Origin of the sequence: Pseudidiomarina mangrovi (assembly GCF_003999375.1) — a bacterium.
In the GTDB taxonomy this organism is placed as follows: Bacteria; Pseudomonadota; Gammaproteobacteria; order Enterobacterales; family Alteromonadaceae; genus Pseudidiomarina; species Pseudidiomarina mangrovi.
This window is the reverse complement of sequence record NZ_RJLC01000001.1, coordinates 1-51,330: the sequence shown is the minus strand read 5'-3', so window position 1 is coordinate 51,330 and position 51,330 is coordinate 1. Positions and strand designations below refer to the sequence as shown.

General features: G+C 49.5%; 63 protein-coding genes, 1 tRNA gene and 1 rRNA gene. 14 read left to right on the top strand and 51 right to left on the bottom strand.

What is annotated here, in order from left to right; all coding sequences use genetic code 11:
• Positions 1–350: 350 nt before the first annotated feature.
• The gene (locus EFO84_RS00325) at positions 351–1,145 is read left to right on the top strand and encodes a hypothetical protein (RefSeq protein WP_127346084.1); all 795 of its coding nucleotides are present in this window, start codon (positions 351–353) and stop codon (positions 1,143–1,145) included.
• Between the two features lie 71 nt (positions 1,146–1,216).
• On the opposite strand, the gene rplQ is transcribed toward EFO84_RS00325, so the two are convergent.
• The 17 genes from rplQ to rplN form a co-directional block, all read right to left on the bottom strand.
• Entirely contained in the window at positions 1,217–1,618 is a 402-nt protein-coding gene (gene rplQ / locus EFO84_RS00320; RefSeq protein WP_127346083.1) for a 50S ribosomal protein L17, read from the bottom strand.
• Positions 1,619–1,657: 39 nt separating this feature from the next.
• The gene (locus EFO84_RS00315) at positions 1,658–2,647 is read right to left on the bottom strand and encodes a DNA-directed RNA polymerase subunit alpha (protein ID WP_127346082.1); all 990 of its coding nucleotides are present in this window, start codon (positions 2,645–2,647) and stop codon (positions 1,658–1,660) included.
• 25 nt (positions 2,648–2,672) lie between these two features.
• Positions 2,673–3,293 carry a 30S ribosomal protein S4 gene (rpsD, locus tag EFO84_RS00310; protein WP_127346081.1) on the bottom strand — a complete coding sequence of 207 codons (621 nt, stop codon included), beginning with the start codon at positions 3,291–3,293 and terminating at the stop codon, positions 2,673–2,675.
• Between the two features lie 30 nt (positions 3,294–3,323).
• Positions 3,324–3,713: a 30S ribosomal protein S11 gene (rpsK, locus tag EFO84_RS00305; protein ID WP_127346080.1), complete on the bottom strand. Its 390-nt coding sequence runs from the start codon at positions 3,711–3,713 to the stop codon at positions 3,324–3,326.
• Positions 3,714–3,724: 11 nt separating this feature from the next.
• Positions 3,725–4,081 (bottom strand): 30S ribosomal protein S13, encoded by a 357-nt coding sequence (gene rpsM, locus EFO84_RS00300; protein ID WP_127346079.1) that lies wholly within the window; start codon positions 4,079–4,081, stop codon positions 3,725–3,727.
• Positions 4,082–4,212: 131 nt separating this feature from the next.
• Complete coding sequence (rpmJ, locus tag EFO84_RS00295) at positions 4,213–4,326, bottom strand: 50S ribosomal protein L36 (protein ID WP_127346078.1); 114 nt, start codon at positions 4,324–4,326, stop codon at positions 4,213–4,215.
• A 22-nt stretch (positions 4,327–4,348) separates the two neighbouring features.
• Positions 4,349–5,677 (bottom strand): preprotein translocase subunit SecY, encoded by a 1,329-nt coding sequence (gene secY / locus EFO84_RS00290; RefSeq protein WP_127346076.1) that lies wholly within the window; start codon positions 5,675–5,677, stop codon positions 4,349–4,351.
• 5 nt (positions 5,678–5,682) lie between these two features.
• Positions 5,683–6,117 (bottom strand): 50S ribosomal protein L15, encoded by a 435-nt coding sequence (gene rplO / locus EFO84_RS00285; protein ID WP_127346074.1) that lies wholly within the window; start codon positions 6,115–6,117, stop codon positions 5,683–5,685.
• Between the two features lie 4 nt (positions 6,118–6,121).
• Positions 6,122–6,304: a 50S ribosomal protein L30 gene (gene rpmD, locus EFO84_RS00280; protein ID WP_127346073.1), complete on the bottom strand. Its 183-nt coding sequence runs from the start codon at positions 6,302–6,304 to the stop codon at positions 6,122–6,124.
• Between the two features lie 6 nt (positions 6,305–6,310).
• Positions 6,311–6,820 (bottom strand): 30S ribosomal protein S5, encoded by a 510-nt coding sequence (rpsE, locus tag EFO84_RS00275; protein WP_127346071.1) that lies wholly within the window; start codon positions 6,818–6,820, stop codon positions 6,311–6,313.
• 9 nt (positions 6,821–6,829) lie between these two features.
• Positions 6,830–7,183, bottom strand: coding sequence for a 50S ribosomal protein L18 (gene rplR / locus EFO84_RS00270; RefSeq protein ID WP_127346070.1), 354 nt, complete (start codon positions 7,181–7,183; stop codon positions 6,830–6,832).
• A 9-nt stretch (positions 7,184–7,192) separates the two neighbouring features.
• A complete protein-coding gene (rplF, locus tag EFO84_RS00265) occupies positions 7,193–7,726 on the bottom strand; it encodes a 50S ribosomal protein L6 (protein ID WP_127346069.1) in 534 nt (177 codons plus the stop codon).
• 14 nt (positions 7,727–7,740) lie between these two features.
• Entirely contained in the window at positions 7,741–8,133 is a 393-nt protein-coding gene (gene rpsH / locus EFO84_RS00260; RefSeq protein WP_127346068.1) for a 30S ribosomal protein S8, read from the bottom strand.
• Between the two features lie 26 nt (positions 8,134–8,159).
• Positions 8,160–8,465: a 30S ribosomal protein S14 gene (gene rpsN / locus EFO84_RS00255; protein ID WP_127346067.1), complete on the bottom strand. Its 306-nt coding sequence runs from the start codon at positions 8,463–8,465 to the stop codon at positions 8,160–8,162.
• Positions 8,466–8,476: 11 nt separating this feature from the next.
• Positions 8,477–9,016 carry a 50S ribosomal protein L5 gene (gene rplE / locus EFO84_RS00250; protein WP_127346065.1) on the bottom strand — a complete coding sequence of 180 codons (540 nt, stop codon included), beginning with the start codon at positions 9,014–9,016 and terminating at the stop codon, positions 8,477–8,479.
• Between the two features lie 20 nt (positions 9,017–9,036).
• Positions 9,037–9,351 carry a 50S ribosomal protein L24 gene (gene rplX, locus EFO84_RS00245; protein WP_127346064.1) on the bottom strand — a complete coding sequence of 105 codons (315 nt, stop codon included), beginning with the start codon at positions 9,349–9,351 and terminating at the stop codon, positions 9,037–9,039.
• Positions 9,352–9,361: 10 nt separating this feature from the next.
• Positions 9,362–9,730: a 50S ribosomal protein L14 gene (gene rplN, locus EFO84_RS00240; protein ID WP_127346063.1), complete on the bottom strand. Its 369-nt coding sequence runs from the start codon at positions 9,728–9,730 to the stop codon at positions 9,362–9,364.
• A 400-nt stretch (positions 9,731–10,130) separates the two neighbouring features.
• Between rplN and EFO84_RS00235 the strand changes: the two genes are divergently transcribed.
• Genes EFO84_RS00235 through EFO84_RS00210 form a run of 6 tightly spaced genes read left to right on the top strand, consistent with a single transcriptional unit; the run spans position 10,131 to position 15,905 of the window.
• Positions 10,131–12,917, top strand: a complete 2,787-nt coding sequence (locus EFO84_RS00235) for a monovalent cation/H+ antiporter subunit A (RefSeq protein WP_127346062.1) — start codon at positions 10,131–10,133, stop codon at positions 12,915–12,917.
• Positions 12,917–13,264: a Na+/H+ antiporter subunit C gene (locus tag EFO84_RS00230; protein WP_127346060.1), complete on the top strand. Its 348-nt coding sequence runs from the start codon at positions 12,917–12,919 to the stop codon at positions 13,262–13,264. The genes EFO84_RS00235 and EFO84_RS00230 overlap by 1 nt, the downstream gene beginning before the upstream one ends.
• On the top strand, positions 13,264–14,784 hold the full coding sequence (locus EFO84_RS00225) for a monovalent cation/H+ antiporter subunit D (protein WP_127346059.1): 1,521 nt from the start codon (positions 13,264–13,266) through the stop codon (positions 14,782–14,784). Before EFO84_RS00230 ends, EFO84_RS00225 begins: the two co-directional genes overlap by 1 nt.
• Entirely contained in the window at positions 14,777–15,265 is a 489-nt protein-coding gene (locus tag EFO84_RS00220; protein ID WP_127346058.1) for a Na+/H+ antiporter subunit E, read from the top strand. Before EFO84_RS00225 ends, EFO84_RS00220 begins: the two co-directional genes overlap by 8 nt.
• Positions 15,259–15,528: a K+/H+ antiporter subunit F gene (locus EFO84_RS00215; RefSeq protein ID WP_127346057.1), complete on the top strand. Its 270-nt coding sequence runs from the start codon at positions 15,259–15,261 to the stop codon at positions 15,526–15,528. The genes EFO84_RS00220 and EFO84_RS00215 overlap by 7 nt, the downstream gene beginning before the upstream one ends.
• Positions 15,528–15,905 (top strand): Na+/H+ antiporter subunit G, encoded by a 378-nt coding sequence (locus EFO84_RS00210; RefSeq protein WP_205701909.1) that lies wholly within the window; start codon positions 15,528–15,530, stop codon positions 15,903–15,905. Before EFO84_RS00215 ends, EFO84_RS00210 begins: the two co-directional genes overlap by 1 nt.
• 2 nt (positions 15,906–15,907) lie before the next feature.
• Here EFO84_RS00210 and EFO84_RS00205 read toward each other — a convergent pair whose 3' ends face one another.
• From EFO84_RS00205 to queE, 13 genes are all read right to left on the bottom strand, one after another.
• On the bottom strand, positions 15,908–16,642 hold the full coding sequence (locus EFO84_RS00205) for a hypothetical protein (RefSeq protein ID WP_127346056.1): 735 nt from the start codon (positions 16,640–16,642) through the stop codon (positions 15,908–15,910).
• A gap of 5 nt (positions 16,643–16,647) precedes the next feature.
• Positions 16,648–17,112 (bottom strand): hypothetical protein, encoded by a 465-nt coding sequence (locus EFO84_RS00200; RefSeq protein ID WP_127346055.1) that lies wholly within the window; start codon positions 17,110–17,112, stop codon positions 16,648–16,650.
• A complete protein-coding gene (locus tag EFO84_RS00195) occupies positions 17,099–17,473 on the bottom strand; it encodes a DUF192 domain-containing protein (RefSeq protein ID WP_127346054.1) in 375 nt (124 codons plus the stop codon). The genes EFO84_RS00200 and EFO84_RS00195 overlap by 14 nt, the downstream gene beginning before the upstream one ends.
• Positions 17,470–18,264 (bottom strand): type II secretion system F family protein, encoded by a 795-nt coding sequence (locus tag EFO84_RS00190; protein WP_127346053.1) that lies wholly within the window; start codon positions 18,262–18,264, stop codon positions 17,470–17,472. Before EFO84_RS00190 ends, EFO84_RS00195 begins: the two co-directional genes overlap by 4 nt.
• Positions 18,257–19,114 carry a type II secretion system F family protein gene (locus EFO84_RS00185; protein ID WP_127346052.1) on the bottom strand — a complete coding sequence of 286 codons (858 nt, stop codon included), beginning with the start codon at positions 19,112–19,114 and terminating at the stop codon, positions 18,257–18,259. Before EFO84_RS00185 ends, EFO84_RS00190 begins: the two co-directional genes overlap by 8 nt.
• Positions 19,114–20,304 carry a TadA family conjugal transfer-associated ATPase gene (locus EFO84_RS00180; RefSeq protein ID WP_127346051.1) on the bottom strand — a complete coding sequence of 397 codons (1,191 nt, stop codon included), beginning with the start codon at positions 20,302–20,304 and terminating at the stop codon, positions 19,114–19,116. Before EFO84_RS00180 ends, EFO84_RS00185 begins: the two co-directional genes overlap by 1 nt.
• A 3-nt stretch (positions 20,305–20,307) precedes the next feature.
• On the bottom strand, positions 20,308–21,486 hold the full coding sequence (locus EFO84_RS00175) for a type II and III secretion system protein family protein (RefSeq protein ID WP_127346050.1): 1,179 nt from the start codon (positions 21,484–21,486) through the stop codon (positions 20,308–20,310).
• On the bottom strand, positions 21,483–22,247 hold the full coding sequence (locus EFO84_RS00170) for an RcpC/CpaB family pilus assembly protein (RefSeq protein ID WP_127346049.1): 765 nt from the start codon (positions 22,245–22,247) through the stop codon (positions 21,483–21,485). Before EFO84_RS00170 ends, EFO84_RS00175 begins: the two co-directional genes overlap by 4 nt.
• 159 nt (positions 22,248–22,406) lie before the next feature.
• On the bottom strand, positions 22,407–22,937 hold the full coding sequence (locus tag EFO84_RS00165) for a hypothetical protein (protein WP_127346048.1): 531 nt from the start codon (positions 22,935–22,937) through the stop codon (positions 22,407–22,409).
• Positions 22,931–23,464, bottom strand: a complete 534-nt coding sequence (locus EFO84_RS00160) for a hypothetical protein (RefSeq protein ID WP_127346047.1) — start codon at positions 23,462–23,464, stop codon at positions 22,931–22,933. Before EFO84_RS00160 ends, EFO84_RS00165 begins: the two co-directional genes overlap by 7 nt.
• Positions 23,461–24,645: a hypothetical protein gene (locus tag EFO84_RS00155; protein WP_127346046.1), complete on the bottom strand. Its 1,185-nt coding sequence runs from the start codon at positions 24,643–24,645 to the stop codon at positions 23,461–23,463. The genes EFO84_RS00160 and EFO84_RS00155 overlap by 4 nt, the downstream gene beginning before the upstream one ends.
• The gene (locus EFO84_RS00150) at positions 24,645–24,920 is read right to left on the bottom strand and encodes a Flp family type IVb pilin (RefSeq protein ID WP_127346045.1); all 276 of its coding nucleotides are present in this window, start codon (positions 24,918–24,920) and stop codon (positions 24,645–24,647) included. Before EFO84_RS00150 ends, EFO84_RS00155 begins: the two co-directional genes overlap by 1 nt.
• A gap of 82 nt (positions 24,921–25,002) precedes the next feature.
• A complete protein-coding gene (gene queE, locus EFO84_RS00145; protein WP_240642609.1) occupies positions 25,003–25,779 on the bottom strand; it encodes a 7-carboxy-7-deazaguanine synthase QueE in 777 nt (258 codons plus the stop codon).
• On the opposite strand from queE, the gene queC reads away from it, so the two are divergent.
• On the top strand, positions 25,760–26,422 hold the full coding sequence (gene queC / locus EFO84_RS00140) for a 7-cyano-7-deazaguanine synthase QueC (RefSeq protein ID WP_127346043.1): 663 nt from the start codon (positions 25,760–25,762) through the stop codon (positions 26,420–26,422). The genes queE and queC overlap by 20 nt on opposite strands.
• Here queC and nagZ read toward each other — a convergent pair.
• Positions 26,419–27,447: a beta-N-acetylhexosaminidase gene (gene nagZ / locus EFO84_RS00135; RefSeq protein WP_127346042.1), complete on the bottom strand. Its 1,029-nt coding sequence runs from the start codon at positions 27,445–27,447 to the stop codon at positions 26,419–26,421. The genes queC and nagZ overlap by 4 nt on opposite strands.
• A gap of 138 nt (positions 27,448–27,585) precedes the next feature.
• Between nagZ and EFO84_RS00130 the strand changes: the two genes are divergently transcribed.
• The gene (locus EFO84_RS00130; protein WP_164742339.1) at positions 27,586–28,926 is read left to right on the top strand and encodes a S41 family peptidase; all 1,341 of its coding nucleotides are present in this window, start codon (positions 27,586–27,588) and stop codon (positions 28,924–28,926) included.
• Here the strand turns inward: EFO84_RS00130 and EFO84_RS00125 are convergent.
• From EFO84_RS00125 to serB, 5 genes are read right to left on the bottom strand one after another with little or no spacing between them, the layout of a single operon-like run.
• The gene (locus tag EFO84_RS00125) at positions 28,923–29,672 is read right to left on the bottom strand and encodes an ABC transporter ATP-binding protein (protein WP_127346040.1); all 750 of its coding nucleotides are present in this window, start codon (positions 29,670–29,672) and stop codon (positions 28,923–28,925) included. The genes EFO84_RS00130 and EFO84_RS00125 overlap by 4 nt on opposite strands.
• The gene (locus EFO84_RS00120) at positions 29,669–30,622 is read right to left on the bottom strand and encodes a FecCD family ABC transporter permease (RefSeq protein ID WP_164742338.1); all 954 of its coding nucleotides are present in this window, start codon (positions 30,620–30,622) and stop codon (positions 29,669–29,671) included. Before EFO84_RS00120 ends, EFO84_RS00125 begins: the two co-directional genes overlap by 4 nt.
• Positions 30,612–31,358 (bottom strand): ABC transporter substrate-binding protein, encoded by a 747-nt coding sequence (locus tag EFO84_RS00115; RefSeq protein ID WP_127346038.1) that lies wholly within the window; start codon positions 31,356–31,358, stop codon positions 30,612–30,614. The genes EFO84_RS00120 and EFO84_RS00115 overlap by 11 nt, the downstream gene beginning before the upstream one ends.
• Positions 31,355–32,719 (bottom strand): DNA repair protein RadA, encoded by a 1,365-nt coding sequence (radA, locus tag EFO84_RS00110; RefSeq protein WP_127346037.1) that lies wholly within the window; start codon positions 32,717–32,719, stop codon positions 31,355–31,357. Before radA ends, EFO84_RS00115 begins: the two co-directional genes overlap by 4 nt.
• Positions 32,707–33,372, bottom strand: coding sequence for a phosphoserine phosphatase SerB (serB, locus tag EFO84_RS00105; RefSeq protein ID WP_127346036.1), 666 nt, complete (start codon positions 33,370–33,372; stop codon positions 32,707–32,709). Before serB ends, radA begins: the two co-directional genes overlap by 13 nt.
• A 42-nt stretch (positions 33,373–33,414) precedes the next feature.
• On the opposite strand from serB, the gene EFO84_RS00100 reads away from it, so the two are divergent.
• Positions 33,415–34,002: an AhpA/YtjB family protein gene (locus EFO84_RS00100; protein WP_127346035.1), complete on the top strand. Its 588-nt coding sequence runs from the start codon at positions 33,415–33,417 to the stop codon at positions 34,000–34,002.
• Here EFO84_RS00100 and EFO84_RS00095 read toward each other — a convergent pair.
• From EFO84_RS00095 to EFO84_RS00045, 11 genes are all read right to left on the bottom strand, one after another.
• Positions 33,963–34,751, bottom strand: a complete 789-nt coding sequence (locus EFO84_RS00095) for a TatD family hydrolase (protein ID WP_127346034.1) — start codon at positions 34,749–34,751, stop codon at positions 33,963–33,965. The genes EFO84_RS00100 and EFO84_RS00095 overlap by 40 nt on opposite strands.
• 4 nt (positions 34,752–34,755) lie before the next feature.
• A complete protein-coding gene (prfC, locus tag EFO84_RS00090) occupies positions 34,756–36,351 on the bottom strand; it encodes a peptide chain release factor 3 (protein ID WP_127346033.1) in 1,596 nt (531 codons plus the stop codon).
• A gap of 109 nt (positions 36,352–36,460) precedes the next feature.
• Entirely contained in the window at positions 36,461–37,102 is a 642-nt protein-coding gene (locus EFO84_RS00085) for an SCO family protein (RefSeq protein WP_127346032.1), read from the bottom strand.
• Positions 37,103–37,108: 6 nt separating this feature from the next.
• Entirely contained in the window at positions 37,109–37,828 is a 720-nt protein-coding gene (locus EFO84_RS00080) for a formylglycine-generating enzyme family protein (RefSeq protein WP_240642608.1), read from the bottom strand.
• A gap of 34 nt (positions 37,829–37,862) precedes the next feature.
• Complete coding sequence (locus EFO84_RS00075; protein ID WP_127346030.1) at positions 37,863–39,014, bottom strand: multicopper oxidase domain-containing protein; 1,152 nt, start codon at positions 39,012–39,014, stop codon at positions 37,863–37,865.
• Between the two features lie 31 nt (positions 39,015–39,045).
• Complete coding sequence (locus EFO84_RS00070) at positions 39,046–39,441, bottom strand: c-type cytochrome (protein WP_240642607.1); 396 nt, start codon at positions 39,439–39,441, stop codon at positions 39,046–39,048.
• Positions 39,442–39,620: 179 nt separating this feature from the next.
• The gene (gene deoD, locus EFO84_RS00065) at positions 39,621–40,325 is read right to left on the bottom strand and encodes a purine-nucleoside phosphorylase (protein WP_127346029.1); all 705 of its coding nucleotides are present in this window, start codon (positions 40,323–40,325) and stop codon (positions 39,621–39,623) included.
• A gap of 2 nt (positions 40,326–40,327) precedes the next feature.
• Positions 40,328–41,554 (bottom strand): phosphopentomutase, encoded by a 1,227-nt coding sequence (locus EFO84_RS00060; RefSeq protein ID WP_127346028.1) that lies wholly within the window; start codon positions 41,552–41,554, stop codon positions 40,328–40,330.
• Between the two features lie 38 nt (positions 41,555–41,592).
• Positions 41,593–42,918 carry a thymidine phosphorylase gene (deoA, locus tag EFO84_RS00055; RefSeq protein WP_127346027.1) on the bottom strand — a complete coding sequence of 442 codons (1,326 nt, stop codon included), beginning with the start codon at positions 42,916–42,918 and terminating at the stop codon, positions 41,593–41,595.
• Positions 42,919–43,683: a deoxyribose-phosphate aldolase gene (deoC, locus tag EFO84_RS00050; protein WP_127346026.1), complete on the bottom strand. Its 765-nt coding sequence runs from the start codon at positions 43,681–43,683 to the stop codon at positions 42,919–42,921.
• Between the two features lie 3 nt (positions 43,684–43,686).
• Positions 43,687–44,130: a cytidine deaminase gene (locus EFO84_RS00045; protein ID WP_127346025.1), complete on the bottom strand. Its 444-nt coding sequence runs from the start codon at positions 44,128–44,130 to the stop codon at positions 43,687–43,689.
• Positions 44,131–44,320: 190 nt separating this feature from the next.
• Between EFO84_RS00045 and EFO84_RS00040 the strand changes: the two genes are divergently transcribed.
• Together EFO84_RS00040 and EFO84_RS00035 are read left to right on the top strand one after the other, a co-directional pair.
• Positions 44,321–44,533, top strand: coding sequence for a YgaP family membrane protein (locus EFO84_RS00040; protein WP_127346024.1), 213 nt, complete (start codon positions 44,321–44,323; stop codon positions 44,531–44,533).
• 17 nt (positions 44,534–44,550) lie between these two features.
• Positions 44,551–44,862, top strand: coding sequence for an ArsR/SmtB family transcription factor (locus tag EFO84_RS00035; protein WP_127346023.1), 312 nt, complete (start codon positions 44,551–44,553; stop codon positions 44,860–44,862).
• Here EFO84_RS00035 and rimI read toward each other — a convergent pair.
• The 3 genes from rimI to EFO84_RS00020 all read right to left on the bottom strand — a co-directional run bounded on the left by rimI (position 44,859) and on the right by EFO84_RS00020 (position 45,770).
• Positions 44,859–45,308, bottom strand: coding sequence for a ribosomal protein S18-alanine N-acetyltransferase (rimI, locus tag EFO84_RS00030; RefSeq protein ID WP_127346022.1), 450 nt, complete (start codon positions 45,306–45,308; stop codon positions 44,859–44,861). The genes EFO84_RS00035 and rimI overlap by 4 nt on opposite strands.
• Positions 45,275–45,652 (bottom strand): hypothetical protein, encoded by a 378-nt coding sequence (locus EFO84_RS00025; protein ID WP_127346021.1) that lies wholly within the window; start codon positions 45,650–45,652, stop codon positions 45,275–45,277. Before EFO84_RS00025 ends, rimI begins: the two co-directional genes overlap by 34 nt.
• 41 nt (positions 45,653–45,693) lie before the next feature.
• A tRNA-Trp gene (locus tag EFO84_RS00020) sits at positions 45,694–45,770 on the bottom strand.
• 142 nt (positions 45,771–45,912) lie between these two features.
• Here EFO84_RS00020 and EFO84_RS00015 point away from each other — a divergent pair.
• Positions 45,913–47,700, top strand: a complete 1,788-nt coding sequence (locus EFO84_RS00015) for an autotransporter assembly complex protein TamA (protein ID WP_127346020.1) — start codon at positions 45,913–45,915, stop codon at positions 47,698–47,700.
• Entirely contained in the window at positions 47,697–51,146 is a 3,450-nt protein-coding gene (locus EFO84_RS00010; RefSeq protein WP_127346019.1) for a translocation/assembly module TamB domain-containing protein, read from the top strand. The genes EFO84_RS00015 and EFO84_RS00010 overlap by 4 nt, the downstream gene beginning before the upstream one ends.
• Before the next feature lie 48 nt (positions 51,147–51,194).
• Here EFO84_RS00010 and rrf read toward each other — a convergent pair.
• Positions 51,195–51,310 (bottom strand): 5S ribosomal RNA (gene rrf, locus EFO84_RS00005).
• Between the last annotated feature and the right edge of the window lie 20 nt (positions 51,311–51,330).

Genomic DNA, 51,330 nt, shown 5'->3' with positions numbered 1-51,330 from the left:
GCCTGAATCCGGTAAGTGCCCACACAGTTTGCTTGGCTTGGTATATTGTTAAAGAGCGTTGCTTCTTATCCGAAGCGGGATGCGTATTTTACGTCATCCTTGGCTTAGGTCAAGATCCTTTTGGATCTTTTTTACTGCCTGAGCAGTCCCTAAATTGCCGCCGTCAGTGACTGACAACGGCCGCGAATTATAACCATCGCTTTGCCGCCTGCAAGATCTTTTTTAGATTTGCCGATCGTTTGATTATTTTTCAATCAAATTGAACGTTTTATAACTGTTCTAGGTCTATAAACCCTGATAAGGTCTTTACATAAAACTTATAACGATAACAACAGAACAGCGGAAATCCCATGAAACTAGCAACGACCATTAGCTTGGCCGCCTTGATATTTGTGTTTTCTCACGCAGCCTATGCAGATGACCAAATTGTCAAACCGATATCACCAGAGCTCTATCAGCTCGATGAAGAGAATCAACGTTTAGTCGCCACCTATAAAAGAATGTTCCGTTACTACTCTCGCAGAAGCTTCTCTACCACTCGAACAGTACGTGTTTTACTCAGTAATTACCCACAACACGTTGAAGCAATCATGTACACCGCCTTCGAGCGTAATCCAGAGATCTATCATCACCTCATTAAAGCTGCTATCGATGCAGAGCCAGCATTTACTCGTGACATCATTACCATCGCTCTAAATATGGGGGTTGGTGAGCCAAGTGAAATTGTTAAATTCGCAGTCGAAGCTGAACCAAGCTATGCCGACGATATCGTTGGCACCGTCAGTAGCCGTGACGATACCAGTTTGTCGGAGCTGATAAGAGTTGCAGTAAAGGTTGAGCCACAAATGGCATCGAGCATTATGCAGACAGCCAGCCAACAGCAGCCGGGTCAAATTGATGTAATCGTGCAAACCATATTAGAAAGCGTGCCGGCAATGGGTAACTATTTGGTCAGTATCTTTACTGACTTAATCGGTAAATCTAGCCCTGATATCAGTGCAGACGAACGTGCCCTGCAACGTGAACGTGCGACACAAGTAATTTTAGGGGCGCATCGCGCCGGTATCGACGTTAATCAATTGCGTTTGACAGCTGCCGAATATGGCATCAGTGATAGCGAACTAGAGGCTATTATTAAACAATAAGCTTTCGTCAAGATACAAAAAAGCCGGCTAACAGCCGGCTTTTTTATTTCGCTCGCACTAAGGCGAACTACTTATTCCTCTACGGCTACTTCTTCAGCAGCAACAGCGGTAGTTTCTGGACGGTCAACTAATTCAACGTAAGCCATTGGCGCGTTGTCACCAGCACGGAAACCACACTTCATGATACGAGTGTAGCCACCTGGACGCTGAGCGTAACGTGGACCAATTTCACTGAACAATTTACCAACCACTTCTTGGTCACGTGTACGAGCAAAGGCCAAACGGCGGTTTGCTACGCTATCTTGCTTAGCTAAAGTGATTAGCGGCTCGATAACACGACGCAGTTCTTTCGCTTTAGGCAGGGTGGTTTTGATCACTTCGTGACGAACCAATGAACTTGCCATATTGCTGAACATCGCTTTACGATGACTGCTGTTGCGGTTGAGTTGACGACCACTCTTACGATGGCGCATGTCTATACCCTTCTCAGTAATTCTCGGTAAAAGATGACCTTAGTCGCGATCAACCAAACTTGCTGGCGGCCAGTTTTCTAGGCGCATGCCTAAAGACAAACCACGTGATGCAAGTACGTCTTTGATCTCGGTTAGCGATTTTTTACCTAAGTTAGGAGTCTTCAACAACTCAACCTCGGTACGCTGCACTAAGTCACCAATGTACTGAATAGCTTCTGCTTTCAAACAGTTCGCAGAACGCACAGTTAATTCCAAATCGTCTACCGGACGAAGAAGGATCGGATCGAACTCCGGCTTCTCTTCTTTCGCTTCTGGCTCGCTCATATCGCGCAGTTCAACGAAGGCTTCTAGCTGTTCAGCTAAAATTGTTGCAGCGCGACGGATCGCTTCTTCAGGATCCAAGGTGCCATTAGTTTCCATGTCGATAACTAATTTGTCTAAGTCAGTGCGTTGCTCAACACGCGCAGAATCTACGCTGTAAGCGATACGCTCAACTGGACTAAATGATGCATCAACAAGTAAACGACCGATTGGACGCTCTTCATCGTCAGCAGACTGACGTGCCCCAGCTGGAACATAACCACGACCACGCTCAACCTTGATCGTCATTTCGATCTCGGTGTCACCTGTTAAAGTACAGATGAGGTGTTCAGGGTTGACGATCTCGACATCACCATCATGGGTGATGTCACCAGCCGTGACAGGGCCTGCTCCGGATTTTTTCAAGGTCAGTTTAGCTTCATCTTTGCTTTCCATGCGAATTGCTAAACCTTTAAGGTTCAGCAAAATCTCGATGATATCTTCCTGAACGCCCTCTTTACTACTGTACTCGTGCTGTACGCCAGTAATCTCAACTTCAGTCACTGCACAACCTGGCATTGACGAAAGTAAGATGCGACGCAAAGCATTGCCCAGCGTGTGGCCGAAGCCACGCTCAAGAGGCTCCAACGTCACCTTCGCGTGAGTCGGGCTGATTTGCTCAATATCGACTAGCCTTGGCTTAAGGAATTCGGTAACAGAACCCTGCATTGTGTCCTCTCTATATGCTTAAGCTTTACTTAGAGTAAAGCTCTACGATCAACTGTTCGTTAATTTCAGCAGACAAATCGCTACGCTCTGGAAGACGTTTGAACTGACCTTCCAATTTGCTGTTGTCTACTTCCAACCACACTGGCTTTTCGCGTTGGTCTGCGAGTTCCAATGCAGCAGCGATGCGCGCCTGCTTTTTCGCTTTTTCGCGAACGGACACAACATCTTCCGGACGAACTTTGAACGACGGAATGTTGACTACTTGGCCATTCACTACCACAGCTTTGTGGCTGACCAACTGACGAGCCTCGGCACGAGTAGACGCGAATCCCATACGGTAAACGACGTTGTCTAAGCGTGACTCAAGCAATTGCAGTAAGTTCTCACCAGTGTTGCCCTTAAGACGGGCAGCTTCTTTGTAATAGTTACGGAATTGACGCTCAAGGATGCCGTAGATACGACGAACTTTTTGCTTTTCACGTAACTGTAAACCGTAATCAGACAGGCGACCACGACGTGCGCCGTGTTGACCTGGTGCGCTCTCGAGTTTACATTTAGTATCGATCGCGCGGACGCCGCTTTTCAGGAACAAATCTGTTCCTTCGCGACGACTTAGTTTGAGTTTTGGACCCAAATATCTAGCCATGTTCTTTCTCCAACTATCGTATGGCGCCTATTAAACGCGACGTTTCTTAGGCGGACGACAACCGTTGTGAGGAATTGGTGTCACATCAGTAATGTTTGTGATGCGATAACCTACCGCGTTCAGAGCACGAATCGATGACTCGCGACCTGGGCCTGGGCCCTTAACGAACACTTCAAGGTTTTTCAAACCATATTCCTTTGCCATTTCACCTGCGCGTTCAGCTGCAACCTGAGCTGCGAACGGGGTTGATTTACGTGAACCACGGAAACCAGAGCCACCAGCTGTCGCCCATGACAAGGCGTTGCCTTGACGATCGGTGATAGTCACAATGGTGTTATTGAAAGACGCATGGATGTGGGCCATGCCATCAGCAACTTGTTTTTTAACGCGTTTGCGAGCGCGAGTTGGTTGTTTAGCCATTGCTCAGCTCCCTATTTCTTAATCGGTTTACGCGGACCTTTACGAGTACGCGCATTAGTTTTAGTGCGTTGTCCACGTAATGGTAAGCTGCGACGATGACGAAGACCACGGTAACATCCGAGATCCATCAAGCGTTTGATATTCATAGAAACTTCACGACGTAAGTCACCTTCAACGGTGAACTTAGCGACTGCTTCACGCAGAATATCGAGTTTATCTTCTGACAAAGAGCCGATCTTTGTGTCTTCGGCGATGTCGATCGAGGCCAAAATGGCTTTCGAGCGAGTACGGCCGATACCGTAGATCGCAGTCAAGGCAATGACTGCATGCTTATTATCAGGAACGTTAATGCCAGCGATACGGGCCACTAACACGTCTCCTATTGGTTAAAGGGCACCAGGTTGAAAAGCCCGTTAGGATACTCAACCGGAATCCAGATTGCAAACATATCAAAGCCGCAGCCGGAAATATATTTCAAGCTGCGGACTTTATCTTCGAATTAACCTTGCCGCTGTTTATGCTTTGGGTCACTACAAATTACACGCACAACACGGTTGCGCTTGATAACTTTGCAGTTACGGCAGATTTTCTTCACGGACGCACGAACTTTCATTGCTACACTCCGTAATCAAATCTTAACGGCCGAAGCCTTTAAGATTAGCTTTTTTCAGGACCGAATCATACTGATGTGATTGCAGATGATTTTGGACCTGAGCCATAAAGTCCATAATAACTACTACGATAATCAATAGAGATGTGCCGCCAAAATAGAACTGCACATTCCAAGCAATCATCATGAACTCAGGAATTAAACAGACAAAGGTAATGTATAACGCGCCTGCAAGAGTCAAACGGGTCATTACTTTATCAATGTATCGCGACGTTTGCTCACCCGGGCGGATACCTGGAATGAACGCATTTGACTTCTTCAGGTTGTCTGCTGTCTCGCGTGGGTTAAATACCAACGCGGTGTAGAAGAAACAGAAGAAGATAATCGCCGCTGCATAAAGCATTACATACAAAGGCTGGCCTGGCGCAAGCGTCAAAGCTAACTCTTGTAAGAAGTTCGCAACCATACCTTCACCTGAACCAAACCAAGTGGCGATAGAGCTTGGGAACAAAATAATGCTCGAAGCAAAAATCGGTGGAATTACGCCGGCCATATTAACTTTCAATGGCAGGTGAGTACTTTGTGCGGCAAATACCTTACGACCTTGCTGACGCTTGGCGTAGTTTACCACGATGCGGCGCTGTCCGCGTTCGACGAAAACTACAAAGTAAGTCACTGCTACAACAATAACACCGATTAACAATAACAATAATAAATGTAAATCACCCTGACGAGCTTGCTCTGCAGTCGAACCAATGGCCGACGGCAAACCCGCTACAATACCGGTGAAAATAAGGATTGAGATACCGTTTCCAATCCCACGCTCGGTAATTTGCTCACCTAACCACATTAAGAACATGGTACCGGTAACCAAGCTTACGCTGGCCGTGAAATAGAAGCCGAAGCTTGGTTCAATCACCAAGCCAGGCATCAAATTTGGTAACGCCGTAGAGATACCAATTGATTGGAAAGTTGCGAGTACTAGTGTACCCCAACGCGTGTACTGGCTGATCTTACGCCGTCCAGCCTCGCCTTCTTTTTTCAACTCAGCTAACCGCGGATGTGCTACGGCGGCAAGCTGCATGATAATTGAGGCGGTGATATACGGCATAATACCAAGCGCAAAAATTGAAGCACGCTCAAGAGCACCACCACTAAACATGTTAAACATGGAAACGATGGTGTCTTTTTGCTGTTCAAACAATTGTGCCAATACAGCGGCATCAATACCAGGAATCGGCACAAAGGAGCCCGCACGGAACACGATCAACGCGCCGAGAACAAACAGCAGTCGACGTTTGAGTTCCGACGTGCCACCTTGAGCTCTGTTAGATTCCAATCCTGGTTTAGCCATTTGCTCTATCCTTCGACTTTGCCGCCAGCAGCTTCAATAGCTTCGCGGGCGCCTTTGGTGACCTTGATACCTTGAACGGTAACTGCACGATTGATGCTGCCTGACTTGATGACTTTGATCGCCAACATGTCGTTACGCACCACACCGGCTTCTTTCAAAGAAGCAAGCGTTACCAGTTCACCAGCAACTTTTGCAATCTCAGCAAGGTTTACTTCACCAGTCGTTAACGACTTACGTGAGGTGAAACCGAACTTCGGCAAACGGCGCTGGATTGGCATTTGTCCGCCTTCAAAACCAGGCTTAACGGTACCGCCAGAACGTGAAGTCTGACCTTTGTGACCGCGACCACCAGTTTTACCTAGACCTGAACCAATACCACGTCCAAGACGCTTCTTGCTGGTTTTAGCACCAGGTGCAGGGGAGATAGTGTTTAATAACATCGTATTAGTCCTCCACCTTTACCATATAAATTACTTGGTTAACCATGCCGCGCACAGATGGAGTATCTTCTACTTCAACTGTGTGACCAATGCGGCGCAGACCCAAACCACGAAGAGTAGCTTTATGCTTCGGTAAACGAGCGATCGAGCTACGCGTCTGTGTTACTTTGATCGTCTTTTTCGCCATTGCTCACTACCCCAAAATTTGGTCGACGCTCAATCCACGCTTAGCCGCCACCTGCTCAGGTGACTTCATACCGTTCAGTGCCTGAATAGTGGCACGAACAACGTTGATTGGGTTGGTTGAACCATATGCTTTTGACAGCACGTTGTGTACACCGGCTACTTCTAGTACTGCGCGCATTGCACCACCGGCAATGATACCTGTACCTTCAGAAGCTGGCTGCATGAATACCTGTGAGCCAGAGTGACGACCTTTAACTGGGTGTTGTAAGGTTCCGCCTTTCAGCTCTACGGTTACCATGTTGCGACGTGCTTTTTCCATAGCCTTTTGAATGGCTGCTGGAACTTCACGTGCTTTACCATAACCGAAACCCACTTTACCCTGACCATCACCTACTACAGTCAGTGCAGTGAAGCTGAAAATACGACCACCTTTAACCACTTTTGCTACGCGGTTTACGGTGATCAATTTTTCTTGCAAGTCACTGCCTTGTTGAGCTTCTACATTTGCATTTGCCATGTTCGTCTCCTAGAACTGAAGTCCAGCTTCGCGAGCGGCGTCAGCTAATGCTGCTACGCGGCCGTGATAGCGGAAGCCACTACGATCAAAAGCGACGGTTTGTACGCCTTTTTCGATCGCCCGTTCAGCGATAAGCTTACCAACTGTTTTAGCGGCATCTACGTTACCAGTGCTTTTCAGCTGGTCACGTACGGCCTTTTCAACAGTAGAAGCAGCTGCTAGTACTTCAGAACCGTTTGGTGCAATAAGCTGTGCGTAAATATGCCGTGGTGTACGGTGAACGACCAGGCGGTTAGCACCCAACTCTTGCATTTTCTTACGTGGGCGCGTAGCGCGACGTAAGCGAGCTGATTTCTTGTCCATCGTTTTACCTTACTTTTTCTTGGCTTCTTTACGGCGCACTTGCTCGTTCGAGTAACGTACACCTTTGCCTTTGTATGGCTCAGGTTTACGGTACGCACGAATGTTAGCGGCAACTTGACCGACTAACTGCTTGTCCACACCTTTAACGACAATTTCAGTTTGTGTTGGCACTTCGATCGTGATGCCTTGCGGAATCGCGAACTCAATTGGATGAGAGAAGCCCAGTGACAGGTTCAATTTAGAACCTGCAGTATTGGCACGATAACCAACACCAACTAACTGCAGCTTGCGCTCATAACCTTGTGCAACACCAACCACCATATTATTTAGTAACGCACGTGCAGTACCTGCTTGGGCTGCTGAACCAGCAACGCCTTCGCGGGCATTGGTACGGATTACGTTGTCTTCAGTAACAACTTCAACCGCATTGTGCACTACATGGCTCAGTGAGCCTTTTGCACCTTTAATTGTAACTTCCTGACCATTCAACGTAACTTGAACGCCGGCAGGAATGGCAATCGGTGCCTTAGCAACTCGTGACATTTCCTAACTCCTCGTTACGCGACGTAGCCGATAACTTCGCCGCCTAAACCCGCTTTGCGAGCGGCGCGGTCGGTCATCAAGCCCTTGGAAGTAGAGACAACAGCAACACCTAAACCACCCATAACTTTAGGTAGCTCGTTGCGTTTCTTATAGATACGCAACCCAGGGCGGCTGACGCGCTCAATGGATTCAATAACAGGTTTGCCTTCAAAGTATTTCAAGGTAATTTCAAGCTCAGTTTTCACTTCGCCTTGTACGCTGAAATCCGCGATATAACCTTCTTCTTTTAGCACGTGGGCAATTGCCACTTTTTGCTTAGAAGACGGCATGCGCACGGCTACTTTGTTAGCACCCTGAGCGTTGCGGATGCGTGTAAACATGTCCGCAATTGGATCTTGCATGCTCATATTAGCTTTCTCCCGTGACTCGTGGCTTACCAGCTAGCTTTTTTCAAGCCAGGAATTTCACCGCGCATCGCTTTCTCACGTACTTTAATACGGCTCATGCCGAATTTACGTAAGAAACCATGAGGGCGGCCTGTAACGCGGCAGCGGTTACGCTGACGGCTTGGGCTCGAATCACGCGGAAGGCTTTGTAACTTTAATACAGCCGCCCAACGATCTTCGTCCGAGGTAGTCGGATCGCTGATCATAGCTTTCAGTGCGATGCGTTTCTCTGCGTATTTAGCAACTAGCTGAGCACGCTTAAGCTCACGCATTTTCATTGACTCTTTTGCCATAACTCTACACCTTACTTCTTGAACGGGAAGTTGAAGGCAGCGAGCAAAGCGCGAGCTTCGTCATCAGTGCCTGCAGTAGTGGTGATAGTGATGTCCAAACCACGAACCTTGTCGACTTTATCAAAGTCGATTTCAGGAAAGATGATTTGCTCACGTACGCCCATACTGTAATTTCCACGACCATCGAAAGATTTCGGGTTTAAACCACGGAAATCACGGATACGTGGGATAGCAATCGTAATTAAACGTTGCAGGAAATCCCACATGCGCTCGCCACGCAGAGTCACTTTACAGCCAATTGGGTAGCCTTCACGGATTTTGAAGCCAGCGACAGATTTACGAGCTAACGTACGGATTGGACGTTGACCAGAAATGGCCTCTAAGTCCGCTGCCGCGTTGTCGAGAATCTTTTTGTCTGCCAGAGCTTCACCAACACCCATATTCAGGGTGATTTTTTCAATCCGAGGGACTTGCATGACGGTATTGTAGCCGAACTGTTTAACAAGTTCAGGAACTACCGATTCATTGTAAAAATCATGCAGTTTCGCCATCGTAAAACTCCAAATTTAAATTAAATGATTGCGTTGTTTGATTTGAAGAAGCGAACTTTCTTGCCATCTTCAATTCGGAAACCAACACGATCTGCTTTACCAGTCGCTGGGTTGTAAACCGCTAAGTTAGAAGCATGAACAGGAGCTTCCTGTTCGATAATTCCGCCAGTCACGCCTAAAGCCGGGTTTGGCTTCTGGTGTTTCTTGACGACATTAACGCCTTCAACAAATACACGATTACTCGCGGTATCGACTTTCAGCACTTTACCGCGCTTACCTTTGTCTTTACCGGCCAGGACTACTACTTCGTCATCACGTTTAATTTTTGCCGCCATCACTGACTCCTTACAGTACTTCTGGTGCCAAAGAGACAATTTTCATGAACTGCTCAGAGCGCAATTCACGTGTCACTGGTCCAAAGATACGAGTGCCAATCGGTTGTTTGTTATTGTTCAACAAAACAGCCGCGTTGCGGTCAAAACGGATGACTGACCCGTCTTGACGACGGACGCCTTTCTTGGTGCGTACCACTACCGCGTTATATACATCGCCTTTTTTGACCTTACCACGAGGAATTGCTTCCTTGATCGAGACCTTGATGATGTCGCCAATGCTGGCATAACGGCGGTGCGACCCACCCAGAACCTTAATACATTGTACGCTGCGGGCGCCCGAGTTATCGGCCACTTCCAGTGTAGTTTGCATTTGGATCATTGCAGTGCTCCGCTTGATTTATGTAAACAAGACCCTCTCGGGTCGATGTTGTCTTTTGCAAGACGCTGCCCCCAATACGGGATTTACCCATGTAAAAGGGCGGCGAATTGTAACAGATAAAATTTGTTGATGGTAGTACGAGTTGCGATTTATTTGTGCGGCCAAACTTAGCGCGCAGCGATGTTCACGAGCGGGGATAAAATGTTCGATGAGTGTACTACAGATTGCGACATAATGCAGCGCTAGATGCCACTTATTTATATAGTGAAGGTTCATCGCCAATTACCGCCAGTTGGGCGGTTTAGCTCAGCAGCGCAGTTGGCAACGCAACGAAACTAGTGGTAAATTCAAGGCTATAAATCGGTAACTACTGAGTTAAAGACGACACAAAAGGAAGTTCATGTATCTCGCTCTGATGGTCGCATTACCGTTTCTCGGCGCAATCGCACCACTATTAGTCCGTCACCACAGTCGCCGTACCATAAGCTACGCGGCCGGTGCAGTTGCTGTGGTCAGCCTACTGTTACTGGGCTATCTAACCCCCTCGGTGTTAGCCGGTGAAGTACCACAATTTTTGGCAACCTGGTTACCGCAGCTAGGTCTTCATGTGGCATTTCGTCTCGATGGTCTATCGCTGCTGTTTGCTGCGTTAATTCTTGGTATTGGTCTACTGATTATTATCTACGCACACTTTTATTTGAGTCAGCATGATGATGCCGGGCGTTTCTATGCCTGCTTGCTGCTATTTATGGGCTCAATGTTGGGGATCGTCACCGCCGATAACCTGATCTTATTGTGGTTCTTCTGGGAACTCACCAGTATTTCATCATTCTTACTGATTGGCTTTTGGTTTCATCAAAGTAACGCTCGTCGCGGCGCACGTATGGCGCTGGCTATCACCGGTGCAGGTGGTTTAGCCTTATTGGCCGGTATCTTACTAATAGGTAATATTGCCGGCAGTTACCAACTCGATGCAGTATTCGCCGCCGCCGATGCTATTCGTGCCCACAGTTTATATGTACCAGCGCTGCTGCTGGTGCTCATTGGTGCCTTTACCAAGTCGGCGCAATTCCCCTTCCAATTCTGGCTGCCTCATGCCATGGCAGCACCGACGCCGGTTAGTGCGTACTTACACTCAGCAACCATGGTAAAGGCTGGAATATTCCTATTAGCACGGTTATTCCCGGTACTTGGTGGCACCTTTGAATGGTTCACTATTGTTACCTTAGTAGGTTTAGCGACCATGCTATTCGGTGCCTACTTCGCACTGCTTAAGAATGATTTGAAAGGCTTGCTGGCCTTCTCCACCATTAGTCACCTTGGCCTCATTACCATGCTGCTGGGTTTGGGCACTCACGGTGCCCTGTTAGCAGCACTATTCCATATTCTTAACCACGCCACCTTCAAGGCCGGTTTGTTTATGATTGCCGGTATTATTGATCATGAAACTGGCAGCCGTGATTTACGTAAGCTTGGTGGTTTGCGCAAAGCCATGCCAATGACTATGTGGCTAGCCATGATTACCTCCGCGGCGATGGCTGGAGTGCCGTTGCTCAATGGTTTTCTATCCAAGGAAATGTTCTTTACTGAGGCCTATCAACAACACCTATTTGGTGGTCTGTCGTGGTTCATTCCAGTGCTTGTGACCTTGGGCGCGATGCTTTCTGTGGCCTACTCGATTCGTTTTGTCTATGACGTGTTTTTTGACAAAGCCCATGAGCTACCGAAACAGCCGCATGAACCACCCATAATGATGCGGGTACCGGTGCTGATTCTGGCGGCATTATGTATCACCGTGGGCATCGCTCCAATGATTATGGTGTCAGGGTTTTTAACACCGGCCTTGACCAGTGTAGCCGGCGCTGATGCTGAGGTTTATATCGCCCTGTGGCACGGCTTTAATTTACCGTTATTGATGAGTGTATTGGCGCTGTTGGGTGGCATCATCATTTACCTACAACGCACTGAGCTGTTTAACTTCAATCGGCAGTTCGATATTCGCGATGCCAAAGATGTATTTGCTGGCATCGTCAGCCGGGTCACCCGGTTTTGCGATAACCTGATGCAACGCATTGAAACTGGTTCATTACAGCGCTATATGGCAGCTTTATTCATTCTGGTGCTGGTATTTGTGATTCCAGAATTGATGAATATCAGCGCATTAACTGGCTCACGACCCCAGCTAGACGTAGATGCGATAAGTTTAAGTGGCGCTATTATTCTTATGGCGGCGGCTTTTGGTGCGGTGATATTTCATCGCCAGCGGCTGACCTCGCTACTGATGCTATCTGTGGTCGGTTTGATGGTATCACTGGTATTCATCCAGTTTTCTGCGCCAGACCTGGCGATGACCCAGCTGGTGGTTGAGGTGGTCAGCATTTTGCTGATGATTTTGGCGTTATTCTTCATGCCGCAGCGGATCCCGCGCTCGTCGACTGGTGGCCGGGTTGCACGGGATATTTTGATCGCCGGTTTTGTCGGTGGCGTGGTCGGTTCCATTACCTTTGCCCTGCTGACTCGGCCGTTTAGCAGCATTTCCGACTATTTCCTTGCCAATTCAGTACCGGGCGGTGGCGGTACCAACGTGGTCAACGTAATACTGGTGGACTTCCGCGGTTTCGATACCCTTGGCGAGATTACCGTGTTGGCTATTGCTGCTGCTGGTATCCATAAGTTATTGAATAATTTGCGACCATTTATGCCATCGGGCGATGTCGATGGCCGTGCTTGGCATCAGGTGAAACATCCGATGATGCTACAAACCATTTCGCAGCTGGTACTGCCGCTGGCCTTGATGGTCTCTATGTACATCTTCTTACGGGGTCATAATTTGCCAGGTGGCGGCTTCATCGCCGGTCTAGTAACCGCGGCAGCGATGATTTTGCAGTACATGGCAAACGGCGTAGATTGGGTCAAAGAACGCTTCAACTACAACTATCAATCCTTGGCGGCTATCGGTGTATTGATAGCCAGCCTGACTGGTGTGGGTAGCTGGTTATTCGGTGCAAACTTCCTCACTTCATGGTTTACCTATCTAGACTGGCCCATTGTCGGTAAATTTGAGATAGCTACCGCAATCCTGTTTGATTTGGGTGTGTATCTCACCGTCATTGGCGCTACGCTGATGATCTTGGCCAACTTTGGACAAATGACAACCCGTCATCGCCCGCGTCAGGAGGGACATTAATGGAAACCTTGTATGCCATAACTGTAGGTACCCTAACCGCCTGTAGCGTGTATTTGATTTTGCGCGCGCGCTCGTTTCCCATCGTTATTGGCCTAACCATGCTGTCGTATGCAGTGAATTTGTTCTTATTCTCAAGCGGCCGCTTAGTGATTGACCAAGTTCCCATTATTGGTGCTGGCGAGCCCTACACCGATCCGCTCCCGCAGGCGTTAGTGTTAACTGCAATCGTGATTGGCTTTGCTATGACCGCCTATTCCATCATTCTGGCGGTGCGGGTTCGTGGTGAATTTGGTTCTGACGAAGTGAATGAACCCAATTATCAGGCTGAGCAAGAGGATAAACGCTAATGTTGAGTCAGCATTTGGCTATTTTGCCATTACTCATACCCTTGTTCGCTGCCTTGTTACAATTATTCCCGTGGGGCAATAATCCGCAGTTTTATCGCCGTATTATTGGTTTAGTGTCGTGCTCGTTACTGATTATTGTCAGTGTGACCCTACTCCTGCAGGTCAATTCAACCACCTTGGTATACGCCGTCGGTAATTGGCAAGCTCCCTATGGTATCGTTTTAGTGGTAGATCGTTTGGCCGCCATGATGGTGCTATTAACGGCATTGTTGGCTTTACCAGTACTTATTTTCGGCTGTTACGGCGAGGACAACCTAGGCTCGCATTTTCATGCATTATTCCAGTTTCAGTTACTCGGTATCTTAGGTGCATTTTTAACCGGTGACTTATTTAACCTGTTTGTATTCTTTGAAGTATTGCTGATCTCAAGTTATGCCTTGCTAATGCATGGTGGCGGCAAACAAAAGCTGCGTGCGACCTTGCATTACGTTTTGCTTAATTTGGCCGGCTCAGCCCTATTCTTGATAAGCCTCGGTATTTTGTACGGAATAACCGGAACCCTTAACATGGCTGATATGGCTATGAAGGTGAGTACATTAACCGGTGATGATGCCGCGATTGCACGCAGCGGCGGGCTCTTATTGCTGATCGTATCTGGTCTCAAAGCGGCACTGTTACCGCTCTACTTTTGGTTACCGCAAGCCTACGCCACCACGACCGGCACCGTTGCTGCGCTATTTGCCATCATGACCAAGGTTGGTATCTACGCCATCATTCGCGTGTTTACCCTGATTTTTGGTGCCGATGCTGGCCTCGCCGCCGGCTTAGGTTACGATTGGCTATGGTGGCTTGGTCTGGCGACACTCGCTGTCGGTGGCTTGGGTGTGCTTGGTAGTCGCGACTTGCGCTTGGCTATTGCTTATCTGGTGGTTATTTCAGTGGGTACCATGCTAACCACTTTCAGCATGGGCAATGATCGGGCGATAAGTGGCGTATTGTTCTACCTACTCCATTCAACCCTAGTGACCGGTGCGTTGTTTTTGCTGGCCGATGTGATTGCTGCACAACGTGGTAAAACCGCTTCACGCATTATCAAAGGCCGTAAGTTGGCCCAGCATGCCGCGCTCGGATTGCTATTTTTCGTGGCGGCTATTACCGTCATCGGTATGCCGCCGCTATCAGGTTTTGTGAGTAAGTTATTTATTCTTGAAGCGGCGCGCACCGGTGCACAAGTTGCCTTGCTATGGCCGCTGGTACTATTCAGCACCTTCTTAGGCATGATTGCGCTATCACGGGCAGGCAGCCGCATGTTCTGGCATACCCTGCCGGGCAAGCCGGCGGATATTAGCCACCCGAGAGGCCAGCTAGCGACTATCGCTGTGCTGCTGCTTGGAGCCATTGCTTTAACTATTTTCGCCCAGCCTGTGAGTGATTTTACCACGGCTATCGCCGATGATTTGAGTCAGCCAGAGCGCTACATTGAGGCGGTATTACAGTTGACTGGAGGCGATCATGAGTAAATTTTTGCCAGCGCCACGACTCAGCCTGTTTCTGCTCGGTTTTTGGCTGTTGATTCAAAATAACATCACCCCTGGCTTGATTGTCGTGGGGAGTATTCTAGCTATCGCTATTCCGCTGTTTACTAGTCGTGGCAGTGACTTTCATGTGCGCGTAGCACGACCATGGAAAGCGGTTGAGTATTGCTTCGTGGTCTTACTAGATATTGTGAAGTCGAATTTCTCGATTGCGGCTATTATTCTGAGCCCGCGGCGTAGTATTTATCCTGCTTGGGTTGAATATCCGCTGGCTATTGAGGGTGAATTGCCGATTACTATTCTCGCCAGCACCATCAGCTTAACGCCGGGTACCATCTCTATCGAATTTAGCCACGATGGCAGAACCTTACTTATCCATTCGCTCAACGTTAAAGATGCTGAGGCTATGATCGCGACCATTCAGCACCGGTACGAAAATCGATTAAAGGTGATTTTCCAATGTTAACGACCGTCTTGCAGTTCGCTTTTTTCATGTTTAGTGTAGCGCTGTTGCTGAACTTACTGCGATTTTTCCGAGGCCCCGATCTACTCGACCGGATCCTAGCGCTCGATACTATCTATATCAATTCACTGGCGTTACTCATTCTGCTCGGTATGTGGCATCACACGTCATTTTACTTTGAGGCAGCTTTGCTGATTGCGATGCTTGGCTTTATTGGCACCGTGGCAGCAGCAAAATTTTTGCTGCGTGGAGATATTATTGAATAATGGATACCTCAATGCTTGATACCTTGCCGTTTTGGCTAGAACTGACTATTTGCTTCTTTATAGTATTGGGGGCCTGTTTTGCGCTGATCGGCTCTATCGGTTTACTACGGCTGCCCGATTTCATGACGCGGTTACACGCCCCCACTAAAAACACCACCATGGGTGTGGGCGGGGTCATTCTTGGCTCATTGATTTATTTTGGCGCCACCACAGGTTTTAATATTCATGAACTGCTGATCGCTATTTTCTTATTTCTTACCGCGCCTATTAGCGCACATTTGCTCGCCAAAGCAGGAATGCATCGACAGTTAAAACTAACCGAAAACACCCGTGACTTGCGTAAAAAACCTGAACAATTTAGCGATGAACAAAGCTAACATCACATCACTTGAGGCGCATTCCTGCAACGTTCACTAACATTCATACAGTACCAAAGCGCCTCATATAACAGCTCGATTTTTTGCTGCTGAGCTGGCAACGAATAAGCACCGATACGAAGATCATCGGTTATCACCGCAAAGCTATCTAGCAAGGGGCTGGTGAAGCTACCGTTAACCTCAAGATCGCGGCTATGAATATCGCTGATCAGGCTTTGACTCGCCTCAAGGTAACTGGTATCCAAGCCAAAATTAGAAAAATCAATAGCTGTCGCCATCAACACTGGCGTTGCTGCTGCACGTTCGATCAAATGCGGATTATCAACCGTTGCATTGGCTAAACGAATCGGTAACAGCACGCTGCCATCGGCACGATACTCTAAATAGTCTGCAAGTGGCGCTACCACCTGTTCAGCAACACCAGGGTCCACGCCTAGCGCCTGTAATTGAAAGCCGTCGACAATGGTCACACCGGACACCCCATGTGGCGTTGATGCTAACGAAAAAGCTTGCACAACAGCTTCTAAATCGGCCGGCCAGACGGCGTACTTTCGATAAAAGTGCAATACCCCCCGATGCCAGAACAGCAGCTCCTGCTGCAATTCGATAGCGCTAAGCCAGCGCTGGTCTACCGGGTCTAAACGGTGTTGCTGAGTTAACCAAAAGCTACTAAATAGCATCATCAGCGCTACCGTAAGCGGTAAAAAGAAGCCGCTCTGGCGATGTTGTTTTGTCACGCTGCTTAGTCCTCCAACTGCTGGGATGCGCGCTGCAGCAGCATTAACGACTGCAACAAGCGTTGATAGCCTTGCGGCTGCCCTGATACATGCTCTGAGGCTGGTAAAAAAGCGCTACCATGCAGCATCAGTTCACTCGCTTGGCGCAAGCGAATGACCGCCATGTTTTGCCAAATTGCTGGCTGCTGAGGCTGATACCGCAAACATTTTTGATAGGCATTAAAGGCCGCGTCATAGTGATGCTGACGAAAGCCGATATGACCTAAATGACACCAACCCAAGGTTAAGCTGGGATCGCGCGCCAGCAGTTTGCGCCATAAACCTTCTGCCAGTTCCAGATCACCTTGTTGATAAGCCAAAGTGGCGTTTTCAATGGCCGGCTGCATTGCCGTTTCAGTGAACTGCGGCGCCGTCGTTTGACAGCCGAGTAACGTCAATAACGCAACAGCTGCTAGACTAGGACGTAACATGGTTAGCATCCTTGTGTTGAAACCGCACTTGTTTGCCAAGCCAATACTCCAGTGGTAACGCACTGCCCGCCTCACATTCGATGATCGAGCTGGCAGCGGCCATACGTAGCGCCTGCCAAGGCCGTAAATTGCGTCGCACGGCGACAATTTGAAATGCATCATTCAGACCAATCACATCAAGCGCAACGCGTAATGTGAAGCTGTGAACTGCTTGGCATCGTGGAAACCAAAAGGCACGATTTACCGGAATATTGGGAAACTTGCGCAGGCCATAATAGCGCTCCGCCAGACTCTCCATCACCCATACGTCTGACCATAGCAGCCGATTGCTCTCTGTTAATAAAAAACGTCCTTGTTTCATAGCGTCTCTCCTTGCATAAACGATAAAATCACTGGCCCTAAAATCAGTAAAAACGTTACTGGGAAAAAGCACACCAGCAGCGGTAATAATAATTTCACCGCGGCTTCTTGAGCGCTTTTCTCCGCCGCTAACAATTGCATGGTACGAGCTTGTTGAGCTTGCTGTTCAAGTGTACTTGCCAAAGCGCCGCCACCCTTATGGGCGTGCAAAACCGCCGCTCGAAATAACGCAATGGTGGGGTGTGGAATGCGGGTCGCAAATTCGTTGAGAACTTCCTCTAAGCTGAATCCGGCTTGCTGCTGGGCATGCATACGCGCTAACTCATGAAATGCTACGGATACCGTCGCTGAATCACTCAAGGTATGTAAGGTGGCACGAAATGACAAACCGGCATGCAAAGTCATGGCAATAACATCGAGCGTTGCTGGCCATTGCCGCACCAACTGCCGACGATAATCACGGCGCTGCTGCCAGCTCCGCAGTTCGGGCATAACCAAGACCAACACCACCAGCAAACGGAGTGCTACCGGAATGGGCAACAGCAACACGATAACTATCAGTATCAGTTTGCTCAGTTGCTGCAATAGCCACTGTTGTGGACTTAGCTCGCTGAGGATTTTTTGCACATGCTGTTCAAGCCAACGTTGCGTTCTAGCCGGCAGATACTGCCAAGTCATTTGCATCAACACGCCCTGTGCCAACCAATGGGTAATGATGCTGATAAACTGCATTACTAACACACTGACCAACAGACTCAGAATCACCAATGACACGATGGTAAGATTAGGCATCGGCGGCACTCTGCATAATTCTGCGCACTAGTAAATGTCCAACCAACAGCAGCGCCACACTCACCGCTAGGATGATCCAGCCGGCTCGGGTTTCGGTGAGTAATGCGGTATTTTCTGGATGTAACCAACGTAATATCAAAAACAATCCGATCGGTAACAGAAACATCACGCGACCTTGCAGACGCGCTTGAGCCGACAAACTCATCAACCGCTGTTGGGCAATATTTTGTGCTTGTAAGGCCGCTGCCATCCGCTGTAATACGGCGACCTGTTGACCACCATGGCGCGCACCAATTTGCATGGTAAGAGCAAAAAACTGGATGGCTAAGGTTGGTACGCGTGCCGCTAAAGCATTTAATGCGCTACTTAGCGACTCGCCCAAACGCATGCGCTGTAGCATCAGCGCCAACTCGCCTTTCAGCGGCTGTGGTGATTGGCTTACGGTTAATTCTAAAGCCGGTAATAGGCTCATCCCCGATGCCATAGCGTGACTCAATAGGGTGAGCACGTCGGGCAGTTGTAGACTGATTTGCTGCTGTCGCCGCTGCAGTAATTTACCCCGAAACAATGGCAGCAACGCGCCAGTGGCTAGGGCCATTGCCGCCGCCCAGAACAGTGAGGTCGCTAGAGTTATCAGCGCCATCATGGGCACCATCATCAGTAATGAGATCAGCCACACTTGCCGCGCGGTAGCGAGGCTCAAAAATTCCCAGAGCGTATTTTCGGTTTGTACTTGCAGCTGCTGGTGCAAAGCTTGCCGGCGGTCTTTACTTAATACCAAGGCAATAGTGCCCACTAAACCGACACTTAATGCAATCAGCAAACTCAGCAAAAGCTGCTGCGACAGCATTAGCGCTGCACCCACTCGGAAGGAATACCGGTCGCCTGCAAGTCACTGCCTTGCCACTGAAATATAACAGCTTGCTGAATAGTACTGGCATCAATGCCAGTGATCTCGGTGATTTGCTGAATGCGCCGTTGACCATGATTTGCCCGGACAATATGAATCACCACATGAATGGCGCTGGCAATCAATTGCCGAATAGCAATAAAGGGTAATTCTAAGCCAGCCATCATCACCATAACTTCAAGCCGCTGCAGTGCTTCGCGCGGACTATTGGCGTGCAAGGTGGTCAGTGAACCATCATGGCCCGTGTTCATGGCTTGCAACATATCGATAGCCTCGGCACCGCGGCATTCGCCAATGACAATACGATCGGGACGCATCCGTAAGGCGTTAATCAGCAATTCACGAATACTCACATGGCCACTGCCCTCGGCATTGGCTGGGCGAGCTTCGAGACTAATCAAGTTAGCGTGTTCTAGGCGTAATTCTGCCGCGTCTTCAATGGTCACAATGCGCTGCTCACTGGGTACTTCAGCGGCCAGCATATTAAGCAAGGTGGTTTTGCCAGTGCCGGTGCCACCTACGATGAGAATATTGCGCCGCTGTTGTACCGCAGTACGAAGATAATCAGCAGCATCAGCGGTGACTAATTGCTGCTGAAGCAAATCATTCAAGCTCAGTTGTTGGCGACTAAATTTTCGTATGGTCATACAGGTACCGCGCGTTGCCAGCACCGCTAATACGGCATTGACGCGAGAGCCATCGGGAAGTCGTGCATCGACCATCGGCTGGGCGCTATCAAGTCGTCTCCCCAGCGGTAATACGATACGGTCAATCACCCGCAGCAACGACTCCTCATCAGCAAACTGAATGTCTGTGTGCTGCAGACACCCAGCTCGCTCGACAAAAATAGACTGATAACTATTAACCATGATCTCGCTCACACTGGTGTCGGCAAGTAGTTGGGTGAGTGGCCCAAGACCGATGCAATCATCTACGACATCACGAATGGTTTGCTGTAATTCACGGTCCAATTGATGACCTTGCGCGCGCACATAAACCTGCAACAGTTCGGTCGCTTGCTCGATTAACTGATGTTGACTGGTACGGTCTTGGTTGGCCTGTGCTTGCAGCGCTGCACGCTGTAATTGAGCTCTAAGATAATGTTTAAGTTGTTGATGATGTTCACTCATAATTCATCCCTGCTGGTCAAGCAATCCAAGACAGCCGATTTGCTGCCGATAATGGTTGATATAGCGCTGTGCTTGTTGCTGTTGTAATTGCTGATCGGTACGGGTGCTGGCTAAACGTGGCGTGACCACCACCAGCAGCTCGGTCTCGGCATTACGAAACTGCTCTGAACTGAATAAACGGCCAAGAATAGGTAGCTGATGAAGCCCCGGAAAATGATCACTCTGCAATGATTGCTCGTGACTCAGCAAGCCTGAAAGTGCCAGCGATTCACCGAGTTTTACCTCTATCATTGAGCTGACCCGGCGCGTCAAAATCCCAGGTACACCGTTAACTGCCAAGGCCGGGTCAATAGAACTGATTTCGGCGCTAAGATTAGTTTTTACCAGACCGCTAGCGCTCATGTGCGGAGCGATCTTGAGGACAATGCCATATTCTCGAAAGGTAACGTCTTGCGCACCTTGCGCTAAAACCTGAGGGATTGGAAATTCGCCGCCAACCAAAAACTCAGCTTCGCCACCACTGTACGTAGATAAGGTGGGCTCAGCTAATAGCCGCGCATGGCCATCGCGAACCAAGAGTTCCAAACTGGTACTGACATCTATCGGGAAGCGCAATGTTTGTGCTGCAGAGCTACTAACTAATGGACCGCTAATCTGCTGCGGCCAGCGGATCCCTAGCTGTTGGGTATAACTTCGCTTGACCTCAAAGATCCGCACATTCAACTCAATCATGTCGAGTTGCGATGCACTGGGTTCGGTCAGCTGCAACAACACTTCTGGGAAATCGTTGACCAAGCTTGCGAGATGCTGCTGTTGAGTTAATGAAAGCTCCCCGTGCAGTACCACAAACTGCTGCTGATCAGCACGCTTGAGTTGCGGATACAGCTGCAAGATATAGGCGAGGGTCAATTCACGCTTGGTGTTCGCTGGTGCTGTAATAGTTACTGCTATGCGTTGGTGTTGCTGCTTAGCATCAATGAGGCGGATCTCGGTCGAGCCCGCTGCAATAGCTGCTATGGCGAGAAAGCCGCTATCGAGTAATTTGACATCAAGCAACTCAGGATTACCGATAATGACATCGGTACTAGCGCCTACCGCAATGACTTCAGTCTCACCAAGGGTTAGTTCAAGCTGTTGCGCAGTGGTCGTCAGCATCATCAGGGCAAACCATAAGGTATTCATTTGTTGTCGCTCCGTGCTGCTTGCATGATATGCAGGTGTGGTTTGGTGGTATTGGCGAGAGCTGGATAATCATGCTGCGGATGCTGTAACCACAGTTGAAAATTACCGCCACGCATGCGCTCAAAGCGCTGCGCCTGTTCAGCTGTCATGGCAAAGGTCACGGTGGTGGGTAATGCAACCTCATGCTGCACCTGCTGTTGCTGACGGTCGACAGCGAGCACCTCGATGTTATCCAGCCATAATGTTGTGTCTGACAGTACCGACGCAGCGTACAGTAATACTTTATCGCCCACCGCCAGCAGACCGTGATGAAGTTGCTCAATCCCTAAACTGACGGTTACCGCATAATAATTTTCCGCCAGCTGGTGACTAAAGTGGTGGCGATAGTCATACCGAAAGGCGTCAATGGTGAGTGGTTCGCCGCGGGCTAGAAAGCGACTACTTTTTAGACCTACTAATCCGGGCGCGTCATGGGGTTCCAACCAATTGTCTTGCACGTACTGGGGCGGGAACTTGCGCTGCTGAAAGTGCGCCATTGTCAGCACCACATCAGCATCTAAGTCATCAGCAAGTACTAATATTTCAACCATGTTTTGCTGTTGCTGCTGCCGCTGTTGTTCGGCTGCGGTCACTGCATAACGCTCTAACTGGTAATAGCTCAAGGCGGCAACAGCAATAGTCACGGCTAACAAAATGCCGAGTTTCCAAAACATATTAACGGGCTTTTTGCCGCTTACCCCGGAGCTTGTTTCCGCACTCATCGCAATACTCCCGGCAACAGTGCTAGCGCATCCCAAAGTGCGCGCTGAAAGTTCGCCCAAACGCCGACGAGCTCAGTCAGGAACATCATCAAGGTCTGACCGCCGTTACTCACTGGCACGCTTATCAGTAGTATCAAAACTCCCGCAAGCACCACTGTTTCAATCGTTGCCTGACCGCGATGTTGACGTTCGCTGGCGAAATTGCAGCAGCAAACTTGAACCGGATAACTGCAAAATGAATAAATCTTCCAGCGGCTGTTGCAGCTGTATATGGAACTGTCCATGTCCAATCTCCCTCAGCAACGGTTGTCGTTGCCCCCACTTAAACCTGCTGTAATCAACTATTTGCTGCGCGCTGTAACGCGAATCGATTACGGCTAACTCATACAATTCAGTGTGCTGCACACTAAGCGGATGGCCGAGCCAGTGCTTGGTGGTATGATCCACCGTCGACGACCAAAAAGTTAACCACCATTGCTGCTGCTCCCGCTGCAACATCCACAGCCCATCGGATACCGCACACAGCCATTGATAGTCAGCCACTTGGTGTTGCATCAAACACTGCTGTGCGCGCACTAACTCACGCATCTCAGGCTGTTCAGGGCGGATAATCCGCCATGACTGGCTTGCTGGCGAACTGGTTTGTAGTTGTAACTGCCAATCACCGTGATAGGCATCGATAACTAGCATGGTGAGGTTTCACACTTGGTTTCTAACGGCGTTGCTTCATCGTTGATCCAGCCTATCCGTATCGATTCTGGCGCAAATTCGCGGCTTACTGGCAACCATGACAACACCTCTAACACCTGATCTAAACCGAGTTGGCGAAGATGATGGAGCGGCACCAGCTGCGCTGGTCGGTGCACTAAGTCATGGGTTTGTTGCGGTGACCAATCGTCATGTAAACGCGCCAACGCAACTCGATTGTCACTGGCGGTGATGGTGCGTAAATTGCGTAGCGGCAGCTCCAGTTCAGTCCATTGCGCCAGCGGTTTAGTTATGACCGCCATAGCTCGAGCCTGCGCATAATCGTCACTGGCAGTGCTGTTGCTAGCGGGAACTAACTGCCACAACTCGGCTCGGCTTACCTCCAGCGCCTGCCGCGCGCGGGTAGCCTCGGCATCAAATTGCTGCCACAACGTGCCTAGCAATAACGCTAAAATTGCAAAAAAGCCAAGTGCCTCTAGTAGCGATTGCCCATGTTGATGATACCTCACGATGCCTCCTTGAGAGCCATCAGCACCGCCTTATCACGACTGGTCAACGATTGCAGCCGTGACTGCCACAAGGCATTAAATAGATTCGCCTGTTCATCGCGTTGATCAGTGCGCGGAAACAATTCTTGCGGGCGACTAAAAAACACGCCTGCCTTAGCAATAGCAGTGTCGATGACCACCAGCACCTCAGGCAGCTGCTCATGGATATTAGCGCGGTGATAATAATGCATGGTCGGCGCCTGGCCGCCGAGTTGCCGCTGCAAGCGCAAAGCCAACCTGCTAGCGCGACTATTTATCGCTTTGCTCGCGCCAAATTCGCTGGCTTGCAGTTGATGGATTGGGTTTTCTAGATAATTGGCACCCACGCCCCAAGGGATCTCAAAACGAAACCACAGCAGCTTGGTATGTAACGATACCGTATCAAGGGCTTGCCAATTCCAGCTACCGGTTGCCGTGACATCGAGCTCGGTACCACCCGCTTTACGCACCGTAACTAAGCCAAGACGTAACCAGTCGTAGCTGCGTTGCTGGCTAAATGGGTCAAGACTATGCTGCATTAAGGTTGCTAACTGCTGCTCATCATCACCACTGCGTTTTCGCGGAATATAGCTCCACCAACGCAATGGAAACTCGAATAAGCCGGGAGCATGCAGCAAGCGCCATGGCACATCGTTGAGCTCATGCAAGGCCGCGATCTCACCTACGGTTTTTGGTATTAACGTGGCATAACTCAAGCGCACCATAGTCTGCCCGGCCATGATGCCGCGCAACAGCCCGTGATGCAGACTAATTCCGGTACTGAGCAGTTGCGTTAACGGCCGCTCGATGCTTTGTACCGCGCGATCGAATTGTTGCGTCAGTACATTCAGGTATGGAACCCATGCGGTGACAGTAGCCGTTTGACTGCTGCTGTTAGCCAACATTTGGTACCAACTGGATATACCAACCAACTGGGCAATACTTAATTGATTAGCCAATAGAGCACGATTCATCAATGCCAAAATGTTCATTTCTCGGGCCATTAATACCGCCGCCGAAATAGCTAAATTATCGGCTATAGTTTGCTGGTAGAAGCGCTGGCGCAGCTGTTTGCCATTGTTAATCAACGCTAATGTTAGCAGCAATAATGCGGTCAACAGCGGCAACAACAACACACTAAGGTACCCGCGTTGGTCGCGCATTAGTTGTCACCCGACTCGGTGCTTTCATCGTAATTGCCGAGCGTGACATCTTGGCGCGCCACAGTACCTGAACGGCGTGCTGCCGAGCGCGCGGTATTCAGCTGCTGTGACGCTGATTGCCCACTGACTTCATGTGCTATGCCGGATACTTGATTGCGGACGGTTTTACCGAGTAACGAATACACGCCAATCGCGGCTACGGCGATCAGAGCAACGATGATGATGTACTCGGTCATTCCTTGACCGTACTGATAGATTGGTTGTGATGATTTCATAGCAGGCATATCCCTATTTGCTGGCGACGGTTCAGCAAGTATAGATAGGCCCTGAGTTAACGAGGAATGAAGGCGTTATCACCTACTCGATATTGAGATACTTATGTAACTGTACCGAGAGCCGCCAGTTGCGCTTCTGGCAAATTTCAATGGCCAGCTCGGTTGCACGCGGACGCTGACTGATTGGCTGCAACGCGATGATTGCATCGGCACGTGGCGGACAGCTTTGTAAGAGCTTATCGAAAGCATCTAGGTGCTTCTGCATGGCAATTGGATACTTGATTTCGTCGGCTCTTTGCATACAGTCTGGGCGCACTAAATAACCACCTGGCATATCTAACTTCGGTGATACCGTGACCCAAGTCGCGGCACTGGTTTGAATGGCAAATGTCCCGCTGGTTTCGATCTGTAGCCGCATACCATGAGCTTCTAATTGCGCTGCCAACGGGCGTAAGTCAAATAGCGCCGGCTCACCACCAGTAATGACCACATGCTTAGCGGTAAAGCCCTGTTGCTCGATCAATGCCACAATAGCCTCGGCCGATAGCTCAGCCCATTGCGGCGATGCTGCGGTTTTTGCCAACATGACCTGCGCACTCACGCGGTCGTCCTCACTGGTGGTCCAAGTGTGTTTGGTATCGCACCACGGGCATCCTACTGGGCAGCCTTGTAAGCGCAAAAAAATCGCCGGCACACCGGTAAACACCCCCTCGCCTTGGATGGTTTGAAAAATTTCGTTGACTGGGTAGCTTGTGTTAATAGGATTCTCCAGTGAATCAGGTAAACTAGTCGTGGCGCGGTAAATTGTACCGCAATTGCTGAACAAAGGGCCAATAGACATGGCAAAAGTTGTCGTCATTTATTCCGGTGGTATGGATTCCTTCACCGTATTGCACACTGCGCTTGCGGCAGGTCATCAGGTTTACGCGTTGTCATTTAATTATGGTCAGCGCCATGTCCGTGAACTCGACTGTGCCGCTGAGGTATGTAAAAAGCTCGCCATCGACCACAAAATCATTGATATCACCGCTATGAACCAATTAATGGCTGGTAGCTCACTGACCGATACCAACATTGAGGTGGCACAAGGTCACTATGCCGAAGAGTCAATGAAAACCACCGTTGTACCTAACCGCAATATGATTCTGCTGAGCTTGGCTATTGGCTATGCCGTTAGTATTGAAGCAAGTGCGGTGTATTATGGCGCGCACGCCGGTGACCACGCCATTTATCCTGATTGTCGGCCGGAGTTTGTTGAGAAGATGAATGCAGTCAGTTTAATTGCCAACTATCAGCCGATTCCTATAGTGGCGCCGTTTTTGCACCTCGATAAGGCCGCCATTCTGAAAGCGGGTCTTGATTTGCAACTGGATTATTCCAATACCTGGACCTGCTATGTCGGCGCCCAGTTAGCCTGCGGTAAGTGCGGGGCCTGTGTTGAGCGACTCGAAGCGTTCGCGGAGAATCATCGTACTGACCCCTTAGCCTACGCCGAGAGTTAATGCCCTCGGCGTTTTTGCAGCTCTTCTAGTACGCGTTGTGCAGCATGCCAACGCGGATGATTACGCAAGGTGGTAAGATTGAGCGCCGCCGATTTCGCCAATAACTCATAACACCGCTTCGACTGCCGTGCATGCTGCTCAAGCCACGGTGTCACCGCCTCGATGACTTCAATAGCGCCAGCACGATCGTTACAGGCTAAAACCATGTCGCAGCCGGCACTCAGCGCCGCTTCAGCCCGCTCAGCCATAGTCCCTGCAACCGTGGCCCCAGCCATGGCTAAGTCATCGCTAAAAATCACCCCATGAAACTGTAACTGCGCTCGCAATACATCCTGTAACCAACGGGTTGAGAAACCGGCTGGCTGGTCGCAAACATCGGGATAAATCACATGCGCAGGCATGATCGCATCCAGATAGGGAGCTAACTCGATAAAGGGTGGTAAATCGGTGGCGAGGATATCCGCCCATGGCCGCTCATCCACCGGAATGGCAATATGTGAATCAGCAGCGACCGAACCATGCCCAGGAAAGTGTTTTCCGGTGACTTTCATTCCCGCCTGATGCATGCCTTTGATAAAGCTACGTGCCACTGGAATAAGCGCTTCGGCGCTGGTGGCAAAGGCGCGATTCCCAATCACTTCACTGATGCCATTAACATCAAGCACCGGGGCAAAGCTAATATCGATATCAACTGCTAGCACTTCACTGGCCATCAACCAGGCAATATCTTGCGCCCACTGGATAGCTTGCTCGCTATGATCGGCTAATTCTAATAAATCGGCCATAGCCGGGATCGCTGAAAAGCCCTGGCGAAAGCGCTGAACGCGGCCACCTTCGTGGTCCACCGCAAGAATCAGCGGGTTGCGTGCCGCCGATCGGGTTTGTCGCACCAGTTCTTGCAGTTGATCCGCATCGTGATAATTGCGCGTAAAATAAATAACCCCACCTACTGCTGGATGGGCAAGAAGTTCACGCTCTTCACTGGTTAACTGGTGACCTTCAAGGTCAATCATTACTGCTGTCATAGTTACCACTCATCAATCGACGTGACCGCAGTTTGCCAAAATAATTGACGGGCGTCACTACGAAAAAATTGCACTAACCGAAGATTTACTGGCATGCTTAAGAGCAATGGGTCAACGAGCAAGAGGTGGCAATTCATCATGGCATCATTCACACGACAACTCAGACGCTTTGGTTTCACGGCATTGGCCTGTGCTGTTCTGGCCAGCTGTGGCGGTGGTGGTAGTTCAGACACTGGGAATAATAACGGTGGCGCCATTGGGGTGTGTTCGATAGCTGATGAAAAGCAACGCTTTCTCACCTACATGCGGGATAATTATTTTTGGTATCGAGACATTCCAACCACGGTCAATTTAGCTGCTTACGCCGATAGTTATGCGTTGCTCGAGGGGATCCGCAGTTATCAAGACCGTTTTAGTTTTCTGCTGACCGAGCAAGAGTACCAAGAACGCTTTGTTAACGCTGAGTTCATTGGTTTTGGCTTCGGTACTCGGGTCGAAAACCAACGGGTATTTATCAACTACGTGTTCGACGAATCGCCGGCCGAACGCGCCGGTATTCGTCGTGGTGATGAGCTGGTAAGCATTAATGGCACAGCGGTCACCACCCTGATTCAACAGGGCACCTATAACACCGCCTTGGGCCCTAATGAAGTGGGTGCCAGTGTCACCCTTGAGTGGCGTAAACCCAATAATGACAACTTCTCTGCGGTGGTCAGTAAAGAGCGTGTCGAAACCAATACGGTACTCGCCACTGAGGTCTTTAGCGTTGACAACAAACAAGTCGGTTATTACGTGTTAAATAGCTTTATCAACCGCACTGGTACCGACTTAAACAGTGCCTATGATCAACTCGTTGGTGTTGATGAGTTGATCATCGATGTACGTTATAACGGCGGCGGCTTAATTCGCTATGCCAACCAAGCCGGCAGCCAAGCTGCTGGGAATAACGTCATTGGTAATATCTTTACCCAATTTATCTATAATGACAAAAATAGCGCCAGCAACGTCACCGAGCTATTTCAACTTTATGATGGCGTGCGCCAGCTAAACCTCCAGCGGGTCTATGTATTAACGACTGCCGCCAGCTGTTCTTCCTCTGAACTTATCATCAATTCACTGGAGCCGTTTGTGGATGTGGTCGTCATTGGCGGACGTACCTGCGGAAAACCGGTTGGTCAGTCACCTCGGCAAATCTGTGACAAACGCACCTTCGTGGTTAACTTTGAAACCGTCAATGCCAACGGTGAAGGTCGTTACTTTAATGGCATTCCAGCCGATTGTCAGGTTGCTGATGTATTGGTGGGTGATTGGGGCGTTAGCAACGACCCGCTATTAGTCGCCACACGCAATCATATCACCACTGGCAGTTGCCAAGCAGTAGGCACGCAGCATGATGATATCAGTGCACGGATATTACAAAGTGATGCAAAACCGCAACGGGTGCCGACCGTTCTTGACCAATGGCAACGCGAATTTTAGGTAACCGGTAGTCGCTTCGCTAATAACGCCACGCCATCGTCATTACATAGCCAGGTGGCCGCAATGCCAAATATTGCGGCCAACCGCGCATCAGTTAACACTTCAGCTGGGCTGCCAAAAGCCGCAACCTGCCCCTCATGTAATAGTACCAGCCGGTCGCAATACTGTGCTGCTAAGGCGAGATCATGCAGTGCAACAATAATCAACTGACCGCGCTGGCTGCGCGCTTTTAAATAGTCCATCAGCTCCAGTTGATGGCCGATATCCAATCCACTGCCCGGTTCATCGAATAAGCCCATTTCGGCCGCGCCCAAACAAGCCCGCGCCACCTGAACTCGGCGCTGTTCGCCACCAGATAACTCCGTGATCGGGCGCGACCACAGTGCGCTGAGGTGAAATTCATCAGCGACTGCTGCTAGCACCTCATCGGCGCTGCGCGGCAACCGTAAGTTGACCAAACCTTGCTGCAACACCTGTGCTACCGTCACAGCTGTTGTGACTGCGGCTGTTTGCGGCAAATAACTGATCAGCTGACGCCGTTGCTCGGCACCTAACTGGCTTACGTCATGCTGTTTGAATCGCACCGCACCACTGGCCAGCGGCAGCAACCCAGCAAGGGCGGCCAATAAGGTTGATTTACCGCTACCGTTAGGACCAATCACGCCAACCAGCTGCGGCTCGGCGATCTGCAGCTGCGTCATGGCAACACGGTCGGCAATGTGGAGCTGATTAATAGCAAGTATCATCGGCTATACCGCTTTAACATAACAATGAGTAGTGGTGCGCCAATAACCGCAGCAACAACACCTAAATGCAGTTCAACTCGGGTTGGTAACCATTTCACTAGGGCGTCAACAATAACCAGTAACAAGCCACCGCTAAATGCACTGCGCCAGATTAACTCACTCGGTCGTTGCGTTCCCAGTAGCCGCATTATATGTGGCGCAATTAAGCCAATAAAACCAATGATACCGGCACTGACCACTGAACCAGCAACCAGTGCGGTCACCGCCAATAACACCAACCACATGGCTTTAGCATAATTGAAGCCAAGGCTCATTAAGGTGTTCTGATCAAAAATATGCGCGCCAATAAAGGCTCTTTGCCACCATAACAAGACCCCACCGAGGGCCACACATGGAGCCAATAACAGTACCTGTGACCAACCACGATTCGCCACCGAACCCATCAGCCACAAGCTTAGTTCCTGGTAGGCGAAAGGGTTTGGTGCCAGATTCAAAATCACCGCCATCAATGCACCAGCAGTTGCTGCAACCGCTACTCCAGCGAGAATCAGATGACTGGCGCTGGGCTGACTGCCGGCAATACTCCATAGCACCAGCAAACTCAGTGCTCCACCGAGGATGCCTACTAGCGGCAGCCAAGCACTCATAGCACCGAGCCAACCAAAATAAAGTGCAAGCGTAATCAGCACTGCAGCTCCGGCCGATACGCCAGTTAATCCGGGTTCAGCCAATGGATTACGAAGTATTATCTGTAAGGTGGCACCAGCGGCTGCCAGTGCACAACCATTCAACCAAGCAAGGATTAGGCGCGGTAACCGGATTTCTAACCAAATTTGTTGTTGTAATGCCGTTGCTGGCCACCATTGATAATCGCCATGCCCCAAACCGAGATAGCCCCATGCCACCAGCAGTAATACCAGCGTATAAGCGCCCAGCCATTTAACGTTCATCGCCACCACCGTGTTCATCACCAAGCAATTGTTGCACATAGGCCACGGCATTGACCGCCGGACAGGAGGCAATATCAGCGCTTATAGTTGTTACAGTTTTGCCTTGCAACCAATGCCGCAACGCTGAGTGATGCAACCAATCTTGACCGCGGGAAAAATGCTGCGAGAAGCCTTCAAAAACCACCCGTTGCGGCGCCAAGCGGAATAGCGCTTCCAAGCGAAGTTGTCCGACATAGCCGCTTTCAATGGGGCTCACCAGCGCTATTGAAAAGTGTCGGAGTAACGCAGATGCCCAGCTATCTTGGGCCCAAGTGTAGTTATTCGGCATAATAATCAGTACGTCAGTTATGCTAGCGGTGAGTTGCTGAAGTTGCTGCTGCTGTTGCTGCAGCCAATGTTGTGCCATCTGCGGCTGTTGTAAAAACTCACCAAGACGGGTTACTTCATGCTGCCATTGCTCATAGGTGTTGGGCTGCTGGAGTACATGCAATGGCGCCACCGGCCTCAAGGCTTGCAACAAACGCTGATCGGTGAAGCTGCCCGCGACAATCAAATCGGGCTGCAAGGTCATCAGCGCCTCTAAGCGATTGCCATGCACGCTGGTCGGAACGACCTGCCAGTCAGTTGGCAGTAACTGCGCTAACCACGCGTCATAGCAGATATTTAATGAGGCTACTCGGGGTGCTGCATGGCTGGTACTGGTGACCAAGAGGATAACCAGTAGCAGCGCTCTCATAATGCCTCTAAAGCCTGCTGTAAGGTTTTTACTGCAGTTACTTGCATACCAGCAATAGTCTCTTTGGGTTTATTGCCATACGGCACAATGGCGCGGCTGAAGCCATGTTTTACCGCTTCATTGAGGCGCGCTAAACCATTTTGCACCGGGCGGATCTCACCCGACAAGCCAACTTCACCAAACACAATCAAGTCACGCGGTAACACCTGTTCTCGGAAACTAGACACAATCGCCAATAACAGTGCCAAATCAGCGCCCGTCTCGGTGACTCGAACGCCACCTACCACGTTAACGAATACATCTTGGTCTGACATATGTAACCCACCGTGACGATGCAGAACGGCGAGCAGCATAGCCAAACGTGTCGCTTCCATACCCACCGCGACGCGGCGTGGGTTGGCCAGTTGGGTACTATCGACTAACGCCTGTAACTCCACGAGGAGCGGGCGCGTTCCTTCCCAAATAACCATCACCACTGAGCCACTACCATGCTGCTCAGGGCGCTGTAAAAAAATCGCCGAAGGGTTACTGACTTCACGCAAACCCTGCCCAGTCATAGCAAACACACCTAACTCGTTGGCAGGGCCAAAGCGGTTCTTGTGGCCACGCAAGGTTCTAAAGCGCGAATCCACCGAGCCCTCCAGCATGATTGAGCAGTCGATACAGTGTTCTAACACTTTTGGCCCAGCCAACGAACCATCTTTAGTGACATGGCCAACCATAAAAATGGCGACATGATGTTGTTTGGCATAGCGGGTTAAAAACGCGGCACTCTCGCGCACTTGGCTGACACTGCCGGGAGCTGATTGAATGTCCGCTAAATGCATCACCTGAATGGAATCGATGACCATTACTTTGGGTTTTTCTTTATCGGCTAACTCACAAATACTCTCGACTGAGGTTTCCGCCAACATGCGCAAGCGGTCTACTGGCAAGCCCAATCGCCGTGCGCGCAGAGCCACCTGCTGTAAACTCTCCTCACCAGTGACATAGAGCGCATTCATCTGGGTGGCGAGCTGACACATCACTTGTAACAGCAAGGTACTTTTACCAGCACCTGGTGAACCACCGATTAATATCGCTGAACCGGGCACAATACCGCCACCAAGAACGCGATCAAATTCGGCATAACCACTACTAAAGCGCGGCACATCGGCCAACTCAACATCCGCCAAGGTTTGTACTTCAGCGCGGGTTATACCAGCAAAGCCGCGGCGCTCAGAAGCCATGGCCGGCCGTGATGAACCCAGGCGCACCTCGGTAATGGTATTCCATGCATTACACTCGCTGCATTGGCCCTGCCAGCGCATAAAGTCAGCGCCGCAGTCATTGCAGACATAGGCGGTTTTTACTTTTGCCATGATGATCCTTGTGCTTCAAAATGTCGCGCGATGGCTGATAAATCGGGCTCGTTGATGACCAGCTGAGCATAGTGTTGTAGCGCCGGTTTAGCGCAAAAAGCTACCCCAAACCCAGCGGCTTGCACCATCGCAATGTCATTGGCACCATCGCCAACCGCAATAGTGTTATGTAATGGAATATGCCACTGCGCGGCAAGCTGCCGCAAATGCAGCGCCTTAGCTTCAGCATCAATAATCGGCGCGATCACCTCACCGGTGAGCTCACCATTGCGGATCTCTAACCGATTAGCAAGCGCATGGTCGAGTTGCAAGAATTGCTGCAGCTGCTCGGCAAACCAGGTAAAACCACCTGAAACCAGTGCCGTGCGCCAACCTCGCTGACGCAACCAAGCCATCAGCTCGGCCGCACCGGGGGTTAATGGTAGTGGGCTGAAAATCTCAGCCAAGCGCTGTTCTTTGACGCCACGTAGTAATGCTACCCGCTGGCGTAGGCTGGCGGCAAAATCTATTTCACCACGCATGGCCGCTGCGGTAATTGCCGCAACTTGCGGCTTGCATTGTGCACGGTCAGCTATCTCATCAATACACTCAATGGTAATGAGCGTTGAATCCATATCAAACACGGCAAGACCCGGTTGTGAAAAATCTATCATTGCCGTTGCTCCCATGTTGGCTCTCGACGTATAGTTGCAGCTATGAAAATAGAATCACACCATGTTATCAGTATCATTCAAGTTGTCTATCGACGGACGCGCCGATTTATCGTTGCGCTGCTGCTGATCCTACTGATTGAACAATTATGGACCAGTATGCAGGCTAACAGCCTAGAAGCATTGCGCCAGCATAGCCATCAGCTACTCCAGTTGACCAGTCAGCAAACGGCGCTATCTGCACGAGCCTTGATGATGAATAACGACCAAGATGGTTTACAGCAATTGGTTGAACAAACCTTGCAGCATCCCTACATTATCTCCGCTAGTATTCGTAATAATTACGGGCAGCTGCTGGTCAGTAGTAGCAGCGAGGGCGAGCAGCCCAATGCTGATCGCGCCAGCACCGTGCTGGTTGAGACTATTATTGATGAGCAACGCAATCTTGGCTTTTTGCAGCTAGTGGTCGATAACACCCGCTTGCTCGAGAGCCCGAATAAAACCCACGCTTACCTTAGTTATTTTGGTCAATTTTTACTGGCATTTGCGGTATTAGCCGGTATTTTTATCGCTATCACCTTCAATCGTTGGCGTTATCGGCTCAGCAATAACCGGCTCGCAAACAACCGATAAGCATTGCTGGTCGTTTGTGCCGCCACCACCGCTTCAGGTTGCTGGGTTAAGTGAGCCAGTTGAGCCAACACCAAGGGCAATTGTGCGGGTTGATTACGCTGCCCCTGAAAGCCCGCCAAAGGCATATCTGGAGCGTCGGTTTCCAACAGCAACGCCGATAACGGCAGCCGTGCAATAGTAGCCCGGGTCTTCTGTGCCCGTACATAGCTAATCAACCCGCCGACACCAATCATAAAGCCTAGATCGAGCCATAACTGAGCCTGTTCGTAGCTACCGCTAAAGGCATGAATAACGCCGGGCTGGTCGGGTAATCGGTTACGATAACGGCGTAAAATAGCAATTAAGTCCGCTTGGCTTTGCCGATGATGAAGAATCAAAGGGCGCTTGAAATGACAGGCTAATTCAATCTGAGCAATCAGTAACTCGGTTTGCTTAGCATAGTCTGGACAGGTTTTATCTAACCCTGTTTCGCCCACCGCCGCAGTTGGGTGTTGCAGCAATTGCTGCTGTAACCAATCGATATCGCTGTGTTGATGCTGCTGAATGAAATAAGGGTGTAGGCCAAAACTGCAAAAAAACTCAAGTTCAGACGATTCTAATGGCGGATGCGTGAGGCTGTGCTGACGACTAACGCCGGGAACCATAATGGCCTGCACACCGGCCGCAGCGGCGGCGCTGATAAGCGCGCTGCGATCCGCTTTAAAATCATCAAAATCAAGATGACAATGCGAATCGAACAGCGCGTTCATTGCGTTAGTGCTCGCGCGTATGGGTGAAGGTAATATCTGGGTAGCGCTCAATGGCCAGATTGAGATTAACCATAGTTGGTGCTATGTAGGTCAAATTATCACCGCCATCAAGAGCTAAGTTGCTCTCCGCCTTGCGCTGAAACTCATCGAGTTTACGCGGGTCCTTGGCACTGACCCAACGCGCGGTAGCTACGTTGATATTTTCGTAAATAGCCTCAACGTTATATTCAGATTTCAAGCGGTGTACCACCACATCAAACTGCAGCACACCCACAGCACCAACAATCAAATCATTGTTGCTAAGCGGCCGAAAGACCTGAACGGCGCCCTCTTCTGAGAGCTGTACTAAGCCCTTCAGTAGCTGCTTTTGTTTCAGCGGATCTTTTAAGCGAATGCGGCGGAACAGTTCTGGGGCAAAATTCGGAATACCGGTGAATTTAAAACTGTCACCGCCGGTAAAAGTATCACCAATTTGAATCGTGCCGTGATTGTGCAGACCAATAATATCGCCCGGAAACGCTTCTTCAACATGTTCACGGTCGCCGGCTAAGAAGGTCAGCGCATCGGCAATACGCACCTCTTTTCCCAGCCGCACTTGGTGCATCTTCATACCTTTTTCATACTGACCCGAAACGATACGCATAAACGCGACACGATCACGGTGCTTGGGATCCATATTGGCTTGAATTTTGAAAATAAAGCCAGAAAAGTTGGGTTGCTCAGCAGTGATTTCGACACCTTGGTCAGTTTCCCGCGGTAATGGTGATGGCGCCCAGTCCACCAGACCATCAAGCATATGGTCAACGCCAAAATTACCCAATGCAGTACCGAAAAATACCGGCGTTAAATCACCGGATAAGAATAACTCACGATCAAAGTCATTGGAGGCGCCCTGAACTAATTCAATTTGCCCGCGTAATTCATCGGCGTAGTGGCCAAGGCGCTGATCCAGCAACGGATTGTTTAAGCCGTCAATGACATCGACCTCTTGAATACGATGGCCCTGCCCTGATTTGTAGAAAATCACTTGGTCTTTGAGTAAATGATAGACACCTTTAAAGTTCTTACCCGAGCCGATTGGCCAAGTAATAGGCGCGCACATGATCTTGAGGACATTCTCAACTTCATCGAGCAATTCGATGGGATCACGAATATCGCGATCTAATTTATTCATAAAGGTGATAATGGGGGTGTCACGTAAACGTGTGACCTCCATCAATTTAATGGTTCGATCTTCAACACCTTTGGCGCCATCAATCACCATCAAGCAGGAATCAACCGCAGTCAAGGTGCGATAGGTGTCCTCAGAGAAATCTTCGTGGCCCGGGGTATCCAATAAGTTAACCAAGGCATTGCGATAGGGGAACTGCATCACCGAGGTGGTGACCGAAATACCACGTTCCTTTTCCATTTCCATCCAATCAGATTTAGCATGCTGCCCCGACTTTTTACCCTTGACGGTACCGGCCTTTTGCAAAATTTGTCCATGCAATAGCACTTTTTCCGTGATGGTGGTTTTACCGGCATCCGGGTGCGAGATGATCGCAAAGGTGCGACGTTTGGCCACTTCCTTTGCAATTGATTTAGTCAGTTCTGACATGCGTGGACTCTTTTTACCTAGAAGAACAGAATTGAATACAAAAGTGCCGCGAATTCTAACCGAATTCGCGGCACTTTTGTATGATTAACTCAATTCTGACTAAGGCCAATTAGTGATGCAGCAAATGATTATCATCAATCACCTTAATTAGCGCCGCTACTGCGTCTTCTACAGGGCGATTCAGCCCTTCGATGCGCTGTACAATGCGCCCTCGTGTATCAAGCACGGTAACGAGATTGCTGTGATCAAAATCACCGTCTGAACGCTTGCGATAGCGCACTCCTAATAAGGTTGCCAGTGCTCGAATGGTGTTGTCATCACCGTGCAAAAATGTCCAGACATCATCACCAAGCCCATATTTATCAGCATATTGGGCCAGCGATACTGGTGTGTCACGGTCTTCATCAAAGCTAACCATAACCAACTTCACATGGGATTGGTATCGTTCGGGCAATGCCTCGAAAACCCGCCGCGCATCATTCACAAGGACTGGGCACGCGGTAGTGCAACTGCCGTAAATCATCGAAATTACAACCGGCTGCCCCTGCAGGTCAGCGAGGGTTAAGGTTTCACCGGTGTGGCTCTGCCATTTACCATCTAAATGATAAATAGAGTCGTCCTGGCTCACTTTTTCAGCACTCAACGTGGTGTGATTGTTGTGATCGTGATGACTATGTTGGCTGTGATCTTGCCCATATGCAGAACCGGATATTAAGCAAATAGCTGCGAATGCCAAATTTAATTTGTTCATTGTTCGTTACTCCATATCGTATGCACAACGGAAGCCCAGTGTGCTTGTTGTGCTTTGGGCGCGATAGTTACTACGAGTCTGATAACGGAAAAAAGTCGCATAGCTCGCATCACCATAATCAGTCAGAAACCGCGCACTATCGCCACAAGAGCCAGCCAACAAATCAGTATCATCACCGTTTGTTAGCAGTAACTGAAAATCTTCTACCCATTCGTTTACGCGGTCATGCATATGCATGAGCTGTTCCGCATCATGACCAATTGACTGCTTAGCGTAGGCAGTCGGATTGCTATGGCGACCAAACAGCAACTGTGCATAAGCTTTGTCACTTAGGCCTTGTTGCTGCAAGTAATAATTCGAGGCGTATTCCCACTCGTCGAGTGTTGGTAAACGCCCTCCTTGGGCCGAGCAATATGCCCGCGCGGCAAACCAAGACACTTGAGTAATTGCTGAATCGGCGCGTTTGGCGGGAATGGTGTCTGCGCTTGGCCAATCACTTAAATAATTTCCATCGTGAAATACGGCGGCGATATTATCTCGCCGCCAGTTTTTATTGGCTTGCGTAAACACCAAGTAATCTGCATAAATGACTGGTGTTGGGTCGAGCTTAAATGCTGGCATAACCACTGAATCAACGGATTCATCCAACAATACAGCGGGCTTATATTCGCCGGCTGGAATAATTACCGGATCTGCATTCGCACCAGCTATAACCAATAAACTCATAGCACTCAGCCACTTAGTCATTTTATTGCCTCAATTACTTGATTTTACGAGGGCCTGCGTACAAGGCACCTGCAGCACCACGTTCAGCATCAGCAAATTCATGGTCAACCAACTTGTACACACCTTCTTCTGGCACGATAAACTCTACAGTAGCGCTACTACTCGCGCCCAGCAGCACAGTTTGCATACCATACCAAGTGTTACGTGGGTCACCTTCAGCCCATACCCGGTCAAAAATTGCTCCGATTACGTGGAAGCTTGATGTACCTGATGGACCAGCATTTAAGAAGTGAATACGTACACGGTCACCAGCATTTGATTTCAGCGGATTCTCGCTCAATGCTGATACATGGCCGTTAAATACGACGTGGCTTGGGTCACGTGCCAATGCGGCTGTATGATCGTAAATGAAGCTGTCGTCCATTTCCGCAAGGTACAGTTCTGATTGTACAATAACGAATTCCTGATCAACGTCTTCGTCAGTTGGGTAACCTTCTTTTGGTGATACAACAACAGCACCATATTGACCCATAGCTGTGTGCATCAGCACACTTGAAGTGCCACAGTGGTACATGTAAGTACCTGCGTAGTTGGCAATCCATTCAAACTCAATAGTTTCACCCGGAGCGATAGTAGCCCACTTATCGTTAGCAGCTACGGTACCGCTATGGAAATCCATAGAATGCGGCATTGGCGCTATAACAGGCTCATGTTTTTGCAATTGGTTTTGGGCCACCTGACTGTAGTATGGCGCGGCTCCTTTAAACGGCTTAGTGATCACCACTTCTTCGGTGGAACGATTTTTCATTTTGAAGACTACACGGTCGCCTTCGCGCACGTGAAGTACTGGCCCCGGAACACTGCCACCGAATGTCCATGCGTTGTAGCTAACACCTGGCGCCACCTCTACTTTTTGTGAAAACACGTCCATGCGCACTTCATGCTCTTTATTACCTTCATAATCGAGCTCAGCAAGGTATGGAACCATAGTCACATAGTCACCAACAACGGCTGGACCGTTGTAATCTTCACGGTAAATCCTAGCTTTTGGCATACCGTAAATTTTACCGTCAATTACGTACTCACTGTCATGCTTAAGCGGAACGTTTGCATCAACGATTGCTGGTAAACCGGCAATAGAGACTAATAACGCGCTTGCAACTGCATTTTTAACAAAGTTTTTCATGATGCTTCTCCAGGTAATAACCCATTATTAATTAACGAATCGCTTTAACTTCTTTGGCTGTGAGAGTTTTGCTGCCGCCAGCAAACTTCTCATTCACGTAATTTACAACCGCAGCTATATCGGCATCGCTCATGTATCCCATGGGCGGCATCATGCCGTTGTACTCAGTTCCGCTAACAGTGATTTTGCCTGACTTACCTTTAATGATTGTTTCAGCCATATAGTCAGGCTTATCGGTGATATTTGAATTACCTGAAAGAGGCGGGAATACCCCAGCCATGCCTTGGCCGTTTGCTTGATGACATGCCATGCAATGCTTTTGATAAACCGAAGCACCCATATCTGCCTGAGCGACACCGCTAAACAATGCAAGCGCAGTAGCTACGCTAACAAACATGCCCGATTTAATTTTATTAACTTTAGTCATCTTAATACCCCTATTCGAAGCTTTATTTGATGACTATAGATTAGCGGAAAATAGGGTTTTTAGCGGTGAAATGAGGGGGTATGTAGAGACTACTCCTTTCATGTTATAGCCTCTATTACCGGGGGATAAAGTTTAATTTCGAATTAGATAAAGTTATCCAATAATGTGTTTTTTAACCATTAAATAAGAGCGTTTAGGACCAATTGGACCATATCTCGAAAACCTATTTGGCGTTCACTCGTACTCATGGCCTCACCACGGGCGATATGATCAGAAACAGTAAGCACTGTCAGCGCAGCAACACCATGTTCAGCGGCAACTCCGTACAATCCGGCAGCTTCCATCTCGACACCGAGAATGCCATGCTTGCGCAATAATTCCAGCAGTGATTTATTGTCTTGATAAAAAAGATCAGCCGAGAATACATTACCCACGCGCACGTTGAGATCTGTTTTTTCAGCTTGCTCCACCACTTTTCTTAACAAGCCAAAATCAGCAAGCGCAGCAAAATCGAAGCCATTAAAGCGTTGGCGATTTACGCCCGAGTCTGTACTAGCGCCCTGCGCTAAAATGATATCGTGAAGCTTGATATCCGCTTGTACTGCACCGCAACTACCGACGCGGACAAGTTGCTTGACGCCATAAAAACGCACCAACTCGGTGGCGTAAATTGAGCAAGATGGTATGCCCATACCACTACCCATGACAGACACAGGCACTCCTTTGTAGGTACCCGTAAAGCCCAACATATTGCGTACATTGGTTACTTGCTTGGCATCGGTCAGAAATGAAGTTGCAATAAATTCAGCACGCAGTGGATCGCCTGGTAGCAAACAAATTGGCGCAAATGCATCGTCGGCTGCATGAATGTGCGGTGTTGTCATGATTAAATCGACTCAGTTAGAAAGCTTTTACCATAGTCAAGCGGTTCAAGGTTTAGCCATTGAGCTACTGTTTGACCTATATCCGCGAAGGTTTCTCGTCGTCCCATAGAGCCAGGCTCAATGTTGGCGCCAAAAGCGAGTACTGGCACATATTCGCGAGTGTGATCAGTGCCTGGCCAGGTCGGATCACAGCCATGGTCGGCGGTCAGTATCAACATATCATCAGCTTGCATAGCGGCCTTGAGTTGTGGCAGTAGTTGATCAAATAACTCTAACGCCGCAGCATAACCGCTCACATCGCGGCGATGTCCGTAGTCACTATCAAAATCGACTAAATTGGTAAATATAATACTGTTGTCGGGTGCTTCTTTTAGCTGCGTTAAGGTTAACTCTACTAACCCGGGTATACCTGTTGCTTTTAACTGTTTAGTGATGCCTTGATGGGCAAAAATATCGGCAATCTTGCCAATACTAATAACTTCACCTCCAGCTTCGACAAGTTTATCTAAAACCGTCGGTGCCGGCGGTTTAACTGCATAATCGCGGCGATTTCCTGTGCGCTTAAAAGAGCCTGCATCGGTACCGCTAAATGGACGAGCTATGACGCGCCCTATATTGTATGGGTCAAGCAATTCACGCACGATTTCGCACAGGTGGTACAAGCGCTCAAGCCCAAAGCTTTGCTCATGGCAAGCTATCTGAAATACTGAGTCGGCCGATGTATAGAAAATTGGCTTACCGGTGCGGATATGTTCTTCACCCAGTTCGGCAATGATGGTGGTTCCTGATGCATGACAATTACCCAGGTAGCCGGGTAGATTGGCCTTTGCAACAATCGCATCAAGTAAAGTATCTGGAAATGAATTCTGTGGCTCAAGAAAATAACCCCAGTCAAATAACACCGGTACACCCGCCATTTCCCAGTGGCCAGACGGGGTATCTTTGCCCGACGATAATTCTTGCGCCCAGCCAAAACGACCGCTTAATTCCGCCGCCGGCTGGATACCTATAGGGTATTCATTGGTTGCACCATAATAGGCTTCAGCCAAACCGAATTGGATCAAGTTCGGTATAAACAATGGCCCTGTTCGACCCACTTCTGCACGCCCTTCGGCAGCTTCCTGGGCGATATGACCAAAGGTATCGGCACCAACATCACCAAATTTTTCGGCATCGGCTGCGGCACCAATACCAAACGAATCTAACACTACAATAATGACTCGTGCCATAACCCTAGTACCTCACTCAAAAAAACCTGCTGCACGATCTAATCTAATGCTACTTGTCCATAAATGACCGGACGTTCAGTAGGTTTATGGTCAGCAATCACAAAGCTGCTAAGAAGCTGTTCGGCGGCTTGTTGCCATTGTTCTTCAGTACGCGCATAAATCATTGCCAACGGTGATTGCTCATCCATTTTTGCGCCACAACCCACAACTTGGTCCAAGCCAACACCATAATCTAAGCTATCAGCACTGGTGCGACGACCACCACCTAACGCCACCACCGCCAAGCCTAAAGCTCGGGTGTCGACAGTATTTACATAACCACTGCGCGGGGCAAGAACAGGGCGGACTATAGGTGCCAACGGTAGATGTTTCTGGTAAGCCGTCAACAAATCATTGGGACCATCTAAAGCACTAACCATTTGCGCAAACTTTTCAGCGGCACGGCCACTATCGAGAGCCTGCTCAGCCTGCACACGAGCGCCGCCTACAGAGCTGGCTAAACCGCTTCGATAGAGCATTTCTGCGGCTAAGCTTATGGTCACTTCGCGCAACCGTGGCGCTTGCTGGTGGCCACATAAAAACCGAATAGCTTCATGAACTTCAATGGAATTACCGGCAGAATAGGCAAGTACCTCATTCATGTCAGTAAGCAGCGCTGAAGTCTTCAACCCAGAACCATTAGCGACAGTAACGAGACTCTGTGCTAATTCAATGGCTTGTTGATGCTCAGTCATCATGGCGCCGTTGCCAGTTTTAACGTCAAGCACGAGCGCATCCAAACCAGCGGCGAGCTTTTTCGAAAGTATTGAGGCAGTAATTAACGGAATCGATTCAACCGTTGCGGTGATGTCACGGGTGGCATAAAAACGCGAATCGGCAGGTGCGAGACGCCCAGTTTGACCAATAATCGCCACTCCTACTTGCTTCACCACGCGTTGAAACAACTCATTGGAGGGTTTGGCTTTATAGCCTGGAATCGCTTCAAACTTATCCAAGGTACCACCGGTGTGGCCCAAACCACGCCCTGAAATCATCGGTACATAACCACCACACGCAGCAACAATAGGGCCAAGCATCAGGCTAACCACATCGCCGACACCGCCGGTAGAATGTTTGTCCACCACCGGACCATCTAAATCAAGGCCACGCCAATCCATGACATCACCAGAGTCACGCATCGCCAGCGTCAAAGCTACGCGCTCATCGGCACTCATACCTTGAAAAAATACGGCCATGGCGAAAGCCGAAATCTGGCTCTCTGTAATACTATTGTCGGTAATGCCGGCGACAAAAAAGTCGATTTGCTGCTTGGTTAAACTGCGACCGTCACGCTTGGCACGAATAATCTCTTGCGGTAGAAACATTTAATATCCTTGTAGCGGGGCTTGCTGCTGCCCACTGAGTTCAGCGATCACTTGCTGTAATAAGCCGCTAGCACCAAAACGAAAATGCGCGGCGGTTACCCACGACGGCCCCATGATCTGTTCTGCGAGCTGAAGATAACGACTGGCATCGGCCACTGTACGCACTCCGCCAGCAGCTTTAAATCCAACTGCAGCACCGCTATCACGAATAACCTTCAACATCACTTCGGCGGCTTCTAGGGTGGCGTTGACTGCCACTTTACCGGTGGATGTTTTGATGAAGTCAGCCCCATGTTCGATAGCAATGATACTAGCTTTGGCAATCAAATCAGTGCTTTGTAGTACCCCTGATTCAATAATCACTTTGAGCTTAATGTCTGGCCCACAGGCTTGTTTACAGTGTTGCACCAACATCGCCCCACAATGTTCATCGCCGCGCTGTAAGGCCTGATACGGGAACACTACATCGACTTCATCGGCTCCCGCAGCCACTGCTCGGGTGGTTTCCGCAACAGCACGGTCGATATCGGTGCTACCGCTCGGAAAATTTGTCACGGTAGCAATTTTGACCCTGTTGAGCCCCAGCCGATCAAGTTCTAAGCGTGCCCACGTGATCCACTCGGGATAGACACAGAGCGCTGCAGGAGCGCCGAACGGCGTCAGTGCCTGCTGACACAGTTGACTGATAGTTTGCCGATCATCGCTGTTGTTGAGCGACGTAAGATCCATGCAGGTCAGCGCTAACAATGCTGCATTCGTTACCATTGTTTACCCTTCTAGCTTGGCGCGGAGCGAACCACCAGGTTGAAAACTAAAGGCATCTGGGAGTAAATCTTGCACTTGCCAATGCCGTTGATCAGCATCACTGAACGATAACACCGGGGCATCCGCAGCAAAAAATTCAGCGATAACTTGCCGACAGGCGCCGCACGGCGCATAGGCTGGTTGACTGGGAGTGTAAATCACCACACCAGCAAACTGATCGGCACTGACGCCAGCGGCTATAGCAGCAAATATAGCGGTACGCTCAGCACAATTGGTCAAACCATAGGAGGCGTTTTCAACATTACAGCCGCTAAACTGGCGACCATCTTTTAATAACACCACAGCGCCAACTGGAAATTGACTATAGGGGGCGTAAGCGTGTTGACTCACCGCTTGTGCGGTGGATTTGAGTTGCGCCAAGCGCTCAGTGAGTTGTTCGTTGTTCATAGCTTTCGATACGTTGTGTATGGTCGTTTAGCTTACTCTTTTGTGTCGCGCAAGCCAACTAATCAGGGATGTTCAGAATTATTGACAGTTATTTTAGCAAAATACGAAACACTACTTTACCGCGCTCACATGATGACTTATATTTCGTATTGTTCTAAATTACATATCAATAACTGTCGAGGAGACCATTATGAGTGTTGAACGCGCTTTAACTGCCTTTGCTGGCTTCATGATTTTGCTCTCACTAGCTTTAACACAGTGGGTTCACCCTAATTTTATATGGTTCACAGCCTTTATCGGTGCTAATCTGTTTCAGCAATCATTCACTGGCTTCTGTCCTGCCAGCATGATCCTAAAGCACCTATTTAAGCTCAAAACTGAACGTGAGCTCGCGGCCCAATAAATCGATTGAGACGACCTATGTATAATGCTCTAGCCATTGCCGAAATGCCACCAGCTGACGCCGCTCGCGCGGCAACATTTCTGCGCTCATTGGCCAATGAGCATCGCTTACAGATTCTTTGTCATCTGACTGCTGGCGAAAAAAGTGTCGGCGAACTCAACCAGTATTTTCCGTTGAGTGCGTCGGCCTTTTCACAACATCTCGCGGTGTTGCGTGAACAAGGCTTGGTTAAGTTTCGCAAAGAAGCACAAACTATCTTCTACTCTATTGCTGATCCCGACACCTTGAGTTTCGTGCGTTTACTTAAAGACAAGTTTTGCCCCGATTAAGCCGACCACTGCATTACTAAAGCATCTTCACGGCCATGCTCGGGTAGCGCGTAATAGTCTTTGCGACGCCCCACAACAACAAAGCCACTGCGTTGATAAAGCCGTTGCGCAGCAAGGTTCGACACTCTCACTTCCAAGATGATTTCGGCCTGATGGTGCCGCGCACACTGTTGAATGTGAGCGACTAACTGCTGACCTATGCCTTGGCGCTGGGCACTTGGTTTGGTGACAATATTCATGATGGTCCAGCTACCTGGCACCGTCTGCACCAGAGCAAACCCTAATAGCTCATCGGCAGCAGACCAATACCCAAAGTTGCGATAGCCTTCGGTAAAGCATGATTGCAAAATCGCTTCTGTCCAGGGCAGGTGATGAGCCGCTTGCTCAAGCACGGCCACCTCAGGGTGCCAAGCTAGATTGCTAATGATTGGCTGACTTGCTGCCATAAGGATTGTTTCAGATGAGCGAGCTGATGTTTTTCCGTGGCATGAGCACGAAGATCTAAAACGTGCGCAGCGGGCCAACTTGAAACCGTCGAAGCTGATACTTCAGCGAGGGTTTCTTTGCCGTGCTCACTGAGATCTGCAAGTGCCGCGAGCACATCAGCATGCCAACTTGGTTGCTTCTGATCAAAGCGACTAGCCGTTATCAACACCCAGCTGCCGAGACGATAATAAAAGTTATGAACCGTGCCATCGCTACGCTGGGCCGTTTGCCACACGCGCAAACCCAACATGGTCAGTGCCTGCTGCTGATAATCATTGAATAGTGGTGATTTTTGCGTTGTCATATCACTAGCTTAGCCGATACCGGCGCCAATGAAAATAGAAGTGGCAGGGGCGGAGGGATTCGAACCCCCAACCATCGGTTTTGGAGACCGCTGTTCTACCAATTGGAACTACGCCCCTGCAGCAGAGTCCGAATTATACTGTGCGATGTCTGACTAGCAAGTATTTTTGCTGATAATCGAATCAGTTGCAGATTTTTTGTCCGAACCATTGAGAATGGCGGTGATATACTCAGGGTCATGCTGAATAAATTAAGAGTTTCATGTTTAAATTCTTGTCATGCGCACTAATCATTTGGATCTGCCTGACTGCCTTACCAGCGGCCGCGCAGGACCCTGCCCGCTCACCGACTACCGAACAAACACGAGTCGCGGTCAGTGTCAGTGGTGTCAATGACGAACTGGCCAGCACAATTCGTAGCTACTTACGCATTTACGAGCTTGATGGCGAATTGGCGCCGGCACCCTTCCGCCTGCGTTTTCTGCTCAATCGCGGTGAACAGCAGATCAGTGAAGCGCTGGCTCCCTTTGGTTACTATCGCCCGACTATTGTGAGCTCAATGGAGCTCGATGGCGATACCTGGCGCGTTCACTATGATGTCGATATCGGCGAGCAGGTGCGTATTGGTCAGCTCGATATCCAAATGCTCGGCGATGCCACAGACGATCAAGCATTTGCTGAATTACTTGCCCAACAGCCGCTTCGTGAAGGTGCGGTATTTAGTCATAGCGATTATGAAGGGCTGAAATCGCAACTCCGTAGTCTGGCTGCAGAACGCGGTTATCATGATGCACAATTTACCCAACAACGAGTAAATATCGAGCTAAGCGATTTAACCGCGCAGGTGATCTTGCATTTTCAAGCGGGTACTCGGTACCGCTTTGGCAACCTGGCATTTTGTTGCACTGAACTCGATGAAAGCTTGTTACAGCGGTTTCCAGCATTTGCCGAAAATGATTTTTTTAATACTCGCCAGCTGCTTGATTTACAGGTGGCGCTGGCAGGCAGTGATTACTTCAGCTCGATCGAAATTGCGCCGCGCTGGCAGGATCTCGACCCGGTTACACAACAAGTACCAGTTGATGTGTCACTAACACCGAACAAGCGTGACCGCTACCAAGTCGGGTTAGGTTTTGGTACCGATACCGGTGCGCGCGCAACACTGGGTTTTGACCGACGTTGGTTAAATGGCCAAGGGCACCAACTGAAAAGTTTGCTGCGTTTATCACAATTACAAAATACGGGCTTGGTCAGTTACAACGTACCCGGCAGCAATCCGGCTAAGGACCTCTACAGCTTCACGGCCGAGGTCAACGAGCGTAATTTCAATCAACAAAACACCACGCTCTATCGTATTACCGCACGGGATATTCGCCACTACGACAAATGGCAGCGCAGCTGGCAACTGGGCTGGCAACGTGAAGACTTCTCCTTCGGCGATGAGCCGACACAAAGCTCGAACTTTCTGGTGCCATCGGCTGAGTTCAGTTTTATTGAGAGCCAATCAGCGCAGCAAAATCGTAACCTAATTGATGACGGATATCGCGTCAGCATTCACCTTCAAGGTGCATCTGACAGTATTTATGCCGAGACCTCATTCGTTTCAGCACGTATCAACGCTAAATGGGTGCATCAGTTAAATCAACAATGGCGGGTGCTGTTGCGCGGTGAGGTTGGCGGTATGACCGTAGATGATTTCGACAAACTGTCTCCTTCACTGCGATTTTTTGCCGGTGGCGACCATAGCGTGCGTGGCTATGGCTATCAGCAACTCGGCAATACCAATACCGAGGGTGTTGTGATTGGTGGCCAATATATGACCACCGGTAGCGTTGAATTTGATTACTTGTGGCGCGATAACTGGCGCTTGGCAGTATTCAGCGACTTTGGAAATACTGCGCAAACATGGCCGGTATCGGTAAAACAAACAGTTGGTTTTGGTGTGCGTTGGCTATCACCTATTGGACCGGTACGTATTGACCTTGCTAATGCCTTTGATGAGCCCGACAAACCATGGCGTCTACATTTAACCATAGGCCCTGATTTATGAAAATAATCAAAAGCTTATCATGGTTTATTGTGATGCTCTGCGGGTTAATACCGCTCTTACTTTACGGGTTACTGGCCACCACCACAGGCTCAGCTTGGGTGCTTCAACAAGCGCTGCAGTGGAGTGGCCAAGCGATTACCGTTGGTACAGTATCTGGTGATTTACTCGGTGATATCAGCCTGCACCAGGTGAAGCTTCAGCATGCCAATACCGAGCTTGATATCGACCAGGTGACGTTGAGCTGGCAACCGCTTGAGCTGTTTGAACAGCGAATCACCATCAACACCATTGCTGTCACCGGGTTGCGTGTCAGTATCAGCGAGGTGACCGACGAGCAGACCGGGGTTACTACAACTCCGCCCTTACAACTGCCAGACATAACTATGCCATGGCCAATTACCATCGGCACGTTGACCGCGACCGATAGCCAAATCAATACATCCGAGCAAGTTTTCGCGCTTGCTCAGGCACAACTAGGCGCTTCTTTGACGGGCTCGCGTCTAGCGCTTAGCAAGGTGCAGTTGCGGCATGAATACGCTGAACTTGCGGTGGAGATGCAGCTAGACCTGCAGCAAAGCTATCCGATTGAGCTTAATTTTACGCTGACACCAGCGAGCACCGTCATGACACACGTTCCGCAAGGACAATTACGCGGCACAATTTCCGGCACTATCTCCGGCAAAATTTCCGGCACTCTTGCCGACAATCTCAGCGGTGAAAGCAGCGCTATCGAGCTAGTGGCAGCTATATCGCTGGATGACTACGCAACTGCGGCGACCACCGTCAAGGCAACGCTTACCGATATCCCTAGCATGAGCAACTGGCAGACCGAGGTCACGGTTAGCAATCTACCCATGACGATCGCGGAGCCGTGGCTGGCTAATACACCAGCCATGATGCTCACCAAGGGTACTGTCAATGCTCGCATCACTGCTAATGCTGATGAGATTATGCTGTCAGATATCCATATCAGCGAACTTGGTGATAGTGGTGCGGGCTCGCTGCAACTTGGTGGTCATGCCGTTAACTATATGCGCTATCAGCATCAGCCAGAGCAGGTGCAATTCAAGCTAAATCTTACCGCAGCTGATCTGCCGTTGCCTGAGCAGAATAAGCAATCATCCTTAGGTACCCTCAATGCTGCTGATGTAGCTATCAGCGGTAGCCTCGATCTCTATAGTGTCGCCCTAGGAAGTCATTGGACCCTTATGAGCAATGACGATGTCAGCCTTTCCATGGCCGGCATCGGTACTCAGAATTCATTGGCGTTATCTGAAATTGAGCTAGCTCATGCGACCTTTGATGCGGTACTAACAGCTCAGCTGGGTTGGTTGGGCTCGCCATGGGCGGCTGTCAATATCACTGAATTTGATGGTCAGTTGGAGTTATTTGAACAACGCTATGACTTAATGCTGTCGGGAGGGTTTGGCTTCATTAACGGTGCCATTAGTGCCAACCAAGTTGCTGCTACTGTTAACGGTACTGAACTGACCGCCCATGGTGCCTTGAGCCCAAACAGTACGCTCGCGGTGAATTTGACGGTGCCACAGCTGAATAATTGGGTTGACTCGCCGCACGCCGAGGCGGAACTCGCTGTCACTGCAGGTATTACTGGTGATTACCTAAAACAATTAGCGATTTCAATAGATGCGCTTAAGCTCGTTAGCGAGCCGTTTGGCACTTGGCAGACCGCACAATCGAGTCAACTTGCAGTGTCTTTGGATACCTTTAATATTGCCGGTACCGCCGTTTGCCTTCATGAACAACGCGACCGTAATCCTGCCTCTGTGTGTGTAGATACCGAACTCACTTCGCAAGCGTTCGTGGTTAACCTAGATGCCAAACAATTACCCCTACGATTACTCAACAGACTGCGAGAAAATGACGTAGCAGAGCGTATTTGGGGCAATGTTGATGCCAATGCTGATATTACAATTGCCCGCACTGATGGCAGTATACAGTCGCTGTCTGGAGTATTTCGCTCTGACAATACAGCGATTACCTCGCTAGATGACAATTTAACCTCTCGGCTACGCGAGTGGGAGGTGCGCTGGGACGGTAATCTTGAGCAAATAACCGCCACCGTACAAGCCTTTGTCGAAGATGATATGGGGCAGATCCTGGGGGATATGACCTTAACAGATGTGCTATCCGCTCAGCAATTAGCCGGGTCGCTTGACTTAGCAATTAATGATTTAACCTTACTCCAATGGATACTGCCTGACTTACGTTATGTCGGTGCCAGTGCCATTGCCAATATTGGTATTGCAGGTTCCTTAGCACAACCAACTTTTAGTGGCGCCATCGAACTGATTGCCGATGAAATCGGTTTTGCGCAAAGTGGTTTGCTACTTACCCAAGTACGCGTGGCGCTCGAAGATACACTGGATCAGGCAGGCCTGCTGAGCCTACAAGGGCAAGCCCGCTCTGGTGGTGGGTGGATTAGTCTTGACGGCAGCATCGACTTGGCCAAACGAGAGCTATCGCTCGACATTGATGGTGATACCTTCCGCGCGGTTGAACTGGCTATGGCGAAAGTCGATGTAAGCCCTGATCTCAACATTAAAGTCGCTAATCAGCGCATTGATATCACCGGTACAGTGACGGTGCCCTACGCGCAGATCAATGAACCTGATTTAACCAGCACTGCCACGGTATCGAAAGATGTCCGGCTATTTGTGAATGGCGAGCCGGTTAGCGAGGACGATGATTCGTTGTATCCGATTTACGCGAATATTCGAGTGATTCTATCCGACAACGTTGCCATCAATGCCTATGGTTTTGAAGGGAATGTAAGCGGCAGTATCCGCTTATTAGAAGAGCCAAACCGTGCGCTTCGAGCAACCGGCTCAATTCAAGTCGCTAAAGGTAGTTATGAAATTTATGGCCAAGAGTTGGAGATCCAGCGCGGGGTATTGATATACAACGGTGGCGCTATCGATAATCCGGGGCTCGACCTGCGGGTTGTGCGCTCGGCAGCAAGTATGACAGCGGCAAGCAGTGATCAAATCTCGGTAGGTGCGCAAGTTGGCGGAACGCTACTGGCGCCAGACTTTAGACTGTTCTCGTCACCGACCATGCAAGATGCTGAAATATTGTCGTACTTAGTGTTAGGCCGGCCACCTGGCGGTGGTGGTTCCAATAACTTGCAGCTACAAGCACTATTACTGTTGGGTTCACAAGGTACAGATCTGATCGGTAAACGCTTGCAAGAGAGTTTTGGCCTCGATGAGTTTGGTATTGATTCGACCGCTGACCCACTTGATACGTCGTTTTATATCGGCAAATACTTATCACCAAAACTGTACGTGAAATATGGTGTTGGCCTATTTGAAAATACCAACACCTTTTATATTCGTTATCTACTCACCGATAAACTCATCATCGAGTCGACTACCAGCACCGAAGCACAGGGTGGCGATATTCTCTATACCATTGAAAAATAGCCAAAGAAAAAGCCCCAGCGGTTAGGCTGGGGCTTGTTCGGAATAGGTGCCTGGCGATGTCCTACTCTCGCATGAGGAGACCTCACACTACCATCGGCGCTAATGCGTTTCACGTCTGAGTTCGGAATGGGATCAGGTGGTTCCACATTGCTATGGTCGCCAGGCGAATTGGGTGCTGATGTGC

Coding starts and splice junctions, on each gene's coding strand:
- EFO84_RS00325 (WP_127346084.1), top strand. CDS start 351: ATGAAACTAGCAACGACCATTAGCTTGGCCGCCTTGATATTTGTGTTT.
- rplQ (WP_127346083.1), bottom strand. CDS start 1,618: ATGCGCCATCGTAAGAGTGGTCGTCAACTCAACCGCAACAGCAGTCAT.
- EFO84_RS00315 (WP_127346082.1), bottom strand. CDS start 2,647: ATGCAGGGTTCTGTTACCGAATTCCTTAAGCCAAGGCTAGTCGATATT.
- rpsD (WP_127346081.1), bottom strand. CDS start 3,293: ATGGCTAGATATTTGGGTCCAAAACTCAAACTAAGTCGTCGCGAAGGA.
- rpsK (WP_127346080.1), bottom strand. CDS start 3,713: ATGGCTAAACAACCAACTCGCGCTCGCAAACGCGTTAAAAAACAAGTT.
- rpmJ (WP_127346078.1), bottom strand. CDS start 4,326: ATGAAAGTTCGTGCGTCCGTGAAGAAAATCTGCCGTAACTGCAAAGTT.
- secY (WP_127346076.1), bottom strand. CDS start 5,677: ATGGCTAAACCAGGATTGGAATCTAACAGAGCTCAAGGTGGCACGTCG.
- rplO (WP_127346074.1), bottom strand. CDS start 6,117: ATGTTATTAAACACTATCTCCCCTGCACCTGGTGCTAAAACCAGCAAG.
- rpmD (WP_127346073.1), bottom strand. CDS start 6,304: ATGGCGAAAAAGACGATCAAAGTAACACAGACGCGTAGCTCGATCGCT.
- rpsE (WP_127346071.1), bottom strand. CDS start 6,820: ATGGCAAATGCAAATGTAGAAGCTCAACAAGGCAGTGACTTGCAAGAA.
- rplR (WP_127346070.1), bottom strand. CDS start 7,183: ATGGACAAGAAATCAGCTCGCTTACGTCGCGCTACGCGCCCACGTAAG.
- rplF (WP_127346069.1), bottom strand. CDS start 7,726: ATGTCACGAGTTGCTAAGGCACCGATTGCCATTCCTGCCGGCGTTCAA.
- rpsH (WP_127346068.1), bottom strand. CDS start 8,133: ATGAGCATGCAAGATCCAATTGCGGACATGTTTACACGCATCCGCAAC.
- rpsN (WP_127346067.1), bottom strand. CDS start 8,465: ATGGCAAAAGAGTCAATGAAAATGCGTGAGCTTAAGCGTGCTCAGCTA.
- rplE (WP_127346065.1), bottom strand. CDS start 9,016: ATGGCGAAACTGCATGATTTTTACAATGAATCGGTAGTTCCTGAACTT.
- rplX (WP_127346064.1), bottom strand. CDS start 9,351: ATGGCGGCAAAAATTAAACGTGATGACGAAGTAGTAGTCCTGGCCGGT.
- rplN (WP_127346063.1), bottom strand. CDS start 9,730: ATGATCCAAATGCAAACTACACTGGAAGTGGCCGATAACTCGGGCGCC.
- EFO84_RS00235 (WP_127346062.1), top strand. CDS start 10,131: ATGTATCTCGCTCTGATGGTCGCATTACCGTTTCTCGGCGCAATCGCA.
- EFO84_RS00230 (WP_127346060.1), top strand. CDS start 12,917: ATGGAAACCTTGTATGCCATAACTGTAGGTACCCTAACCGCCTGTAGC.
- EFO84_RS00225 (WP_127346059.1), top strand. CDS start 13,264: ATGTTGAGTCAGCATTTGGCTATTTTGCCATTACTCATACCCTTGTTC.
- EFO84_RS00220 (WP_127346058.1), top strand. CDS start 14,777: ATGAGTAAATTTTTGCCAGCGCCACGACTCAGCCTGTTTCTGCTCGGT.
- EFO84_RS00215 (WP_127346057.1), top strand. CDS start 15,259: ATGTTAACGACCGTCTTGCAGTTCGCTTTTTTCATGTTTAGTGTAGCG.
- EFO84_RS00210 (WP_205701909.1), top strand. CDS start 15,528: ATGGATACCTCAATGCTTGATACCTTGCCGTTTTGGCTAGAACTGACT.
- EFO84_RS00200 (WP_127346055.1), bottom strand. CDS start 17,112: ATGTTACGTCCTAGTCTAGCAGCTGTTGCGTTATTGACGTTACTCGGC.
- EFO84_RS00195 (WP_127346054.1), bottom strand. CDS start 17,473: ATGAAACAAGGACGTTTTTTATTAACAGAGAGCAATCGGCTGCTATGG.
- EFO84_RS00190 (WP_127346053.1), bottom strand. CDS start 18,264: ATGCCTAATCTTACCATCGTGTCATTGGTGATTCTGAGTCTGTTGGTC.
- EFO84_RS00185 (WP_127346052.1), bottom strand. CDS start 19,114: ATGCTGTCGCAGCAGCTTTTGCTGAGTTTGCTGATTGCATTAAGTGTC.
- EFO84_RS00180 (WP_127346051.1), bottom strand. CDS start 20,304: ATGAGTGAACATCATCAACAACTTAAACATTATCTTAGAGCTCAATTA.
- EFO84_RS00175 (WP_127346050.1), bottom strand. CDS start 21,486: ATGAATACCTTATGGTTTGCCCTGATGATGCTGACGACCACTGCGCAA.
- EFO84_RS00170 (WP_127346049.1), bottom strand. CDS start 22,247: ATGAGTGCGGAAACAAGCTCCGGGGTAAGCGGCAAAAAGCCCGTTAAT.
- EFO84_RS00165 (WP_127346048.1), bottom strand. CDS start 22,937: ATGCTAGTTATCGATGCCTATCACGGTGATTGGCAGTTACAACTACAA.
- EFO84_RS00155 (WP_127346046.1), bottom strand. CDS start 24,645: ATGCGCGACCAACGCGGGTACCTTAGTGTGTTGTTGTTGCCGCTGTTG.
- EFO84_RS00150 (WP_127346045.1), bottom strand. CDS start 24,920: ATGAAATCATCACAACCAATCTATCAGTACGGTCAAGGAATGACCGAG.
- queC (WP_127346043.1), top strand. CDS start 25,760: ATGGCAAAAGTTGTCGTCATTTATTCCGGTGGTATGGATTCCTTCACC.
- queE (WP_240642609.1), bottom strand. CDS start 25,779: ATGACGACAACTTTTGCCATGTCTATTGGCCCTTTGTTCAGCAATTGC.
- nagZ (WP_127346042.1), bottom strand. CDS start 27,447: ATGACAGCAGTAATGATTGACCTTGAAGGTCACCAGTTAACCAGTGAA.
- EFO84_RS00130 (WP_164742339.1), top strand. CDS start 27,586: ATGGCATCATTCACACGACAACTCAGACGCTTTGGTTTCACGGCATTG.
- EFO84_RS00125 (WP_127346040.1), bottom strand. CDS start 29,672: ATGATACTTGCTATTAATCAGCTCCACATTGCCGACCGTGTTGCCATG.
- EFO84_RS00120 (WP_164742338.1), bottom strand. CDS start 30,622: ATGAACGTTAAATGGCTGGGCGCTTATACGCTGGTATTACTGCTGGTG.
- EFO84_RS00115 (WP_127346038.1), bottom strand. CDS start 31,358: ATGAGAGCGCTGCTACTGGTTATCCTCTTGGTCACCAGTACCAGCCAT.
- radA (WP_127346037.1), bottom strand. CDS start 32,719: ATGGCAAAAGTAAAAACCGCCTATGTCTGCAATGACTGCGGCGCTGAC.
- serB (WP_127346036.1), bottom strand. CDS start 33,372: ATGATAGATTTTTCACAACCGGGTCTTGCCGTGTTTGATATGGATTCA.
- EFO84_RS00100 (WP_127346035.1), top strand. CDS start 33,415: ATGAAAATAGAATCACACCATGTTATCAGTATCATTCAAGTTGTCTAT.
- EFO84_RS00095 (WP_127346034.1), bottom strand. CDS start 34,751: ATGAACGCGCTGTTCGATTCGCATTGTCATCTTGATTTTGATGATTTT.
- prfC (WP_127346033.1), bottom strand. CDS start 36,351: ATGTCAGAACTGACTAAATCAATTGCAAAGGAAGTGGCCAAACGTCGC.
- EFO84_RS00085 (WP_127346032.1), bottom strand. CDS start 37,102: ATGAACAAATTAAATTTGGCATTCGCAGCTATTTGCTTAATATCCGGT.
- EFO84_RS00080 (WP_240642608.1), bottom strand. CDS start 37,828: ATGAGTTTATTGGTTATAGCTGGTGCGAATGCAGATCCGGTAATTATT.
- EFO84_RS00075 (WP_127346030.1), bottom strand. CDS start 39,014: ATGAAAAACTTTGTTAAAAATGCAGTTGCAAGCGCGTTATTAGTCTCT.
- EFO84_RS00070 (WP_240642607.1), bottom strand. CDS start 39,441: ATGACTAAAGTTAATAAAATTAAATCGGGCATGTTTGTTAGCGTAGCT.
- deoD (WP_127346029.1), bottom strand. CDS start 40,325: ATGACAACACCGCACATTCATGCAGCCGACGATGCATTTGCGCCAATT.
- EFO84_RS00060 (WP_127346028.1), bottom strand. CDS start 41,554: ATGGCACGAGTCATTATTGTAGTGTTAGATTCGTTTGGTATTGGTGCC.
- deoA (WP_127346027.1), bottom strand. CDS start 42,918: ATGTTTCTACCGCAAGAGATTATTCGTGCCAAGCGTGACGGTCGCAGT.
- deoC (WP_127346026.1), bottom strand. CDS start 43,683: ATGGTAACGAATGCAGCATTGTTAGCGCTGACCTGCATGGATCTTACG.
- EFO84_RS00045 (WP_127346025.1), bottom strand. CDS start 44,130: ATGAACAACGAACAACTCACTGAGCGCTTGGCGCAACTCAAATCCACC.
- EFO84_RS00040 (WP_127346024.1), top strand. CDS start 44,321: ATGAGTGTTGAACGCGCTTTAACTGCCTTTGCTGGCTTCATGATTTTG.
- EFO84_RS00035 (WP_127346023.1), top strand. CDS start 44,551: ATGTATAATGCTCTAGCCATTGCCGAAATGCCACCAGCTGACGCCGCT.
- rimI (WP_127346022.1), bottom strand. CDS start 45,308: ATGGCAGCAAGTCAGCCAATCATTAGCAATCTAGCTTGGCACCCTGAG.
- EFO84_RS00025 (WP_127346021.1), bottom strand. CDS start 45,652: ATGACAACGCAAAAATCACCACTATTCAATGATTATCAGCAGCAGGCA.
- EFO84_RS00015 (WP_127346020.1), top strand. CDS start 45,913: ATGTTTAAATTCTTGTCATGCGCACTAATCATTTGGATCTGCCTGACT.
- EFO84_RS00010 (WP_127346019.1), top strand. CDS start 47,697: ATGAAAATAATCAAAAGCTTATCATGGTTTATTGTGATGCTCTGCGGG.